The organism is Marinobacterium stanieri, assembly GCF_900155945.1.
GTDB classification, from domain to species: domain Bacteria; phylum Pseudomonadota; class Gammaproteobacteria; order Pseudomonadales; family Balneatricaceae; genus Marinobacterium; species Marinobacterium stanieri.
This window is the reverse complement of the sequence record NZ_FTMN01000001.1, coordinates 1-57,671: the sequence shown is the minus strand read 5'-3', so window position 1 is coordinate 57,671 and position 57,671 is coordinate 1. Positions and strand designations below refer to the sequence as shown.

General features: G+C 55.6%; 51 protein-coding genes, 1 tRNA gene, 1 other RNA gene and 1 pseudogene (1 of these 54 running past the window's edge). 30 read left to right on the top strand and 24 right to left on the bottom strand.

Features of this window, described 5'->3' with window-relative positions:
• Positions 1-187: the final stretch of a metal ABC transporter permease gene (locus BW956_RS00270; RefSeq protein WP_139327098.1), read on the top strand. 587 nt of this gene lie to the left of the window's left edge; the window shows 187 of its 774 coding nt (coding positions 588-774); the start codon falls outside the window, past its left edge; its stop codon occupies positions 185-187.
• Here BW956_RS00270 and BW956_RS00265 read toward each other — a convergent pair.
• The 4 genes from BW956_RS00265 to BW956_RS00250 are packed head-to-tail and all read right to left on the bottom strand — an operon-like array spanning position 148 to position 3,211.
• On the bottom strand, positions 148-708 hold the full coding sequence (locus BW956_RS00265; protein ID WP_076459946.1) for a DUF3299 domain-containing protein: 561 nt from the start codon (positions 706-708) through the stop codon (positions 148-150). The genes BW956_RS00270 and BW956_RS00265 overlap by 40 nt on opposite strands.
• A 9-nt stretch (positions 709-717) precedes the next feature.
• Positions 718-1,974: an ABC transporter permease gene (locus BW956_RS00260; RefSeq protein ID WP_217695074.1), complete on the bottom strand. Its 1,257-nt coding sequence runs from the start codon at positions 1,972-1,974 to the stop codon at positions 718-720.
• Positions 1,974-2,657, bottom strand: a complete 684-nt coding sequence (locus BW956_RS00255; RefSeq protein ID WP_076459943.1) for an ABC transporter ATP-binding protein — start codon at positions 2,655-2,657, stop codon at positions 1,974-1,976. The genes BW956_RS00260 and BW956_RS00255 overlap by 1 nt, the downstream gene beginning before the upstream one ends.
• Positions 2,654-3,211, bottom strand: a complete 558-nt coding sequence (locus BW956_RS00250) for a ZrgA family zinc uptake protein (protein ID WP_076459941.1) — start codon at positions 3,209-3,211, stop codon at positions 2,654-2,656. The genes BW956_RS00255 and BW956_RS00250 overlap by 4 nt, the downstream gene beginning before the upstream one ends.
• 140 nt (positions 3,212-3,351) lie before the next feature.
• On the opposite strand from BW956_RS00250, the gene BW956_RS00245 reads away from it, so the two are divergent.
• The 7 genes from BW956_RS00245 to BW956_RS00215 all read left to right on the top strand — a co-directional run bounded on the left by BW956_RS00245 (position 3,352) and on the right by BW956_RS00215 (position 14,278).
• Positions 3,352-5,085: an autotransporter assembly complex protein TamA gene (locus tag BW956_RS00245; RefSeq protein ID WP_083702871.1), complete on the top strand. Its 1,734-nt coding sequence runs from the start codon at positions 3,352-3,354 to the stop codon at positions 5,083-5,085.
• The gene (locus tag BW956_RS00240; RefSeq protein WP_076459939.1) at positions 5,082-8,315 is read left to right on the top strand and encodes a translocation/assembly module TamB domain-containing protein; all 3,234 of its coding nucleotides are present in this window, start codon (positions 5,082-5,084) and stop codon (positions 8,313-8,315) included. The genes BW956_RS00245 and BW956_RS00240 overlap by 4 nt, the downstream gene beginning before the upstream one ends.
• Before the next feature lie 29 nt (positions 8,316-8,344).
• Positions 8,345-8,815, top strand: coding sequence for a GNAT family N-acetyltransferase (locus BW956_RS00235; protein ID WP_244894306.1), 471 nt, complete (start codon positions 8,345-8,347; stop codon positions 8,813-8,815).
• A gap of 155 nt (positions 8,816-8,970) precedes the next feature.
• The gene (betI, locus tag BW956_RS00230) at positions 8,971-9,585 is read left to right on the top strand and encodes a transcriptional regulator BetI (RefSeq protein WP_076459936.1); all 615 of its coding nucleotides are present in this window, start codon (positions 8,971-8,973) and stop codon (positions 9,583-9,585) included.
• Positions 9,586-9,606: 21 nt separating this feature from the next.
• Complete coding sequence (gene betB / locus BW956_RS00225) at positions 9,607-11,076, top strand: betaine-aldehyde dehydrogenase (RefSeq protein WP_076459934.1); 1,470 nt, start codon at positions 9,607-9,609, stop codon at positions 11,074-11,076.
• A gap of 27 nt (positions 11,077-11,103) precedes the next feature.
• Positions 11,104-12,789: a choline dehydrogenase gene (gene betA / locus BW956_RS00220; RefSeq protein WP_076459932.1), complete on the top strand. Its 1,686-nt coding sequence runs from the start codon at positions 11,104-11,106 to the stop codon at positions 12,787-12,789.
• A gap of 271 nt (positions 12,790-13,060) precedes the next feature.
• Positions 13,061-14,278 (top strand): choline transporter, encoded by a 1,218-nt coding sequence (locus tag BW956_RS00215; RefSeq protein ID WP_076459931.1) that lies wholly within the window; start codon positions 13,061-13,063, stop codon positions 14,276-14,278.
• Positions 14,279-14,323: 45 nt separating this feature from the next.
• Here the strand turns inward: BW956_RS00215 and BW956_RS00210 are convergent.
• The 3 genes and pseudogenes from BW956_RS00210 to BW956_RS00200 all read right to left on the bottom strand — a co-directional run bounded on the left by BW956_RS00210 (position 14,324) and on the right by BW956_RS00200 (position 17,998).
• A pseudogene (locus BW956_RS00210) lies at positions 14,324-15,448 on the bottom strand (HD domain-containing phosphohydrolase).
• A gap of 187 nt (positions 15,449-15,635) precedes the next feature.
• Positions 15,636-16,496 carry a universal stress protein gene (locus tag BW956_RS00205; protein ID WP_076459929.1) on the bottom strand — a complete coding sequence of 287 codons (861 nt, stop codon included), beginning with the start codon at positions 16,494-16,496 and terminating at the stop codon, positions 15,636-15,638.
• Between the two features lie 11 nt (positions 16,497-16,507).
• Positions 16,508-17,998, bottom strand: a complete 1,491-nt coding sequence (locus BW956_RS00200; protein WP_076459927.1) for a SulP family inorganic anion transporter — start codon at positions 17,996-17,998, stop codon at positions 16,508-16,510.
• 262 nt (positions 17,999-18,260) lie between these two features.
• On the opposite strand from BW956_RS00200, the gene BW956_RS00195 reads away from it, so the two are divergent.
• From BW956_RS00195 to BW956_RS00165, 7 genes are all read left to right on the top strand, one after another.
• Positions 18,261-18,617, top strand: a complete 357-nt coding sequence (locus BW956_RS00195; protein WP_076459926.1) for a metalloregulator ArsR/SmtB family transcription factor — start codon at positions 18,261-18,263, stop codon at positions 18,615-18,617.
• A 20-nt stretch (positions 18,618-18,637) separates the two neighbouring features.
• Positions 18,638-19,657, top strand: a complete 1,020-nt coding sequence (gene arsB / locus BW956_RS00190) for an ACR3 family arsenite efflux transporter (RefSeq protein WP_076459924.1) — start codon at positions 18,638-18,640, stop codon at positions 19,655-19,657.
• Between the two features lie 3 nt (positions 19,658-19,660).
• Complete coding sequence (locus BW956_RS00185) at positions 19,661-20,650, top strand: permease (RefSeq protein WP_076459923.1); 990 nt, start codon at positions 19,661-19,663, stop codon at positions 20,648-20,650.
• Positions 20,651-20,666: 16 nt separating this feature from the next.
• A complete protein-coding gene (locus BW956_RS00180; protein WP_076459921.1) occupies positions 20,667-20,900 on the top strand; it encodes a thioredoxin family protein in 234 nt (77 codons plus the stop codon).
• An 82-nt stretch (positions 20,901-20,982) separates the two neighbouring features.
• Positions 20,983-21,996, top strand: a complete 1,014-nt coding sequence (locus BW956_RS00175; RefSeq protein ID WP_076459920.1) for an ArsJ-associated glyceraldehyde-3-phosphate dehydrogenase — start codon at positions 20,983-20,985, stop codon at positions 21,994-21,996.
• Between the two features lie 387 nt (positions 21,997-22,383).
• Positions 22,384-23,634 (top strand): organoarsenical effux MFS transporter ArsJ, encoded by a 1,251-nt coding sequence (gene arsJ, locus BW956_RS00170; protein ID WP_076461231.1) that lies wholly within the window; start codon positions 22,384-22,386, stop codon positions 23,632-23,634.
• 136 nt (positions 23,635-23,770) lie between these two features.
• Positions 23,771-25,513: an SLC13 family permease gene (locus BW956_RS00165; protein WP_272941694.1), complete on the top strand. Its 1,743-nt coding sequence runs from the start codon at positions 23,771-23,773 to the stop codon at positions 25,511-25,513.
• 47 nt (positions 25,514-25,560) lie between these two features.
• On the opposite strand, the gene nhaB is transcribed toward BW956_RS00165, so the two are convergent.
• Entirely contained in the window at positions 25,561-27,066 is a 1,506-nt protein-coding gene (gene nhaB / locus BW956_RS00160) for a sodium/proton antiporter NhaB (RefSeq protein WP_076459918.1), read from the bottom strand.
• A gap of 393 nt (positions 27,067-27,459) precedes the next feature.
• On the opposite strand from nhaB, the gene BW956_RS00155 reads away from it, so the two are divergent.
• A complete protein-coding gene (locus tag BW956_RS00155; protein ID WP_010322266.1) occupies positions 27,460-27,915 on the top strand; it encodes an NfeD family protein in 456 nt (151 codons plus the stop codon).
• Positions 27,916-27,960: 45 nt separating this feature from the next.
• Positions 27,961-28,824, top strand: coding sequence for an SPFH domain-containing protein (locus BW956_RS00150; RefSeq protein WP_175611943.1), 864 nt, complete (start codon positions 27,961-27,963; stop codon positions 28,822-28,824).
• Here BW956_RS00150 and BW956_RS00145 read toward each other — a convergent pair whose 3' ends face one another.
• Positions 28,825-31,077, bottom strand: coding sequence for a sensor domain-containing protein (locus BW956_RS00145; RefSeq protein WP_076459916.1), 2,253 nt, complete (start codon positions 31,075-31,077; stop codon positions 28,825-28,827).
• Positions 31,078-31,230: 153 nt separating this feature from the next.
• Between BW956_RS00145 and BW956_RS00140 the strand changes: the two genes are divergently transcribed.
• Positions 31,231-32,208, top strand: coding sequence for an amidoligase family protein (locus BW956_RS00140; RefSeq protein ID WP_076459914.1), 978 nt, complete (start codon positions 31,231-31,233; stop codon positions 32,206-32,208).
• A complete protein-coding gene (locus tag BW956_RS00135; protein ID WP_076459912.1) occupies positions 32,181-32,846 on the top strand; it encodes a gamma-glutamyl-gamma-aminobutyrate hydrolase family protein in 666 nt (221 codons plus the stop codon). Before BW956_RS00140 ends, BW956_RS00135 begins: the two co-directional genes overlap by 28 nt.
• Before the next feature lie 60 nt (positions 32,847-32,906).
• On the opposite strand, the gene BW956_RS00130 is transcribed toward BW956_RS00135, so the two are convergent.
• Positions 32,907-33,031, bottom strand: a non-coding RNA gene (locus tag BW956_RS00130) — RtT sRNA.
• Positions 33,032-33,076: 45 nt separating this feature from the next.
• Positions 33,077-33,160, bottom strand: a tRNA-Tyr gene (locus tag BW956_RS00125).
• A gap of 439 nt (positions 33,161-33,599) precedes the next feature.
• Between BW956_RS00125 and nrdA the strand changes: the two genes are divergently transcribed.
• The 3 genes from nrdA (at position 33,600) to yfaE (ending at position 37,357) form a co-directional block, all read left to right on the top strand.
• A complete protein-coding gene (gene nrdA / locus BW956_RS00120) occupies positions 33,600-35,867 on the top strand; it encodes a class 1a ribonucleoside-diphosphate reductase subunit alpha (protein ID WP_076459910.1) in 2,268 nt (755 codons plus the stop codon).
• 81 nt (positions 35,868-35,948) lie between these two features.
• Entirely contained in the window at positions 35,949-37,079 is a 1,131-nt protein-coding gene (gene nrdB, locus BW956_RS00115; RefSeq protein WP_076459908.1) for a class Ia ribonucleoside-diphosphate reductase subunit beta, read from the top strand.
• Positions 37,080-37,090: 11 nt separating this feature from the next.
• Positions 37,091-37,357, top strand: coding sequence for a class I ribonucleotide reductase maintenance protein YfaE (yfaE, locus tag BW956_RS00110; RefSeq protein ID WP_010322273.1), 267 nt, complete (start codon positions 37,091-37,093; stop codon positions 37,355-37,357).
• A 322-nt stretch (positions 37,358-37,679) separates the two neighbouring features.
• Here yfaE and nth read toward each other — a convergent pair whose 3' ends face one another.
• The 11 genes from nth to cysD all read right to left on the bottom strand — a co-directional run bounded on the left by nth (position 37,680) and on the right by cysD (position 49,651).
• Positions 37,680-38,315 carry an endonuclease III gene (gene nth / locus BW956_RS00105; protein ID WP_076459906.1) on the bottom strand — a complete coding sequence of 212 codons (636 nt, stop codon included), beginning with the start codon at positions 38,313-38,315 and terminating at the stop codon, positions 37,680-37,682.
• 36 nt (positions 38,316-38,351) lie between these two features.
• A complete protein-coding gene (locus tag BW956_RS00100; protein WP_083702870.1) occupies positions 38,352-39,326 on the bottom strand; it encodes a sensor domain-containing diguanylate cyclase in 975 nt (324 codons plus the stop codon).
• Complete coding sequence (locus tag BW956_RS00095) at positions 39,326-40,357, bottom strand: response regulator (RefSeq protein ID WP_244894305.1); 1,032 nt, start codon at positions 40,355-40,357, stop codon at positions 39,326-39,328. Before BW956_RS00095 ends, BW956_RS00100 begins: the two co-directional genes overlap by 1 nt.
• Before the next feature lie 113 nt (positions 40,358-40,470).
• Positions 40,471-41,178, bottom strand: a complete 708-nt coding sequence (locus BW956_RS00090; protein WP_076459900.1) for an electron transport complex subunit E — start codon at positions 41,176-41,178, stop codon at positions 40,471-40,473.
• A complete protein-coding gene (gene rsxG / locus BW956_RS00085; protein ID WP_076459898.1) occupies positions 41,175-41,831 on the bottom strand; it encodes an electron transport complex subunit RsxG in 657 nt (218 codons plus the stop codon). Before rsxG ends, BW956_RS00090 begins: the two co-directional genes overlap by 4 nt.
• Positions 41,828-42,883 (bottom strand): electron transport complex subunit RsxD, encoded by a 1,056-nt coding sequence (rsxD, locus tag BW956_RS00080; RefSeq protein ID WP_076459896.1) that lies wholly within the window; start codon positions 42,881-42,883, stop codon positions 41,828-41,830. The genes rsxG and rsxD overlap by 4 nt, the downstream gene beginning before the upstream one ends.
• Before the next feature lie 51 nt (positions 42,884-42,934).
• Entirely contained in the window at positions 42,935-45,451 is a 2,517-nt protein-coding gene (rsxC, locus tag BW956_RS00075) for an electron transport complex subunit RsxC (protein ID WP_076459894.1), read from the bottom strand.
• Positions 45,451-46,050, bottom strand: a complete 600-nt coding sequence (gene rsxB / locus BW956_RS00070) for an electron transport complex subunit RsxB (protein ID WP_076459892.1) — start codon at positions 46,048-46,050, stop codon at positions 45,451-45,453. Before rsxB ends, rsxC begins: the two co-directional genes overlap by 1 nt.
• 13 nt (positions 46,051-46,063) lie before the next feature.
• On the bottom strand, positions 46,064-46,645 hold the full coding sequence (gene rsxA / locus BW956_RS00065; protein ID WP_076459890.1) for an electron transport complex subunit RsxA: 582 nt from the start codon (positions 46,643-46,645) through the stop codon (positions 46,064-46,066).
• 166 nt (positions 46,646-46,811) lie between these two features.
• On the bottom strand, positions 46,812-48,470 hold the full coding sequence (gene cysN / locus BW956_RS00060; protein WP_076459888.1) for a sulfate adenylyltransferase subunit CysN: 1,659 nt from the start codon (positions 48,468-48,470) through the stop codon (positions 46,812-46,814).
• A gap of 263 nt (positions 48,471-48,733) precedes the next feature.
• Positions 48,734-49,651, bottom strand: a complete 918-nt coding sequence (cysD, locus tag BW956_RS00055; RefSeq protein WP_076459886.1) for a sulfate adenylyltransferase subunit CysD — start codon at positions 49,649-49,651, stop codon at positions 48,734-48,736.
• A gap of 290 nt (positions 49,652-49,941) precedes the next feature.
• On the opposite strand from cysD, the gene BW956_RS00050 reads away from it, so the two are divergent.
• From BW956_RS00050 to BW956_RS00040, 3 genes are read left to right on the top strand one after another with little or no spacing between them, the layout of a single operon-like run.
• Positions 49,942-51,600, top strand: coding sequence for a nitrite/sulfite reductase (locus BW956_RS00050; protein ID WP_076459884.1), 1,659 nt, complete (start codon positions 49,942-49,944; stop codon positions 51,598-51,600).
• Positions 51,584-52,060, top strand: a complete 477-nt coding sequence (locus tag BW956_RS00045) for a DUF934 domain-containing protein (protein WP_076459882.1) — start codon at positions 51,584-51,586, stop codon at positions 52,058-52,060. Before BW956_RS00050 ends, BW956_RS00045 begins: the two co-directional genes overlap by 17 nt.
• A 14-nt stretch (positions 52,061-52,074) precedes the next feature.
• A complete protein-coding gene (locus BW956_RS00040) occupies positions 52,075-52,698 on the top strand; it encodes a phosphoadenosine phosphosulfate reductase domain-containing protein (RefSeq protein ID WP_010322287.1) in 624 nt (207 codons plus the stop codon).
• Positions 52,699-52,751: 53 nt separating this feature from the next.
• Here the strand turns inward: BW956_RS00040 and BW956_RS00035 are convergent, their stop codons facing one another.
• Complete coding sequence (locus BW956_RS00035) at positions 52,752-53,723, bottom strand: integron integrase (RefSeq protein WP_076461226.1); 972 nt, start codon at positions 53,721-53,723, stop codon at positions 52,752-52,754.
• 213 nt (positions 53,724-53,936) lie between these two features.
• On the opposite strand from BW956_RS00035, the gene BW956_RS00030 reads away from it, so the two are divergent.
• The 5 genes from BW956_RS00030 (at position 53,937) to BW956_RS00010 (ending at position 57,195) form a co-directional block, all read left to right on the top strand.
• Positions 53,937-54,965 carry a DUF4062 domain-containing protein gene (locus tag BW956_RS00030; protein ID WP_076459880.1) on the top strand — a complete coding sequence of 343 codons (1,029 nt, stop codon included), beginning with the start codon at positions 53,937-53,939 and terminating at the stop codon, positions 54,963-54,965.
• 74 nt (positions 54,966-55,039) lie between these two features.
• Positions 55,040-55,276, top strand: a complete 237-nt coding sequence (locus BW956_RS00025) for an SMI1/KNR4 family protein (protein ID WP_076459878.1) — start codon at positions 55,040-55,042, stop codon at positions 55,274-55,276.
• A gap of 343 nt (positions 55,277-55,619) precedes the next feature.
• Positions 55,620-55,943 (top strand): transposase, encoded by a 324-nt coding sequence (locus tag BW956_RS00020; protein WP_076459876.1) that lies wholly within the window; start codon positions 55,620-55,622, stop codon positions 55,941-55,943.
• 8 nt (positions 55,944-55,951) lie between these two features.
• Positions 55,952-56,797, top strand: a complete 846-nt coding sequence (locus BW956_RS00015) for an IS3 family transposase (RefSeq protein WP_139327097.1) — start codon at positions 55,952-55,954, stop codon at positions 56,795-56,797.
• Positions 56,798-56,847: 50 nt separating this feature from the next.
• A complete protein-coding gene (locus BW956_RS00010) occupies positions 56,848-57,195 on the top strand; it encodes a hypothetical protein (RefSeq protein WP_076459872.1) in 348 nt (115 codons plus the stop codon).
• Between the two features lie 29 nt (positions 57,196-57,224).
• Here the strand turns inward: BW956_RS00010 and BW956_RS00005 are convergent.
• Positions 57,225-57,671, bottom strand: a 447-nt coding sequence (locus tag BW956_RS00005) for a transposase (RefSeq protein ID WP_139327096.1), incomplete at its 5' end; no start/stop codon positions are given.

Here is a 57,671-nt window from a genome sequence, read left to right as displayed (position 1 = left end):
CTGGGCACTGGCGGGAGCCGTATGCGGATATCTTGCTGGTCTGCTGTTGGCCTGGCAGTTGGACTGGCCAGCAGGGGCAACGGTGGTGTTGGCGCTGCTGGTTACCAGTGTGTTGGTTGCCTGGAGAGTGAAACGGCCTGAAGCTGCTTATTCGGGTGGCGGCGGGTCCGGCAGTTCGTATGGCTGAATGCGGAAGGCTTCCAGTCGGTAGCCGGCTGTGCCCATCTCGTGACTGTAAACCTCGGTAGTCAGCCGGCCGCTGATCAGCACTGCATCGTACAGGCTTTCCACCCGGGTGCCGGGCTCGTAATGCACATCGATAATCTGGTTTGAAGGTGGCGGGGGAACGTGAATACAAGCGCCAAAATAGGGAACCAGAAAGAAACGATCCACCACATCGCCGACGCCTTCCAGTGGCACCACAAACCCGGGAATACTGACCATGCGCCCGTCCATGTCTTCCACCACAGGTGCCGAAGCCAGCGTTTGCATCATCTCATCAAACATTCGCTGGGCCTTGTCACTGTAATCATCCAGGTCGATATAGTCCGGATTGCTGTACATATCTTCCAGAGTGACGATGTAGCTGGGTGGCATCAGGCTCTCCCACTCGATTTCAGTGGCCGTTTCACCATTGATCACAATGCTGTCTTCGGTCCAGCCGAGTGGTATGTAAAGACAGAATAGCAGTGCCAGCAGGCGTTTCATCCAGTTTCCTCAATAGTGTCGTATCAGATGGTTGGCTCGCGCCTGGCGCCAGCCTTTAAGCGCGGGAACCAAGCCTGCCAGTGTACCCAATATCAGGATGGTAAGGCACTGTAGCCACTGTTGTAATGACAGAGGTGCCAGTGGCAGATAGATGCCGAAAGTATCCAGCAGTGGGCCGCGTATCGCCATCAGCATCACCTGCAGCAACAGGATACCCAGCAGTGTGCCGGCGGCTGTCAGCAGTGTCGACTCCAGAACCAGCAGCAATGCTACACGCCAGGGTGGACAGCCAAGTGCCCGGAGCACTGCAATCTCGTGTTGCCTTTGCTGCATGCCCACCAGAAGGAGTGCAAGCATGCCTATCAGGCCGGTCAGCAAGGCGGCCGAGGCGACCACCAACAGGGATTTCTCGGCAACGCCAATGATCTGCCATAGCTCCTGCAGCGCCAGGCCCGGCAGCACGGCCGTCAAGGGCTCTTCGCTGCGCGTGTTCAGGGCGCGCTGGAGATGAAAGGTTTGCAGCCTGGATTTGAGACCGACCAGAACGGCAGTGACCTCTTTGGGCGTTAACTCCTGTTGCCGCGCCTGCTCCGGTGTGATTTTCAGCCCGGGCAAGGGAACACCTGCACGCCAGCCCAGGTGTACTGCTTCCAGACCTTCCAGAGAAACCAGTACGGCCCGGTCCAGCGGTGTACCCGTGGGTGCCAGGATGCCGCTGACCAAGAAGGGCAGGTTGTCATGTTTCATGAAGCTGGTATTGCCACTGCCATGGGCGATTACGATCTTATCGCCGGGGTTGTAGCCAAGTCGCGCAGCCACTTCGGCACCGACCACTACATCGAACAGATCGGTAAACGTCTGGCCTTGGGCAAATTCCAGAGGTTGAGCCTGACCATAGCGGAAGTGCTCAAACATGGCGTTGCTGGTGCCGACAACACGGTAGCCACGGTGAGAATCACCCAGCGACAGGGGTATGGTCCAGGCGACACGCGGGTCCTCGGCCAGCTGTTGCTGACTTGACCAGCGGATGTTGCTGGTAGCATTGCCGATATGGAACACGGAGTACAACAGCAGCTGAACCGGCCCCGAGCGAGCGCCTACGATCAGGTCAGTACCTGAAACACTGCTGAAAAACGCTTCACGACTCTGTTCGCGTACCTGCTGAACGCCCAACAGCAGGGCTGTACTGAGTGCAATAGTGAGCAGCGTCAGAATCAGGCTGGTGCGACGGCTAAGCAGGCTTTTCAGTGCCAGTGAAAAAAGCATCAGGGCTGGGCCTCAAGGCTGAGATGATGGCTGAAGAAGGAAGCCAGGGCCGGGTCGTGGCTGACCAATACCAAGGAGCTGCCGCACTGGGCGCTCTCTTCCAGCAGCAGTTCGATAAACAGATCACGGTGGTGTGAGTCCAGTGCCGAGGTGGGTTCATCGGCTATGATTAGAGACGGCGAGCCAATCAGGGCACGGGCGGCGGCCACACGCTGCTGCTGGCCAATGGATAGCTGGGTGATTGGGCGTTTGCCAAGCGCCAAGACATCCAGACCCAGTCTTTGCAACAACCGCTCCGCCTCTTGATGCAACGAGCCACTGCGTGCTTTGGCATTCTCGCTGCGGGCTTTGGAGAAGCGGCAGGGCAGGCTGACGTTTTCGATCAGGTCAAGATAGGGCAGCAGGTTAAACTGTTGGAATAATATGCCCAGACGATCAGCTCTCAGCTGATCCAGCTGGCGCCGTGACAGCTCAGCCATCACCTGTCCGGCGACCTGGATCTGGCCCTGATAGCCGGCCAGAAAACCGCCTAGCAGGTTGAGCAGGGTGCTTTTACCGCTGCCGGAAGGCCCTTGTATAAACAGGTGATCCCCGGCTGTGAGCTCCAGAGCAGCTATGTTGATTAATTGGGGACCCTCTGGCCAGGCGAAGCGGACATCGGTAAGGCTCAAGACCGGATTCATGGCAGTTCCACGTGACCCTGGCCGGCATTAATGTCGATACGGTGCAGTCGATCCGGAGCGATGAATTGAAGCCTCAGGCGTTCAATATCAGGGTATTTTTGCATGATAGGCAGTTCCAGCTGGCGCAGGGCTTCGGCACGTGCACAGACATACTGATATTCGGCCATCAGATCAGCATGCTGGTGGTCACCGTGGTCACCGTGGTCACCGTGGTCACCGTGGTCACCGTGGTCACCGTGGTCATGGGCCCCGGCAGTGGCAAAGGGACTTTGCAGCAAAACTCTGCTCAGTGAGCAATCTGCATCCTCTGGCAAGCGTATAAGTAAGTCAGGTGTTTGCATATCCTGCTTGACCTGCTCCCAGCGGGATTGTTCCTCCTTTGTCGCTGGCTGGTACTCAAATCCCGTCAGGTTGGCCAGTGGGGAACTGATTGAGATGAGCAGCGTCGGAGGTTCCAGTACCATGTCGAGATAAGCCTGGCCGTGCTGGTGTGGCGCAGCCAGAGCAGTGCTGGTGGCAAGCAACAGCGGAAGCGATTTCAGCAAAGCGTTCATGGTAAAGCCTCAAGCTGGAGAGTTTGCTGAATGTTACTCTATAACAGCAATATTGAAACCCCCGGGACGGACACCCGGTCCTGCAATCGGTTACACTGGCCCTGTTTTGGCGGTTTCAGCAATGGAGTGGACAAGAGTACGTGAAACACAAAGGAAGAGAACTACTGGCAGGATTGGTTGTACTGCTGGGAAGCTCGGTATTATCAGCCGCTGAATTTCGCCTCAGTGGTCTTGAAGACCCACTGGCAGCCAACGTGCGTGCCATGCTCACGATTGATGATGCTCTGGAGAAAGAAACCCTGCCACGACCTGGTCGGCTTAACTATCTGCATCGGCAATCAGAAGCGGAAATTCGCCAGGCACTGCAACCCTTTGGCTACTACAACCCTGAGCTGAACCTCGAACTTTCTGTCACAGGGCCGGAAGAAAGCTGGTTCGCCGCCTATGAGGTCAATCCGGGTCCCCGCACGGTTATTGGCAAGCTTCACCTGGCTTTGGATGGTGTCGGGCAGGATGATGAAGAGTTGCAGCGGGTGTTGGCTGAGAGTGCACTTAAGGAAGGTGCCCCTTTCCTGCATCAGGACTACAGTGCCCTCAAATCCCAATTGCAGTCCCGCGCCTCTGAACGCGGCTACTACGATGCGGACTTCACAACCTCCATTGTTCAGGTATTCCCTGAAACCAACCGGGCCGAAATTGAGTTGGTCTATTACACCGGCAATCGTGTCAGCATTGGTGATATCCGCTTTGATGATGCGCCCGTCTCCGAAAAGCTGTTGCGCCGCTATTTGCCGTTTGAATCGGGCGATCCGGTCGATACCGCCCAGCTGGTGACACTGCAGCGAAATCTGATCGACAGTAATTACTTTGGTGATGTGGAAGTGCGGCCTTTGCTGGACGAGCGTGAGGGCGGCATGGTGCCCATCCACATTGGCCTGGGACCACGCAAGCAAACCCTGTACAGCGGTGGTGCCGGTTACGGCACCGATACGGGGGCACGAATTCAGCTGGGGATGACTCGCCGCTGGCTCAATACGCGCGGACACTCCCTGGATACACGTCTGCGCATGTCCCAAATCAAGCAGGAGTTCTACACCACCTACCTGATACCCGGTAGTAACCCAGTCACAGACCGCTTTGCCCTGACACTACGACTGGAAGATGAAGACTCGGATACCATCGATGCCCGCACCGTCGGTATCGGTGGCAGCTGGCAAAAGCAGTTTGCCAACTGGGAGCGCGTGCTGGGCCTGGAGTGGCAGCAGGAAGAATGGATTTTTGAAGGCGAGCAGCGTGATTCCACTTTGCTCTTGCCCAGTGCCCGCTTCAGTCGCACCAAGGCTGACGACCTGCTGAATACGTCCAAGGGGTACTCTCTGGAACTTGGTGTTCAGGCCGCATCCGAAGCCTTGCTGTCGGATACAGACCTGATTCAGTTCGATATGCGAACCAAGCGGGTTGACAGCTTTGCCGAACGTTGGCGCTTGCTGACCCGTGCCGAGCTGGGCATCACTCTGGTGGATGCCGTTGATGACTTGCCGGCTTCTTTGCGCTTTTATGCCGGCGGCGATTCGAGCGTGCGGGGCTATGATTATCAGTCCCTCGGGCCTGAGGGTAAGGATGGCGATGTGATTGGTGGCCGCTACTTGGCTGCCGCCAGCGTCGAAGTTGACTATCTGGTGAAGGATAAATGGCGCGTGGCTGCATTTTTTGATGCCGGTAATGCCTTTGATGACAAGGATGTGGATTTGAAAACCGGTGCCGGTGTCGGCGCGCGCTGGTTGTCGCCCATTGGGCCTATTCGTTTGGATCTGGCCGTGCCGCTGGAAGATTCGGGGGTTCGCCTTCATTTCACGCTGGGGCCTGACCTATGATTCGACCGATCATACGCTGGGGCCTGGGCTGCCTGCTGTTTGTAATTCTCGCCGTTCTGCTCATGGTGGCAGCCATATTGTTCCTGCCCTCGGGAACACGTTTTGCGCTCGGGCTGGTGGACGATTTTGTGCCTCAGGTATCCCTGAACGGGATAGAGGGGACGCTGACCGACAGGCTGGAAATTGATCAGATTGATCTGACGCTACCGGGCCAGACACTTGCTCTGGAGCAGTTCAGGTTCACCTGGCAGCCCTGGTCCTTGCTGGACAAGCAGCTTCAGGTCGATGAAATAAGCCTTGGCCGCGTTCAGCTGGATCTGCATGCACCTGCCGGTGAGCAACCTCAGCCCGAAGCGAGCTCCGGCCCCGTTCTGCCTGAACTGCCCAGTTTCGAGTTGCCACTCCAGTTCCGTCTGGAGCAGCTCAGGCTGGAGGAAGTGGCTGTTTTGCAGGAGGGCTCATTGGTGACAGCGCCTGTCAGCCTGTCGCTGCAGGCTCACTCGGAAGCCAACCGTGTTGTGCTGGACAGCCTTGAGGTCAACCAGGCCGAGAGCCGGGTTAACCTGTCGGGTTGGACCGATCCGTCACAACAGTTTCTCAGTCGGCTGCAGGGCCGCGTCAGCGGTCGGATAGAGGACTGGTGGACACCTGGTCACTGGCAGGAAAGCAAACCCTTCCAACTGGACCTGAATGCAGATTTTGTCGGCGCAGAGCGAACAGCATCGGCGGATGTGAGCCTGCAACAAGCCGATACTCAGCTCAACCTCGCGGCCCAGCTGGGTCTGGCTGAAGTTTTGCAAGTCCAGTATCAGCTCGATGCCAGCGGTATCGACCCTTCACTGGTACAACCCGAGTGGCCCGGCCAGTTGGGGCTGGCGTTGAGCGGTGAGGTCAATCTGGCTGATACGACCGATTTGGTGTTGGATATAGCGCGCCTTGATGGCCAGCTGCGCAATGAGCCGGTGAGCCTGAGCGGCAAAGTCAGTGGCGATCTTGAGTCCTGGCAGCTGGATGCCATCAAGCTGAATTATGCCGGTGCGGATGCCGAAGCGGATGGTCAGGTCAGCCTGCAGACGCTCGATCTCGGTTGGCGTGTCAATGCGCCGGACCTGGCAGCGTTGCTGCCCGATGCCGCCGGTAGCGTGAAGCTGGAGGGGCAGGTTAGTGGGCCGCTGACAACGCCGTCTGTCAGTGCCAGGGTACAGGTTCAGGGCGTCCGCTATGCTGATCAGCTCAGCCTGCAACAGCTGCAGGGGCCGGTTGAGATCGACCTGTCCGGACAAAAGGACTGGCGCGCTGATCTGCGTTTGCAGCAGTTGGAGGCGGCCGGGCAACTGGTGTCCAGCCTGAATCTCAAATTGACCGGGCAGCCGGAACAGCATCAGCTCAGGCTGGATGTGGATGCCAGCACCGGTCAGTTGGAACTGGCGCTTGATGGTGGTTGGCAGGCCGAGCAGCAAATTTGGCAGGGGCAGATCAGTCTGCTGGATGCCAAGCCTCAGCCCTTGAGTCACTGGCGTTCAACAGGCTCGGCACCTTTGTCGCTTTCTTCGCAGGATTTCAAGCTGGAGTCCCTGTGCCTTGATGAACAAACCAAGGGTGGCGGGCTCTGTGTCGATGCGGCCGGTACTTTTGCCGGACAAACCCAGGCTAAGATCAGTCTGGATGAGTTGGCGCTGTCCCTGCTTGAGCCCTTTTTGCAGGGGGCTGAGCTGACACCTCGTCTATCTGCACAGATCGCTTTCAAACAGTCTCCGGGCGGCCAGCCTGAACTGGATGCGGAGCTCACCACGACGGCCGGCAAGTTGACCCCGGCGGCCAGTGAGCAGTCTCTGCCGCTGGAGCCGATACGTATACAGGCGCGCCTGGCTGAAGACCGTCTCAGGGCGGAAGCCAATACCGAACTCTCAGTGGTGAAAGGTGAGCTGGGATTGAATGTGGATGTGGCCGGGCTCAGTGGTGCTCAGACCCTGAAAGGTCAGCTGGCTCTGTCTGCTACGGACCTGAGTCTGATCGAGGTGGTCGTGCCCGATGTGCAAAACATGCAAGGGCAGTTAAATGCCGATTTCGGGCTGTCTGGCAGCCTGTCCGCTCCGGTGATTAACGGTGAGTTGGCCTTTACCGACGGCAACGTGGAGGTGCCGGCAGCAGGTTTGTTGCTGAATCCGCTGGAACTGAGTGTGCGCCCGGTCAATAACGGCGAATCACTTGAGTTTTCCGGCCTGTTCGGTTCCGGTGAAGGTGAGCTGAAGCTGGATGGGCGTTACAACCTGGCGCAGAAGGAAGGCCTGCTGACATTGGCTGGTGATAAATTTGAAGCGATGAACACCAATGTGGCGCAGGTCGAGATCAGTCCGGATCTGAACCTGAGCCTGACTCCTCAGGCCATTCGCCTGGGAGGTTCGCTGACGATTCCGCACGCCCTCATTGCAACTCCTGAATCCAAGGAAAGCGCGGTTGCGCCGAACAAGGATGTGGTCATTGTCGAGGATGGTGAGCCTTTGAACTCGGAACCGGTCGTGCCGGTCTTCGCTGAGCTGGATGTGATCCTTGGCGATGATGTGCGCGTTGATGCCCTGGGCTTTGAAGGGCGCCTGCTGGGGAAACTGCAACTGCTGGAATCGCCGGGCAAGGCCACGCGCGCTAGCGGCAGTATCCAGGTTGAAAGTGGCCAGTACCGCCTTTATGCGCAGGATCTTGAGATTCGTCGCGGTAGTCTGGTGTTTACCGGTGGCCCTGTCGATAACCCCGGGCTGGATCTGCGTATCGGCCGGGAAGTGGAAGATGTGATTGTCGGCGCCAATGTGAATGGCACGTTGAGAGAACCGCGCATGGAGCTCTATGGCGAGCCGGCCATGCCGGACAGCAGCGTGCTGTCTTACCTGCTGTTGGGTAAGGCTCCCGGCGAAAGCTCATCCTCCGAACAGGAAATGCTGACGCGTATGGCCCTGTCGATGAGTATGGCCGGTGGCAATCGCATTACCGATAATCTGCGTGAATCACTGACCCTTGATGAGCTGGGCTTCGACAGTAACGATCAGGAGGAGGGCTCGTCCTTCTTCATCGGTAAATACCTGTCGCCGCGACTTTATCTGCGCTATGGCATTGGCGTGATGGATGCGGTGAATACTCTGAGTCTCAAGTATACGCTGACCGATACCTGGCGCGTTGAAGCGCAAAGCAGCGAGCTGGGTAGCGGTGGCGATATTCTCTACACTTTTGAGCGTTGATGGTGCGGTCGCTTTTAACTGAGGGGGAGGTGCATCTCAGGGGTTACCAACCCGAAGATGCACCAGCCCTGTGGCGACTGTTCTTTGATACGGTGCGTCGGGTAAACCGGCGTGACTACTCGGCTGCTCAGGTTGAAGCCTGGGCATCTGAGGACATAGATCCTCTGGATTGGCAGGCGCTGCTCGATCATAACCGTCCTTTCATCGTTGAGCAGTCGGGCCGTATTCTGGGTTATGCGGATGTGCAGCCCGATGGTCTCATCGATCACTTCTTTTGCCATTGGCAGGCTCAAGGAAAGGGTGTGGGCACGCGCTTGATGGTCCATATCGAGCTCCAGGCGCAACGCCTGGATCTGAACGCTCTGCATGCACATGTCAGCCTGACAGCCGAACCTTTTTTCAAACGATTCGGTTTTGAGGTGGTGAAGCGTGAAGTCGTTCAGGTGCGTGGGCAAAGCCTGCCGCGATGCCTGATGCGCAAGGATCTTTCCAGTAAATAAGAAATCGCTCATTAGCGTCTAAAATTCGCGATTTTCTTCCAATTATCCTTCTTTCTCTCAATTCGCTTTTCCGATCAGGTGTTGTAACCCGATCGGAGATTGGTTAGTATTTTTATTAATTGAACGTTCAATCAATAAAAATTGGTGCCCTCGCCATGCCAAAAATCGGAGTTAAGGATACCCGCAAACAGCAACTGATCGACGCCGCCATGGAGTCGATTGCCGAGCTGGGAATGCAGAACACGACCATCGTCAGTATCAGCAAAAGGGCGGGTCTGTCCTCCGGCATCATCAGCCATTACTTCGGTGGCAAGCAGGGTTTGATTGAAGCGGCCTTGCGTCATCTGCTGGATCAGTTGGGCAAGGAGCTGCGTGTTCGCATGGCCAATAACGATGGCACTCCGGAGCAGCGACTCAACTGCATTATCGAGTCCAACTTCTCCGAATTTCAGCGTTCGGCGCTGGCGGCCAAAACCTGGCTCAGCTTCTGGGCTCGGGCAATGCATGAGCCTGGCTTGAAACGGCTGCAGCAGATCAATAACGCACGCTTGTACAGCAACCTGCGTTATTCATTTGCTCAGGTGATGGCGCCTGATGAAGCCACGGCTGCTGCCCGGCAAACGGCTGCGATGATTGACGGTTTCTGGCTGCGCAGTGCCTTGAGTCTGGATCCGCAGGAAAACTTTGAAGCAGGTGAGCGCCTGTGTAAGCGCTTTGTGCAGGAAAGCCTGGCCCAGGCACGTGCGCAGGCAAGCAAGACGAATTCTTAATCTGAGGTTTGACGGTTTTTTATGTCCCACACGCTTCCACGCATTCAGAACTTTGTTCACGGACGTTTCCTGGCTAACACCAGCGGCCAGACCTTCCCGGTGGTTAACCCCGCAACGGCTGAAGTGATTTACGAAGTCGAAGTGGCCTGCGAATCCGTTCAGCAGGCCGCGATTGAGAGTGCTCGCGAAGGCTTTGCTCAGTGGTCTGCCATGAGTGGCATGGAGCGCAGTCGGATTCTGTTGAAAGCGGTGGCCTTGTTGCGTGAACGCAATGATGAGCTGGCGGCTATTGAGGTGCGTGATACCGGCAAGCCGATGCAGGAAGCGGAAGCGGTCGATGTGGTGACCGGGGCGGATGCGATTGAGTTTTTTGCCGGGCTGGCGCCTTCCATCGAAGGCAATCAGCAGGATTTGGGTGGCGATTTTTACTATACCCGCCGCGAACCGCTGGGTATTTGTGCCGGTATCGGTGCCTGGAACTACCCGCTGCAGATCGCTTGCTGGAAATCGGCCCCGGCGCTGGCCTGCGGCAATGCCATGATCTTCAAACCCTCGGAAGAAACGCCGCTGGGTGCCGTCAAACTGGCAGAGATTTTCATTGAAGCGGGTGTGCCTGCTGGCGTGTTTAACGTCGTGCAGGGCGCGGCCGAGGTTGGCAGCTGGCTCACACATGAGCCGGCGATTGCCAAGGTTTCGTTCACGGGCGAAGTGGGCACCGGTCAGAAAGTGATGGCCGCGGCGGCTTCTTCCTTGAAAGATGTAACCATGGAGCTGGGCGGCAAATCCCCGTTGATCGTGTTTGAAGATGCCGATCTGGAAAATGCCGTTTCGGCCGCGATGGTGGGTAACTTCTACACTCAGGGCGAGATCTGCACCAACGGTACCCGTGTGTTTGTGCACAAGGCCATTTACCCGCATTTCATGGAGCGTCTACTGGAGCGGACCGCCAACAACATCAAGGCGGGTGACCCCATGGACCCTGACACCAACTTTGGCGCGCTGATCTCGGCAAAGCATCGCGATCTGGTGATGAGCTATATCGCCAAGGGCCTGGAAGAGGGGGCAACCCTGGCCTGTGGTGGTGAGGCCTTCTCGCCGGACTCCTGCACAGGCGGCTACTTCGTGCAGCCTACCATCTTCACCGACTGCTCTGACGACATGACCATCGTGAAGGAAGAGATCTTTGGCCCGGTGATGTCGGTGCTGATCTTCGATGACGAAGACGAAGTGATTGCACGCGCCAACAATACGGACACCGGACTGGCTGCAGCCGTGTTCACCAACGATCTGCGCCGTGCGCATCGCATTATTCATCGTATTCAGGCAGGAATCTGCTGGATCAACAGCTACGGTGCTTCACCTGCTGAAATGCCGGTGGGTGGTTACAAGCTGTCCGGTATCGGTCGTGAAAACGGACGCGTGACCCTGGACCACTACACCCAGATCAAGGCGGTGTATGTGGGCATGCAGGATATCGACGCACCCTTTTAATTCAGCACCTCAAAGCGGAGACCCTAGATGAAAGAAACACAATACGATTACATCATTGTGGGCGCCGGTTCCGCAGGTTGCGTGCTGGCCAATCGCTTGACGGAAGACGGTCGTTTCAGTGTGCTTTTGCTGGAGACCGGAGGCAGTGACAAGAGCATCTTTATCCAGATGCCGACGGCATTGTCGATTCCGATGAATACTGAAAAATACGCCTGGCAGTTTGAAACCGAGCCCGAGCCTTTCCTGGATAACCGTCGCATGCATTGCCCGCGGGGCAAAGTGCTGGGCGGTTCCTCATCTATCAATGGCATGGTGTATGTACGTGGCCATGCCCGTGATTTTGATGAGTGGGACAGCGAAGGGGCCACCGGTTGGCAATATTCCAATGTGCTGCCGTACTTCAAAAAGGCAGAAAGCTGGGCCTTTGGTGGTGATGCTTACCGTGGCGAAGATGGCCCCTTGGGTGTCAATAACGGCAACAACATGCAGAACCCCCTGTACCAGGCATTTGTGGATGCGGGACAGGATGCCGGTTACTTCACGACGGCTGACTATAACGGCGCTCAGCAGGAAGGCTTTGGCCCCATGCATATGACCGTCAAGCATGGGCGTCGCTGGTCTACCGCGAATGCCTATCTGCGCCCGGCCATGGAGCGCCCGAACCTGAAAGTGGTGACCCATGCACTGGTACACCAGGTGCTACTGGATGGAAAAACGGCGACCGGTGTCCGTTTTGAGCAGGGCGGCAAGGTGCATGAGGCCAAGGCTTCGCAGGAAGTGATTCTGTCTGCCGGCTCTATCGGCTCACCTCACCTGTTGCAGCTCTCCGGCATTGGTAACCCCGAGGTACTGGAACAGGCTGGCATCGAGGTGAAGCATGCGCTGCCGGGCGTAGGTGAAAACCTGCAGGATCACCTGGAATTTTATTTCCAGTTCCGCTGCAACAAGCCGGTTTCACTCAACCGTAAATTGGACTGGTGGAACAAGCTCAAGATCGGTGTGCGCTGGATTCTGAAAAAGGATGGTCTTGGTGCTACCAATCATTTTGAGTCCTGTGGATTTATTCGCTCAAAGGCTGGAGTGGAGTGGCCGGATCTGCAGTATCACTTCCTGCCGGCGGCCATGCGCTACGACGGTCGTGAGGCCTTTTCCGGTGATGGCTTCCAGCTGCATATCGGCCATAACAAGCCGAAAAGCCGAGGTTTTGTTCATGTAACCTCCGCTGATCCGAAGCAGGCACCGCGTATTCGCTTCAACTACCTGGAGCATGAGGCTGATCGCGAAGGCTTCCGGGATTGTGTACGCCTGACACGAGAAATCATTAACCAGCCGGCGATGGATGCCTACCGTGGCGCCGAAATTCAGCCCGGTGAAGATATCAAAGACGACGAGCAGATTGATGCCTTTGTGCGTCAGGCTGTGGAGAGTGCCTACCATCCATCCTGCTCCTGCAAGATGGGTACGGATGCGCTGGCTGTGGTTGACCCGGAAACGCGGGTCCATGGCATCAACAATTTACGGGTAGTGGACTCGTCCATCTTCCCGACCATACCCAACGGCAACCTCAATGCGCCCACCATCATGGTCGCGGAGCGTGCTGCTGATCTTATCCGGGGCAAGGAGCCCCTGCCACCTTCTGATGCACCTGTCATCATGGATGACAACTGGCAGGCGCGTCAGCGTCAGGGAGAGGCGAAGCGCGTGTTTCACTAGCACCGCGTAGCCATCTTCCGCCCCGGCGCGCAAGGCGCCGGGGTCGCAAACCATCAGGATTTCCCTATCAACGCCTGGTCTTCTTGACCCTGTCTTTGTGCGCCCGATAGGCAAGTCCTGGCCCGTCTACATCCTAACGCGGGGGTTTGTATCCGATTCGAATGATCAGGTGTTCAGTCATGGCCTGAGGCCCGGCTGCGCCTAAACTTCAAAGTAGAGGAGGAACACCCATGCTGTTTGCCAGCGATAATCTGATTAACCGGGAGGCCACATGAACCTCTGGTTATCATCCGGCTTGATCTTCACGTTCGCCGCACTGGTGTACGTTTTGTACAAGTGGTGGGATATTAAATGTATCGGAGTTACGCCCGTGCGTACCCTGACATTTACCGCCATTCTGTTTACCTCGGGACTCGATGTGGGTCTGATCATGTTTCCGCTGACCGAGTTTGGCGGCTACGGTAATCTGACCGATAATCCCGAGTACAGCTTTGCCAACCCGTTGGCCATTGAGTTCGGTTATTGGGCCTTTCTGATCTGGGGCTTCTATTTCCTGACCTGTTTTTACTTCTGCATCATTGAGCCGCGCGTGGGCTTCTTTGATATTCCGCTGGTCAAGTGGGTCAACAATATCGTGATCATCGGTACCTGTGCCTTTACGGCATACCTGCTGTTGGTGAACCTGCCCTGGTACATGCCACAGATTGGTGACGGGGAGTCGGTGGTCCCCACCTTCTACCTGATTGTATTGGCGTCCATCGGTCTGGCGGTGTATTCCAGCAGCAAGATCAAATATCTGCGCCTGCTGAGCGTAGGGTCCAGCGTGTTGTTTATCGCCCTGATCGCGGTTATGTGGTTCCGTGCCTTCATGCTGGATAATGGTTCACCGGCCGATTTCCTTGGTACAGCCGGGCTGATCGGTGAGTACTTCACCAATTTGCACCAGTTCATGTTGCCGCTGAATGATTACCACGCGTTTTATCTGTTCTGGTGGTTCTCCTGGAGCATCATGATCGGCCAGTTCACGGCACGCTTCGTCAGTGGTATTCGCACCTGGCAGTTGCTGCTGGCAATGCTGGTGATACCTTCGCTGGCAATCGGCGTCTGGTTTACCATTCTTTATCACTACCATGCGGAAGGTCTGAGCATCGCGGGCTTTATCAACCTGGCGATGATCCTGGTAGGGGTATTGATGGTTGTAAACTCTCTGGATTCATTGATTCGTCTGTACACGGACAACCTTAACCTGACCGTAAAAAGACTGGGTCAGTGGCCTTATCTGCTGGGTAACCTGGTTGCCATGTGCGGTCTGACACTGCTGTTCCAGCTGGACTTCCTTCGCATTCAGTGGGTAGGGGCGCTGGTAATCGCGCTGTACTTCGGCTGCTTTGGTTACATTCTGCTGAAAAAACGTGCGGAGGTTGCCGCTATTAAAAGCTCACCGCGCGATAACAAATTGGACTTTGGCAAGATAGAGCTGGCCAACTGAGGCAAGTTACGGCAGCGGGGCGCAAGGCGCCGCTGCTGTAACTAATTAGAGCTGCTCATCTCGGAAGCGGGCGACAATTTCGCTTGCTTCCGCTTGCTGGTTTCGCAGTGAAGCCACGCACTCGGCATCGAGTTTCCCGGCTTCGACCATGCGCTCCAGCTCGATAAGGGCGTCTGTCACCGGCCAGGGCGTTTTATAGGGGCGCTCGCTGGTCAGGGCATCGAAGATGTCGGCGACCGTGACGATGCGAGCCTCAATCGGAATGTCCTTGGCGGTCAGACCGTTTGGGTAACCGCTGCCATCCAGAAACTCATGGTGGCAGGCAACGATATTGAGCATCACCTACGCATCAGCCAGGTGCCCCACCTGATAATCTTTCAGCACCTTCTCGATGATCTGAACACCCTTGGCCACATGGCCCTGCATCACGGCACGTTCCTGCGCATTCAGGCGCGCGGGTTTGAGCAGAATTTTGTCCGGAATGCCGATTTTGCCAATATCGTGCAGGGATGCGAACAGATGAATGTGCTCGATTTTCTCATCACTTAACCGATATTGTGCCGCAACGCCCTTGGCGATCAGGCGTGCAAACTGCGCCATGCGGGTCAGGTGTTTACCCGTCTCGAAGTCACGCAAGTCTGCGAAGTCACGGGCTGCCTGGGCGGTTGCCAGCAAGGCATTCACGGCGGTTACTTCGGCGGCAATGGTCAGGTTGATGTTGTTGCACAGCATCATCAGGTCACGCTGCACGGTGTCGGTAAACACGCTGGAACGAGTACTGTCGATGAATATAAAACCGAGAAAGTTCTGGCCGTTGAACATGGGCATTGTAAACGATGAGGTATAGCCCTGGTCGATAAGCCAGTCGGAGTGGGGGTTGCCGGGCGGAATGTCGCGACGGATATCATCGATGACACGGCAGGTGCGCTGCTGTGACATTGTTAGAAGCGATGTGCTGTCAGACAGAGGGTACTCGTAGTTGACGATGGCATGTCCCTGGTGGGTACTGTTGATGAAGGTTTTCAACAGGTCGGTATCCGGGTCATACAGTGCACAGGCAATCCGCGCGATACCGCGTACTCTTTCCAGGATGTTGTCGTGGAGTTGCTCCAACTGCTCGGTGAGCGAATGAACGCTACTGAACAGGGGTATGCCGTTAAATCTGAGCATCTAGGCCCTCATTACTCTCATCCATGATACAGGCACCCTTGCCAGCCACTTGAATCAATGACGGGGCCGGCCTAGAGTCGAATCTGTATTCTGGCGCAAAAAGGCGCTTACTTGAATTCTGGTATTGTATACGAAAGAGCCCGGCAAAGGGCCGGGCTCTTGCTTGCATGTACTGGCTGGGCAGTGGTTACCGCAGCAGCAGCAAAGGAACCGGGCTGTTATGCAGCATCCAGTTGGTCATGCTGCCTACCAGCAGCTGGCGGATGCGGGAATGGCCCCAGGCCCCCATCACCATCAGCTCGATCTCGTTTTCCTTGATGTAGTTCAGCAGTGCCGGGCGGACTTCTTCCTGCTCAAGCGTTGCGGTAGTGACATCAAAGCCGTTGCCCTGCAGCATTTTCTCGGCGTTGGCCAGTTGCTCGCGTTGACGCTCCACGCGCTTGCCGGCCATTACCAGATGACAGGGCACGCCTTTGAGCAAGGGGCTTTGCGCTACCATATTCAGTGCCTTGTTGGCCGTGGCGCTGCCATCATAAGCCATCAGGAAACGCTTGGGTGCGCTGAAACCGTCCAGTGCCATGAGAATCGGCTGCTGCAGCGTGCGGGTCACGTTTTCCAGGTGGCTGCCAACGGCGTTGGCTGCGCGGGCGTGAGCCTCGCCTTGGCGACCCATGATCAGCAGGCGGATATCGGCCTGATTTTCCTGCAGGCTGTCGACCAGGTTGTCATGGCGCTGCAGGCGATCGATCTGCTCGGAGGCAACGCCACGGGCTTCGATCTGCTTTTGTGCTTCCTGCAACATGAAACGACCCTGCTCCAGCATCAGGCGGCTGCGCTGGTTGTCCAGTTCGGCCAGCTCCTCCAGCAGGTGCTCGCGAGTGCCCAGGCCGATATTGCCGCTCATGTCGCTTTCGCTCGGGTAATCGGTCTTTTCCAGTACGTGCAGTAGCTGCAACGGGGCGCTCAGCTGTTGCTGGGCCCAGGCAGCGGCATCGCAGACTGCCAGTGCTGCGGGAGATCCATCGATACAGGCGACGATTTTGCTCATCTTTTCGCTCCTTAGTGCCCGGCCATGATCTTGTCGACCTGTTCCGGCTTGTCATGCACGGCCAGCTTGTCGACGATGGTGCGGCTGGCTTCGTTGAGGCCGATCACTTCAACCTCGACCCCTTCGCGGCGGAACTTGATTACAACCTTGTCCAGTGCCGAAACCGCGCTGATGTCCCAGAAATGGGCCTGGCTCAGATCAATTACGACCTTATCAAGCACTTCCTTGAAATCAAAGGCAGCATTGAATTTTTCACAGGAGGCGAAGAACACCTGACCGGTGATGGTGTAGGTACGGGTTTCGCTGGCGCTGTCTTTTGCGCTGCTGATGCGCATGTACTGACCCACCTTGTTGGCGAAGAACAGTGCGGCCAGCAGCACGCCGACAAACACGCCCAGTGCCAGGTTGTGGGTCATCACCACAACGGCCACCGTTGCCAGCATGACAATATTGGTGGACAGCGGGTGTTTGCGCAGGTCGCGGATGGATTCCCAGGAGAAGGTACCAATGGATACCATGATCATGACGGCAACAAGCGCAGCCATCGGGATCTGGCTGATCCACTCATCCAGGAATACCACCAGGATGATCAGGAACAGGCCGGCCACAAAAGCGGACAGACGACCACGGCCACCGGATTTCACGTTGATCACCGACTGGCCGATCATGGCACAACCGGCCATGCCGCCGAGGAGGCCAGCACCAATGTTGGCAATACCCTGACCTTTGCACTCCTGGTTGCGGCTGCTGGTGGTGTCAGTCAGCTCATCTACGATGGACGCTGTCATCATGGATTCCAGCAGGCCCACGACAGCCAGACCCAGAGAGTAGGGCAGGATGATCAACAGGGTTTCCAGGTTCAACGGCACATCCGGCCACAGGAAGACCGGCAGGGTATCCGGCAGTTCACCCATATCGCCTACGGTGCGGATATCCAGTCCCATCACCATGGCCACAGCAGTCAGCAGAATGATGCAGACCAGCGGTGAGGGCAGACTTTTGCCAACCACCGGGATGTAGGGGAACAGGTAAATGATGCCAAGGCCTGCCGCTGTCATGGCGTAGACATGCCAGGTGACGTTGGTCAGTTCCGGCAGCTGGGCCATGAAGATCAGGATGGCCAGTGCGTTGACGAAGCCTGTCACTACCGAGCGCGAGACAAATCGCATCAGGTCCCCAAGCTTGAGGAAGCCGGCAATGATCTGGAAGACACCGGTCAGCAAGGTGGCGGCCAGCAGGTATTCAAGGCCGTGCTCCTTGACCAGGGTAACCATCAGCAGCGCCATGGCACCCGTGGCCGCAGAAATCATGCCCGGGCGGCCACCGACAAACGCGATAATGACGGCGATACAGAAAGAGGCATACAGACCGACTTTTGGGTCCACGCCTGCAATAATTGAGAAGGCGATTGCTTCGGGGATCAGGGCGAGGGCGACCACCGTGCCGGACAACAGGTCGTTGCGGACGTTGGAGAACCACTCCTGTTTCATTCTTTGCAGCATCTACAGTCTCTTGCTTGAGTTGCACATTGTTCGGAGGCTGCACGCACGCGGCGGAGCCGGAAAAGAGTCTATCGCTGTCAGGTGACAGGATCGTGCAAGGCGATCGGGCGCCCGCGGGTATCTGGAGCGATAAAGGCGCGAAATTATACAGAAAAGGCCTTGTTCATGCAGCCTGAAACCAAAATGTAACGCGGCACATGATTGTATATATGGGAAAACAGATATATGATTTTTCGTATATATTATTTATAGGGAAGCTCTCATGACACCTCTTGAGCTGTTCAAGGCTCTGGCCGATGAGACGCGGCTTGTCAGCACTCTGTTAATACAGCGTGAAGGGGAGCTGTGTGTCTGTGAACTGATGGAGGCTCTGCAGGAATCTCAACCCAAGGTTTCCCGGCATCTGGCCAAACTGCGTGCTCTGGGATTGCTGGCTGACAGGCGTCAGGGGCAGTGGGTTTTTTATCGCCTTCATCCAGATCTGCCTGAGTGGATGAATGACATGGTGGCACATGCCGCAGCTAATGCGGATGCCCAGTTGGAAGTACCGCTTACAAGGCTCAAGGCAATGGACTCTCGGCCATCGGCAGGCAGTGATGTCTGCGGCACTGGCTGCTGACAGGGTATTAAGGAGTTTGCGTGGGAATTTTTGAACGCTACATGACGCTCTGGGTTGGTCTGTGCATTCTCGCCGGGGTGTTGCTGGGGAATATGATTCCCGGCGCCTTTGCCGGCATTGCGCAGCTGGAAGTGGCCCACGTCAATCTTGTGGTAGCCCTGTTTATCTGGGTGATGATCTACCCGATGATGGTGCAGATCGACTTCAGTGCCATCAAGGGTGTGGGCAAGAAACCCAAAGGGCTGGTGCTGACGCTGGTCATTAACTGGCTGATCAAGCCGTTTACCATGGCGGCCCTGGGCTGGCTGTTTTTCCGGGTACTCTTTGCCGACTGGGTGGATCCTCAAAGTGCTGGCGAGTACATTGCCGGCATGATTCTGCTGGGTGTCGCGCCCTGTACGGCGATGGTGTTTGTGTGGAGTCAGCTGACCAAGGGCGACCCCAACTATATGCTGGTGCAGGTATCGGTGAACGATATCATCATGGTGTTTGCCTTTGCCCCTATTGCGGCTTTCCTGCTGGGCGTCAGTGATATTCATGTGCCCTGGGAAACCCTGTTGTTGTCGGTAGTACTTTACGTCGTGTTGCCGCTTTTGGCCGGTGCCTGGACCCGGCACAAGCTGGAACGTCAAAATGACGGTCAGCGACTGGAGCGTTTTCTGCACCAGCTCAAGCCCTGGTCCATTCTCGGTCTGCTGGCGACTGTGGTATTGCTGTTCGGGTTTCAGGCCGAAACCATCATTGCCCAGCCGCAAACCATCGGCCTCATCGCCATCCCCCTGCTGATACAAACCTACGGTATTTTTATCATTGCCTATGCGTGTGCCTATTGGCTGCGTTTGCCGCACAAGGTGGCTGCACCGGCGTGCATGATTGGTACATCAAACTTTTTCGAGCTGGCCGTGGCGGTTGCCATTTCGCTGTTTGGCCTTCACTCCGGTGCTGCCCTGGCAACCGTTGTTGGAGTGCTGGTTGAGGTACCTGTCATGTTGTCGCTGGTGGCCTTCGCCAACCGTACACGCCACTGGTTCGGGAGTTGAGCCATGTTTGAGATCTTCACGCGTTTTGCCGACTGGCTGGTTTATGAGCTGATGGGCCTGTCGCCGGACACCAAGTTGGGTGATGCGCTGCACTTTTTTGTCGAAGATGTCAGCAAGATCTATGTGCTGCTGGTGGTGATGATCTATGTGATCGCTCTGGCGCGGGCATCCCTGAACGTGGAGCGGGTGCGTGATTTTCTGGCGGGGCGGCATCGCGGGGTAGGGTATGTGCTGGGCTCAGGCTTTGGCGCCATTACGCCGTTCTGCTCCTGTTCCAGTATTCCCGTTTTTCTGGGTTTTACCTCGGCCGGCATTCCGGTGGGGATCACCATGTCATTTTTGCTCACCTCACCGTTGATCAACGAAGTGGCGGTGTTATTGCTGATGAGTTTGCTGGGCTGGAAGTTCACCCTTCTGTATGTGTTGGTGGGCATGGCAGTTGGCATTCTGGGCGGTGTGTTTCTGGATCAGATTCGCGCCGAGCGCTGGCTGCAGTCTTTCGCACAAAAGGCACTGGAACGCGGGCGTCAGCAACAGAGTGTGCAAAGTGGCCCTGTGGCCAAATTGAGTTTCAACGAGCGTCATCAATTTGCCAAAGGCGAAACCTGGGAAATCTTCGGTCGGGTCTGGAAGTGGGTCATCATCGGGGTTGGCCTTGGGGCTGCTCTGCATGGCTTTGTGCCGGATGGCTGGATTGAGGCGCACCTGGGTGATGGCCAGTGGTGGTCGGTACCGGCAGCAGTCGCCTTGGGTATTCCTCTGTACTCCAATGCCACCGGCGTAATTCCGGTGATGGAGAGCCTGATCGTAAACGGCCTGCCCATCGGCACTACACTGGCATTCTGCATGAGTACGGTGGCAGCAAGCTTTCCCGAGTTTATTCTGCTCAAACAGGTGATGCAGTGGCGCCTGTTGGCGATTCTGTTTGTGGTGCTCCTGTCAGCGTTCACGCTGGTGGGCTGGATTTTCAATTGGCTGACGCCTTTTATTTAAGGCAAGAGGGTTAGGTATGAAACAGGTCAAGGTATTGGGCAGTGGCTGCAGCAAGTGCGTCAAAACAGCCGAAATCATCACTAAGGTGGCATCGGATCTGGGTATTGAGGTCAATGTCATCAAAGAGACGGATGCGGAAGCGATCATGAATTATGGCGTGATGAGCACGCCGGCAGTGGTGGTTGATGAGCAGGTCGTGTACAGCGGCAGTATCCCGGCCCAGGATGCTATTCGGGGCTGGCTGAGTTAAGCCGCTGCAGCCGTCTCTTATACACGTCGGTTTTTGCCGGCTGTTTATTTGAACAAACTAATCGGATACGAGTAGTGAGGTTATGGCCAAAATCAAGGTAGGTATCAATGGCTTTGGACGTATGGGGCGTCTGACCATGCGGGCGATTTTCGATCAGCCTGATGTTGAAATTGTTAAGATCAATGACCCGGCCGGCGATGCGGCAACGCTGGCGCATCTGATGAATTTTGATTCTGTTCACGGGCGCTGGTCTCACGAAGCAGTGGAGAGTGCCGAGGGTATGCAGGTTGGTGATCGGGCGATTGCCGTGACGGCCAACAATGCCATTGCTGATACCGACTGGTCCGGTTGTGATTTGGTGATCGAAGCCTCTGGCAAGATGAAGACCAAGGCACTGCTGCAGGCCTATCTGGATCAGGGCGTAAAACGCGTTGTGGTCACGGCGCCGGTGAAGGAAGAGGGGGTGTTGAATATCGTGATGGGCGTGAATGATGACCTTTACGACCCTGAGCAATTCCCGATCGTAACGGCCGCTTCCTGCACCACTAACTGTCTGGCACCGGTGGTGAAGGTGGTTCACGAAAAGCTGGGCATCAAGCATGGCTCCATGACCACCATTCACGACATCACCAACACCCAGACTATCCTGGATGCGCCGCACAAGGATCTGCGCCGTGCCCGTGCCTGTGGCATGAGCCTGATTCCTACTACTACCGGCTCGGCAACCGCCATTACGCATATTTTTCCTGAGCTGAAGGGCAAGCTGAACGGCCACGCGATTCGCGTACCTCTGGCTAATGCCTCGATCACCGACTGTGTTTTTGAGGTTGAGCGTGAAACCTCTGTTGACGAGGTCAATGCGCTACTCAAGCAGGCTGCAGAGGGAGAACTGGATGGCCTGCTCGGTTTTGAGGAGCGCCCGCTGGTGTCGATCGATTACCGTACCGACCCACGCTCCAGCGTGGTGGATGCCCTGTCCACCATGGTGGTCAATGGTACTCAGGTGAAGTTGTACCTCTGGTACGACAATGAGTGGGGTTATGCCAACCGCACGGCGGAACTGGCGCTGAAGGTTGGGCGACTGGATCTGGCCTAATCATGCTGGTTGCTGGTTGCTGGTTGCTGGTTGCTGGTTGCTGGTTGCTGGTTGCTGGTTGCTGGTTGCTGGTGCCGCCGGCCAAATGCAGGCCTTCCGGTGACACGCAATTGGCATCCATGCCGCTCGACGGCGCCGTCCCTGGCGCCGACGGTCACCGGTAGACCTGCCTTTAGCCTCTGAGAGTTGGGCGCGAGGTTTCGGGCAGGCCTGAATTTGGCACTCAGGTTACCGAGGGTGATGGGCAGCCGGTATCCGACTGAAGGGCGCCATGGATGGCGCCTTTCAAGCGAACAGGGATGTGACAGCGTGTCGGGTAACGGCTATCCAGCGGCCGACATGCCCAAGGTTGAAGCACCAACTGCATACAATGAACGAGAAATAACCATGCTGAGCCAGCTTTCCCCTGCCATTCGCCAGTATCTGGTGGTGACCGGTAACTATTGGGCATTCACCCTGACCGATGGTGCCTTGCGCATGCTGGTAGTGCTGCATTTTCATGGTCTGGGATACTCGCCGCTGGAGATCGCGCTGCTGTTTCTGTTCTACGAGGTCTTCGGGGTCATCACCAACCTGGTCGGCGGTTGGCTCGGTGCTCATCTGGGGTTGAATCGCACCATGAACATCGGTCTGGGCCTGCAGGTGGTGGCATTGGCGATGCTGCTGGTGCCTGCGGCCTGGCTTACGGTGCCCTGGGTGATGGCGGCACAGGCGCTGTCCGGTATCGCCAAGGATCTCAACAAGATGAGCGCGAAAAGCTCGATCAAGTTGCTGGTCCCTGAAAATGCGCAGGGCACTCTGTACAAATGGGTGGCCATTCTGACCGGTTCCAAAAATGCCCTCAAAGGAGCCGGTTTCTTCCTTGGCGGCGCGTTGCTGATGTGGCTTGGCTTTGCCGGTGCGGTGGCTGCCATGGCGATTGCATTGGCAATGGTGTGGCTGCTCAGTCTGGTACTGCTGAAAAAGGATCTGGGCAAGGCCAAAAGCAAACCCAGGTTCCGCGATATTTTCTCCAAAAGCCGTGCGATCAATATCCTGTCCGCCGCGCGCATGTTTCTGTTCGGGGCTCGGGATGTCTGGTTCGTGGTGGCGCTGCCCGTGTTTCTGTCACAAACGCTGGGCTGGAATCATAGCCAGACCGGCGGCTTTCTCGCCCTTTGGGTGATCGGTTATGGCATGGTGCAGGCCGTCGCGCCACGCATCACCGGCAAGGCGTCCGGGAAGGTCCCCGATGGGCGAGCAGCGACTGGCTGGGCGGCCTTATTGGCAGGTTTGCCGGCATTGATCGCGCTTGGCCTGATGTGGGGGATGGATCCTGCCTGGGCCTTGATGGGCGGTTTGCTGGCGTTTGGTGCGGTGTTCGCCGTGAACTCTTCACTGCACAGCTACCTGATTGTCAGCTATGCCGGTCAGGATGGTGTGTCACTGGATGTGGGCTTCTATTACATGGCGAATGCCATGGGACGCCTGATCGGCACGCTGCTGTCCGGATGGGTGTTCCAAATGGCAGGCCAGGGCAGTATTGGCCTGCAGGCCTGTTTGTGGATTAGCGCTGCGATGTTGGTGCTAACGGTTTTGATCTCCCTGGGGCTGCCCACACTGGCCCGAAATAAAGCGAAAACCGCGTCGGCTGAATAGGTCTTATATTTCATTAAAGTATAAATTTGTTAATATTTATTCTTTTATGGAATCAAAATAACCCTGTATCTTAGGGCCTTTTCACCGGATATGGGTTTACGCTGTGGAGTGGCAAGGCTGGTTCGCGCTGAGTTTAATGGTAGCTGCATTGGCGGCTCTGATCCTTACCAGGACAGGGCCGCATATCGTTATGATGGCGGTATTGGCAATGCTCAGCATCAGTGGTGTGCTCACCCCCAATGAGGCCCTGGCCGGGTTTGCCAACTCCGGTCTGGTAACGGTTGCCTGTATGTTCGTAATCGCCGCGGGCATTCACTCCTCGGGCGGCGTGGATATGCTGGTCAATAAGGTACTGGGCCGGCCAGAGGGTGTGCGCGGTGCCATGGGGCGTATCTTTGCGCCGGTGGTGCTGCTCAGTGGCTTTCTCAATAATACGCCGGTGGTCGCGACCATGATTCCGGCGATTCATGCCTGGTCACGCAAGATCAATGTGCCTGCATCCAAGCTGATGATTCCCCTCAGTTATAGCGCGATTCTGGGCGGCACGCTGACACTCATTGGTACCAGTACCAACCTGGTTGTGAACGGCCAGTATCAGGAACTGACCGGTGGCGAAGGCTTTTCGCTGTTCTCCATTACTACTGTGGCTCTGCCGGTTGTTATCGTCGGTGTGTTGTTCATCTGGGTTGTATTCCCTCGACTGCTGCCGGATCGCAGCGACAAGCGTGCCTTTGGCAACCTGCGTGAGTTTACGCTTGAAGTAGCCGTGGCTTCGGATGGGCCATTGGTCGGTCAGACCGTCGAGCAGGCGGGATTGCGTAGTCTGGACCGTGTGTACCTGGTCGAAATTGACCGCCGGGGCAATATCGTTACTGCGGTTTCCTCTGAAGAGAAGCTCCAGGGCGGTGACCGTCTGGTGTTTGCCGGTGATACCGAAGCCATCTCCGACCTGCTGCGCATTAATGGCGTGGTGCCATCACCGGAAAATGGCCACTCCGATACCCTGAATCAGGACCGAGCCGAGCGTTGCCTGGTAGAGGCTGTCGTCTCGCCGCACTGTGATGCGGTAGGGCACGCTATTCGTGATGCCCGTTTCCGTGACCGTTATGGTGCAGTCGTGCTGGCGGTCGCCCGCAGCGGTGAGCGTATTCAGGGCAACCTGGGCAGCATTCGCCTGGAAGCGGGTGATACCTTGCTGCTGGAGGCGCGCCCCGCATTTGTCAGCCGTCAGCGCTACAACAAGGATTTTCTCCTTATTAACGATCTGGATAAAACCCAGCCCCGCCATGAGCGCGCCTGGCTGGCCTGGGGAATTCTGGCTGCGCTGGTATTAGCCGCAGGTACAGGTCTGACCAGCATGCTGAATGCGGCCCTGATCGGTGCCGGTTTGATGGTGATGACCGGATGCTGCAGCGTGATGCAGGCAGAGAAAAGCCTGGACCTGACGGTGATTCTGACGATTGCGGCGTCTTTTGCACTGGGTGCAGCCTTGCAGAAAACCGGTGTGGCCACCTGGCTGGCCGGGGGAATTGTTGAGCTCAGCAGTGGAACGCCCTGGCTATTGCTGATTCTGACCTATCTGGCGGTATCTGTGCTGACGGAAATCATCACCAATAATGCTGCGGCTGTGCTGATGCTGCCGATTGTGTTGGAGATCACCGAGAAGGCGCAACTAAGCCATGAGCCTTTCATCTTTGCCATCATGATTGCTGCATCCGCCAGTTTTGCGACGCCGCTGGGCTATCAAACCAACCTGATGGTCTACGGACCGGGTGGCTATCGCTTTACCGACTTTCTGAAGGTAGGGGTCCCGATGAATCTGCTGGTTGCAGTGGTGACCCTGACGACGCTGCTGCTGGGCTGGCCGCTGAGCCAGTAACCCGGAGATCCAGGTTACTGGCAGCGGTTGGCTGGGAGGTAAATGGCTTAGGTAAACAGAATTACCGATGCCAGGCCTACACCACCCAGTACCAGCGTGTACGGCAGTGCCATGATCACCATGCGACCGTAGGACAGACGTACCAGCGGGGCGATGGCGGAGGTCAGCAGGAACAGGAAGGCCGCCTGACCATTGGGTGTAGCCACGCTGGGCAGGTTGGTGCCGGTGTTTATGGCAATCGCCAGCTGATCGAAGTGTGCACGGGTAATCTCACCCGCCTCCAGCGCCTGCTTCACCTCACTGATATATACCGTTGCCACAAACACGTTATCTGAAATCATCGACAACACGCCGTTGGCGAGGAAGAACATGCCTGGCTGCTGTTCCGGCGGCAGTGCCAGAACCCAGTTGATGATCGGGCTGAATAGATGTTGCTCGTGGATCACGGCAACGATGGCAAAAAACACCACCAGCAGCGCAGTAAACGGCAGGGCCTCTTCAAACGCCTTGCCAATCTGGTGCTCGTCGGTGACGCCGTTAAAGGAGGTGATCAGGATGATCACTAGCAGGCCGATCAAGCCCACTTCTGCTACATGGAATGCCAGGCCCAGTACCAGTACGACAGCAGCGATTGCCTGAATAATCAGGGCGGACTTCTGTGCCGGGGTACGCTTGGCGCGCTCGGCTTCAGCAAACTCATTCAGTACCCGCAGTACCGGGCGTGGCAGTTTGGCGCCGTAACCGAACAGCTGCAGCTTCTCCAGCAGTACACAGGTAAACAGGCCGGCGGCCAGAACCGGCATGGAAACGGGGGCCATCAGCATGAAAAACTCACCGAAGTTCCAGCCGGCCGTCTTGGCAATCAGCAGGTTCTGGGGCTCGCCTACCAGTGTGCAAACGCCACCCAGTGCCGTACCCACGGCGCTGTGCATCAGCAGGCTGCGTAGAAAGGCACGGAAACCTTCCAGGTCTTCACGGTGCAGATCGACAACTTCATGGTCGGAAACATGGTTGTGGTCCTTGTGCTGGTGGCCCTTGCCGGATGCCACCTTGTGGTAAACCGAGTAAAAGCCGACCGTCACGCTGATAATCACGGCCGTTACCGTCAGTGCATCAAGGAAGGCGGAGAGCAGGGCGGCGGTCATGCTGAACAGCAGGGCCAGCAGGTATTTGGAGCGCACGTTGAGCAGGATGTTGGTGAACGTCACCAGCAGCAGGCTTTTCATGAAATAGATGCCGGCTACCATGAACATCAGCAGCAGGATTACCGGGAGGTTGGCTTCTACCTCATGGTAGAGCGATTCGGGGCTGGTCATACCCAATAGCAGTGCCTCAATGGCGAGCAGGCCGCCGGGCAGCAGCGGGTAGCATTTGAGGGCCATGGCCAGGGTAAAGATGAACTCCCCGATCAGCAGCCAGCCGGTGGCCTGGGGGCCAAGAATCCAGAGGGCGATGGGGTTCACCAGGAGGAACATGAGGATGGTCTGCTTGTACCACCCGGGGGCATTCCCCAGGAAGTTGTGCGCAAAGGCACCGAGTTGTGTTGTTGGCATTATGATTTCTCGGTTTGACCGCCGGAGCAGCCGGGTTAAACAAAACCGGTGTCCATGACTGCTGCGACCACGCAGGGAGCAGCCAACAGAAAAGAATTTCCGTGTACAGGCGGAGGGAGGCGCTGAGCTGGAAGCTTTCCAAAGCTCAAGGTGGTTAGGTGAAGCGGTGAAACAGGCGCGATCGGAAAGCATGCGCCGATCAACCTGCAGCCCGTATCGGAACGGGCAGAACTTTATCACAGGCTTGTACGGGTATTCCATTAATAAATGCTGCACCTGCGTATCAATCTGACCAGCTCTTTGGTAGGGGGTCTTAGGTCGGGTGGGTCGCAGTCGACCGCAGGGTGGAACTGCTCCATAATCAAGCCTGTGACAATGACACAGGGACACATAATGACTTTCCAAATTGAATACTGGCACTGGGTCGTGTTCGGCATGCTGCTGATGATGGCCGAGATAGTCGTGCCCAGTTTTACCATCTTCTGGTTTGGCCTGGGGGCCATGGTGCTGGCGGCCTTGCTGGCGGTTCTGCCGGACTTGAGTCTGAGCATTCAAATGGTGGCCTGGGCACTGGTTTCCTGTGCTTTTGCGCTGGCCTGGTTCAAGTTCCTGCGCCCGCGCATGGTGGACCGGACCAAGGCAGGGGTGGCGCGTGAAGCTGTCATGGGCGAAACCGGTCAGGTGATTTTGGCTCCGCAGTCGCCACGGCGCGGACAGGTACGCTTTTCAACCCCGGTGCTGGGTGCGGATGAGTGGGAATTCATCTGTGATGAAGAGGTGGAAACGGGCGATCGCGTCATGATCGTCGATATTTCCGGTAATACATTGATTGTCAAAAAACGAGCCTAACCTGCACGCATGTGCAGCGATTAACTCTAACGGGAGGATAAGGATATGGTTTCCATCGATGGATTGGTGATGGCGGGTGTTTTTCTGGTGCTGGTCATCGTTACCCTGTTCTTGGGGGTGCGTACGGTACCGCAGGGCAGCAAACACGTTGTGCAGCGACTGGGCAAGTATCACAAGACTCTGGGGCCGGGTCTGAATCTGATCATCCCCTATATCGACACCGTGGCCTACAAGGTAACAACCAAGGATATCGTACTTGATATCCCGTCCCAGGAAGTGATCACGCTGGATAATGCGGTGATCATCGCCAATGCGGTTGCCTACATCAATATTGTTTCACCGGAAAAAGCGGTGTACGGGGTTGAGGATTACAGTCTCGCCATTCAGAACCTGGTGCAAACCTCCCTGCGTTCAATTATCGGTGAGATGAAGCTGGATGAAGCCCTGTCCAACCGTGACCAGATAAAGGCGAAACTGAAAGGAGCGATTTCGGACGACATTGCTGACTGGGGGATTACGCTCAAGACGGTCGAAATTCAGGACATCAACCCCTCTCAGACCATGCAGATGGCGATGGAAGAGCAGGCGGCTGCCGAGCGTCAGCGCCGTGCAACCGTGACCCGTGCGGACGGTGAAAAAGCAGCTGCGATTCTTGAGGCGGAAGGTCGACTGGAAGCATCCCGTCGTGACGCTGAAGCCAAGGTGGTGCTGGCAGAAGCGTCCCAGTCTGCCATCGAGAAGGTTACCTCAGCCATTGAAGGTAATGAGCTGCCGGTGATGTACTTGCTGGGTGACAAGTATGTCGACTCCATCAAGGATATGGCGCAGGCCGATAATGCCAAGGTAGTCCTGCTGCCGGGCGATATCCCGGCTGCTGTCCGCGGCATTATGGGCGGCTTCAGCAAGTAATCAGATCACGTACACCTGTGCGGCTTCCCGCTGCTGTTGCTGATATAGCGCCAGCAGCTCGGAGGCCGGCAGGGGTTTGCTGAACAGGTAGCCCTGATACTGGTGGCAACCGAACTCGGCCAGCAACGCCAGTTGCTGTGCTTCTTCCACCCCTTCAGCCGTCACTTTCAAATTCAGGTTCTCGGCCATTGAAATAATGGTGCGGCAGATGACGGCATCATCCTGGTCCACGGAAATTTCGCGCACGAACGACTGGTCTATCTTGAGCTTATCCAGTGGGAACCGCTTCAGGTAACTGAGGCTTGAATAGCCGGTGCCGAAATCATCAATGCTCAAATGCACACCCATGGCGTCCAGTTGGGACAGCAGGCTGGTGGTCTGGTCCACGTGTTTCATCAGAATGCTTTCGGTCAGTTCCAGCTCCAGCTGGTCTGGTTCCAGTCCATAGCGCTGCAGACAGTCGGCCACATGTTCGCAAAAGTCCGGATCCTCCAGCTGCAAGGCTGACAGGTTGACTGATACCCTCAGGTGAATGCCATTTTGCTGCCAGTGGTGCATCTGGGCGCAGGCTTGCTCAAGTACCCAGTCGCCGATATCACCAATCAGGCCACATTCCTCGGCCAGGGGTATGAAGCTGCCGGGTGAAACCATGCCATGGTCGGGCCGGTTCCAGCGAATAAGGGCTTCGGCGCCATCGATCAGGCCGGTTTTGATATCGACCTGAGGCTGGTAGTACAGCTCGAACTCTTCATGTTTGAGGGCGTGGAACAGGGCGTTTTCCAGCTCAACCCGTTCCAGCTGTTCGCGGTCCAGTTGGTGGTTGTAAAACTGGAAGCGGTTTCGTCCCTGAGCCTTGGCGCGGTACATGGCAGTATCGGCATGCTGGATCAGGGTCTGTGGCGTCGCCCCGTCGGCAGGGAACACGGCAATACCGGTGCTGCAGGAGATGCGCAGCTCATGCAGGCCAATATTCAGGGTTGGCTGCAGGGCTGTTTGTAAGGCGGTGACCGCGTTTTCGATCTCCCGGTCTGAGCGTATATTCGGCAGCATGACCACAAATTCGTCACCCCCGATGCGGGCAACAGTATTGTCACCATCTATGGCCTGGCGCAGGCGTTCGGCAATGCTCTTGAGCAGGATGTCGCCTTCATGATGCCCCAGAGAGTCATTGATATGCTTGAAGCGGTCCAGGTCGATAAACAAAACGGCCAGTTGCTCGCCACGCGCGCGCGATTGCTCGAGGTGGTCTTCCAGGCGCTGTTGAAACAGGTCCCGATTCGGCAGGCCGGTAAGGCCGTCATGTTGGGCCAGGTGGCGAATGCGCTCCTCAGCCAGGATGCGTTCTTCAATTTCGTGATGCAGGTCTGACACAACCTGCTCCAGCTTCCGTGTGCGCTCTTCGACGCGCTGCTCCAGTGCCTGGTGTGCATCCAGCAAAGCCTGTTCACTGGCGTGACGGTCGGTCACATCAAGCATGATCCAGATGGACCCTTGGCTGGGATCTTCCGGTGCGATAGCCTTGCTGCAGACATCGCACCAGATATGTTTGCCGTTCTTGCGTACCAGCTCGATCTCGGTTCGAAACGAGAGACCCTTGGCGAGAAACTTGCCGTAATACTGGCCCATCTCTTCCCAGCGGTCCTTGTTGGGATACCAGGTCCGGCTGCTGACGCCTTGCAATTCTTGCGGCGTGTAACCGAGCATTTCGGCAAAGCGCCGGTTGCAGCTGGTGACATGACGGTTCTGCAGAAATACGATACCGACCATTGCGTGGTCGAGAATCAGTTGCTGGTAGTGGCTCAGGGTTTTGAGTTCTTCCGAGGCTTTGCGCTGTTCGTCGATATCTTCAACGATCCAGATGGAGCCTTGTTCTGGCTGTGAGGGTTCTACCATCTTGCCGGTCAGGCGACACCAGAACCGGGATCCGTCCTGACGGCGCATCAGGCGTTCCGTCTGGTAACGCTCTCCGCGGGCCAGTATGGGGTAGGCCGCCTGGCCCAGGGCCTTGTGGCTGGCAGCGTCAGGGTAGAGGCTCATACTGGTCATGCCGCGCATGTCATCGGCTGATGCATAGCCGTGAATCTGCGCAAACTGGTGGTTGCAGCGTTGGATACGGCGGTCCAGAACGAAACAGATGCCCACGCCGGCATTGTCCAGAATGATCTGATGCTCATTAAGGAGGCTCGATGCCGAGGCTGTTCCGGACCCGTAAGGTGTCAGGTCAATTTTCAATTCGTTATTATCGTTATTCATGCATACAAGGCTGTCGAACAGGTGTTCTCAAGCAAGACTAACATGCTTTATCGGGTTAGAGCATAGTAACGACATACGACCTTGATGCAATATGCGGATTCACCCTGGCGGGGTTCGGATGTACTCGAACACCTGCAACTTAAGGAGTAGGGCATGAGGAAAAGTTACCGGCAGCCCACCTGGGCGACCCTCTCGGACGGTCGTCCACGGCGCGTGGGGTTTGAGCTGGAATTCACCGGGCTGACATTTGCTCAGGCTCGCGCAGCCATTCGTGGTGTGCTGCAAGGTGAGGAGCAGGTCCACTCACCCGTTGAAACGACCATAGAAACCGAGCATGGGAGCTTTCAGCTTGAGCTGGATTGGGCTCTGCTGAAGCAGGTTGCCAAGGAATATGCCGAGGAGAAGGTGACGCCGGACTGGCTCGATGGACTCAGTCGAGCCGCTGCGCTGGTGGTGCCCGTAGAGCTGGTATGCCCGCCCATCCCGCTGGACCAGCTGGACTCCCTGGATGATCTGGTTGCAACCCTGCGCAACGCCGGGGCTCAGGGCACCGATGACTCACTGGTTGCGGCGTTGGGCGTTCATATCAATGCCGAGATGCCGGATCTGGAGCCTCGCACCATTCTGTCCTATCTGAGAGCATACAGCCTGCTGCAGTGGTGGCTGGTGGATGCTCACGATGTCAATCTGACACGCAAGATGTCGCCCTATGTCGATCTCTACCCGGAGGAATATATCGACAGGCTGCTGCGTCAGGAAGTGGATGACGAGGATGCGCTGTTTGAGCTTTATCTGACCTACAACGCCACGCGCAACAGGGCGTTGGACCTGCTGCCGCTGCTGATGCATCTCGATGCAGACCGTGTCCGCGAAGCTGTAGATGATGACCGTATCCAGGCGCGTCCTGCGCTGCACTATCGTTTGCCCAATTGTGAAATCGAACGCGACGGCTGGGACCTTGCCAGGGAGTGGAATACCTGGTGGATGGTGGAACAGTTGGCTGCGGATGACGAAGCGATCAAGCGCCTGACGGCACGTTGGCAGGAGAGGTCGCGCCCGTTATTGGGTGTGAATCGTTCAGATTGGGTGAAGGATATGGGTTTATGGTTGCGCGAACGAGGGTGGCTGTAACCGGCAACGGTCGGCGCTGGTCGCCATCCTGGTGGTGTACGCGCCTGGCACTGTCACTGGTCGGTGCAGAGGCGGTGAGGGTCAGTGTGCGTCATCAGGTGCCGGAGCATTCCGTCGATGCACTGATCATTGGCGGTGGCGATGACATCAGTCCTGAGCATTACGGTGGTGATCTGGAAGCGCCGGTACGTACCGATCCTGAGCGCGATGAGTTGGAGATGCGCTGGATCGGCTATGCACTGGAATCAGGCTTGCCGATGCTGGGGATTTGCCGTGGTGCCCAGCTGATTAATGTGATGCTGGGTGGTCAGTTACATCAGGACCTGCGGGAGTTGCGTAAGCGCACCTATAACCGGCCCGGGCTATTGCCGACCAAACAGGTTCAGCTGGAATCACCCAGCCGCATGGCGAGTGTTTGTAATAAGGAGCACCTGCGGGTGAACAGTCTGCATCATCAGGCCGTGCGTTCAGCCGGGCGAGGGCTTCGTATTGTGGGTCGGGATCTGGATCAGATCGTGCAGGGGTTTGAATCTGAACACGATGACATCATGGGCGTTCAATGGCACCCGGAGTACCTCTGGTACATGCCTTCGCATCTGCGCCTGTTTCGCTGGCTGGTGAAAGCAGCGCAGAAATAACAACAAGCGCCAGATACGAAAAAGCCCCGTCAGTTGACGGGGCTTTTTCGTTAAATTCGATGGTGGTGGGAGGTGGATTGTTCCCCTTCGGGCCGTTGCGTCTGCGCCGCAACGTCGTCTCGGCACAAAGTGCCTCGGCTCGAACCACCTTCGCTGGTTCTCATCCACCTGTAGATTTCGCAGATACAAAAAAGCCCCGTCAATCGACGAGGCTCTTTCGTTAAAATCGATGGTGGTGGGAGGTGGATTCGAACCACCGAAGCTTGCGCGTCAGATTTACAGTCTGATCCCTTTGGCCACTCGGGAACCCCACCAGCGGAAGCGCATTCTATTGATCCGAACGTCTTTTGTAAAGCCCTCTTGCAGGGAAAAATGACTTGATTTGAGTATTCGCTGTTTTCGTGTTTTCTGCAGTTGGTATGAAAAAAAATCTTATTCAAAATGCCATGGAAAAAGCTTCGCTAAGGCCGCATAATCCGCGCCTTTCAGACGCATGGGGTCGGTCCGGTTACACGTGATAGGCCGATAAATCAATATTGAAATCCTCGCGTCAGAATCTATATTTAGTGCCCTGTAAGCGGTGCTGTACTACATCTTGTGTTTCTGCTCTGAAACTGGCCGGTTCGGGTGTTTGCTGTACAAAGCCTCCCGTTGCCTGTGACGCTTCAACATGGATGTAGTGAGACGGTTGCAGGGAAGGTGCCTCGCAGAGGCATGTGTATCAGAAATATTTGAACTGGAAGAGCGTGCAGAATGCAGCAAGATCTGATGGTTACCAAACGCGATGGTCGGCGTGAACTGATTGACCTTGAAAAGATCCATCGTGTCATTATCTGGGCCGCTGAGGGGCTCGAAAATGTGTCGGTATCCCAGGTTGAATTAAGTGCCCATCTGCAGTTCTACGAGGGAATCAAAACCTCGGACATCCACGAGACTCTGATCAAGTCCGCTGCAGACCTGATCTCCGAAGACGCTCCAGACTACCAGTACCTGGCAGCGCGTCTGGCCGTATTCCATCTGCGCAAGCGTGCCTTTAACGACTTTGAGCCGCCGCACCTGTACGACCATGTCGTCAACATGGTTGAACAGAAGCGTTACGATCAGCACCTGCTGAGCGACTACAGCCGTGAAGACTTTGATGAGCTGAATGATTACCTCGATCACAGCCGTGACATGAACTTCAGCTATGCCGCTGTTAAACAGCTGGAAGGCAAGTATCTTGTCCAGAACCGTGTGACCGGTGAGATTTATGAAAGCCCGCAACAGCTCTACATGCTGGTGGCGGCTTGCCTGTTTGCCAACTATCCGCGTGAGACGCGTCTGGACTACGTGAAGCGTTTCTACGATGCGACTTCCAAGTTCAAGCTGTCGCTGCCGACACCGATCATGGCCGGTGTGCGTACGCCGACACGCCAGTTCAGCTCCTGCGTGTTGATCGAGACCGGCGACAGCCTGGACTCCATCAATGCGACCGCTGCTGCGATTGTTAAATATGTATCCCAGCGCGCGGGTATCGGCATCAATGCCGGTGGTATCCGTGCAATCGGTAGCCCGATTCGTAACGGTGAAGCCTTCCACACCGGTTGTATCCCGTTCTACAAGCATTTCCAGACGGCTGTTAAGTCCTGCTCGCAGGGTGGCGTGCGTGGCGGGGCGGCGACCCTGTTCTACCCGATGTGGCATCTGGAAGTGGAATCCCTGCTGGTTCTGAAGAACAACCGTGGTGTTGAAGAAAACCGTGTACGTCATATCGACTACGGCGTGCAGATCAACAAGCTGATGTATCAGCGCCTGATCAAGGGCGAAAGCATCACGCTGTTCAGCCCGCACGAAGTGCCGGGTCTGTACGATGCCTTCTTTGCCGATCAGGATGAGTTTGAGCGTCTGTACCTGAAATACGAACAGGACGATAGCATTCGCAAGAAGAGCATCAAGGCCGTCGAACTCTTTGGTCTGATGATGTCCGAGCGTGCATCCACCGGTCGTATCTATGTTCAGAACGTGGACCACTGCAACACGCACAGCCCGTTCGATCCGCAGGTAGCGCCGGTCAAGCAGTCCAACCTCTGCCTGGAAATTGCGCTGCCGACCAAGCCGCTGAACGACGTCAACGATCCGGAAGGCGAGATTGCGCTCTGTACGCTGTCGGCCTTTAACCTGGGGGCTCTTGAAAACCTGGATGAACTGGAAGGTCTGGCTGACCTGATCGTGCGCGCATTGGACAGTCTGCTGGATTACCAGGATTACCCGATCCCGGCCGCTCGCAACGCCACCATGGCGCGTCGCACCCTGGGTGTGGGCGTTACCAACTTTGCCTACTACCTGGCCAAGCATGGTGTACGCTACTCCGATGGCAGTGCCAATGGTCTGGTGCATCGTACATTCGAAGCTGTTCAGTACTACCTGCTGAAGGCCTCCAACCAGCTGGCCAAGGAGTTTGGTTCTTGTCCGAAATTTGACGAGACCACCTACGCCAAGGGCCTGCTGCCGATCGATACCTACAAGCGTGATGTAGATAGCTACTGTGAAGAGCCGCTGCACTACTTCTGGGAAACCCTGCGTGAAGATATCCGCGAGTTTGGTCTGCGCAACAGTACTCTGACAGCGCTGATGCCCTGTGAAACCTCTTCACAGATCACCAACTCCACCAACGGTATCGAGCCGCCGCGTGGTTTTGTCTCCGTGAAGGCGAGCAAGGACGGCATCATGAAGCAGGTGGTGCCGGAGTACCTGGAGCTGAAAGATCAGTACGAGCTGCTGTGGGATATCCCGAATAATACCGGCTATCTGCAGTTGGTCGGTATCATGCAGAAGTTTGTTGACCAGTCTATCTCGGCCAACACCAACTATGACCCGACCAAGTTTACCGGCGAAAAAGTACCGATGAAGCAGCTGCTCCAGGATCTGCTGACTGCGTACAAGTTTGGTGTGAAGACGCTTTACTATCACAACACCCGTGATGGTGCCGGTGCTTCCGATAAAGCCGATGATGGCTGTGAAGGCGGCGCCTGCAAGCTGTAAAGCAGCACCTTCTCAAGCGATTCGCGTTTTGCCCCGGGCGTTCTGCCCGGGGTAGTAGTGTTTTTTCAGGACAAGGCATTCATGTCATATTCTACGTTCAGCCCCAGCAATCACGATGCCACCCGTGAACCCATGTTCTTCGGCCGTCCCGTTAACGTGGCGCGTTATGACAAGCAGAAATACCCGATCTTCGAAAAGCTGATCGAAAAGCAGCTGTCCTTCTTTTGGCGCCCGGAAGAGGTTGATCTGACCAACGACCGCAAAGACTTCATGGGCATGCCGGATCATGAGAAGCATATCTTCCTCAGCAACCTGAAATATCAGACGCTGCTGGATTCCGTGCAGGGCCGCTCGCCGAACGTGGCCTTCCTGCCGGTTGTATCCCTGCCCGAGCTGGAAACCTGGTTCGAGACCTGGGCGTTCAGTGAGACGATTCACAGCCGTTCGTACACGCACATTATCCGCAATATCATCACCGAGCCTTCGGAAGTGTTCGACCAGATCGTCACTAACCCGGAGATCATCAAGCGTGCGGAAGCGGTAACGCGCCTTTATGACGAATTCATTCAGCTGGTAAATGTTTTCAGCGTACACGGTGAGGGTACCCATCGTATTGAGGGTGAGACCTATGATGTCAGCCTCTACAACCTGAAGAAGAAGTTGTATCTGACGCTGGTATCCGTGAACGTGCTGGAAGCCATTCGCTTCTATGTCAGCTTTGCCTGCTCCTTTGCCTTTGCCGAGCGCGCCCTGATGGAAGGCAATGCCAAGATCATCAAGCTGATTGCCCGTGATGAAGCTCTGCACCTGACCGGTACCCAGCACATGCTGAACCTGATGGCATCCGGCGCTGATGATCCTGATTTCAAACAGATTGCTGTTGAGTGTGAAGATCAGGTGTATGCCATCTTCCGTGAAGCGGCCGAGCAGGAAAAGGACTGGGCCGAATACCTGTTCAGTGAAGGCTCCATGATTGGTCTGAATGCGCGCATCCTGGGTGACTACGTCGAGTACATCACCAATGTGCGTATGAAGGCCCTGGGGTTGAATGAGCTGTTCCCGGCGCGTCAGAACCCGCTGCCCTGGATGAACGGCTGGCTGGTCAGCGACAACGTCCAGGTTGCGCCGCAGGAAGCAGAGATCAGCTCTTATCTGGTGGGTCAGATCGACAACGATGTCGATACTGACGACTTTGACGGCTTCGATCTGTAATAGGGCGGGTTATGTCAGGCATACCAAGGATCAAGGTTAATAATTACCATACCTTCTTCTATCAGTATGAGTTCTCGTTGCTGGATGCACTGGAAGCCCAGAGCATTCCGGCGGCCTACAGCTGTCGCGGTGGCTACTGTGGTTGCTGCAAGGCACGGCTGCTGGATGGCGAAGTCGAGTATGTTCAGGACAGCCTGGTTGACCTTCAGGATGATGAAATTCTGACCTGCAGCTGCCGGCCGGTGAGTCACATTGAGCTGGAGCTGCCGGAGGACTGAGTTGAGCCTTTTACAGGCGAAACCGGACACCTTGAAGTGGGTCAATGATTCAACGTGATTTTAGAAAAATGCGCCTTGACAGGGCGCATTTTTTTTGGATTGTGCACATGCAGGGCGGACCTTGCACGAAGCCGGTGCATAACCGTCGAAAAAAAAATATGAAACGGTCTTGTAATATATAACTAATTGTTTTTATTGGTTTTTATTTCGAATTGAACAAAAAATTACCAATTCGCTGAAGGCCCTAAAATTGCTGGGCTGGGGCCGCTATTCCAAACATTATCCACTATTTTATCCACAGAAAATGTGAGTAACGGAAGGGCTAGAATTCGGTCTTTTCCTTGTAGTCGCAGAGGTCCTCAATCGGGCAGGAACCGCACTTGGGTTTGCGTGCCGTACACACATAACGGCCATGTAAAATGAGCCAGTGGTGGGCATCCACGAGAAAGGGTTTGGGAACATGGCGCAGGAGCTTCTTTTCCACGTCCAGTACCGTTTTACCAGGGGCAATGCCGGTGCGGTTGGAGACGCGGAAGATGTGGGTGTCCACGGCCATGGTCGGTTGACCAAAGGCGGTATTCAAGACCACGTTGGCGGTCTTGCGACCGACACCGGGCAGCTTTTCCAGAGCAGCGCGGTCCTGGGGCACTTCGCTGCCGTGCAGCTCAATCAACATGCGGCAGGTCTTGATCACATTTTCGGCCTTGGTGTTGAACAGGCCGATGGTCTTGATGTGCTCTTTCACGCCGTCGACACCCAGGGCCAGCATGGCTTCAGGTGTATTGGCAACCGGGAAGAGCTTTCGGGTGGCCTTGTTGACGCTGACATCCGTGGCCTGAGCCGAGAGTAGAACGGCAATCAACAATTCGAACGGGGAGTTATATTCCAGCTCGGTTTCGGGATTGGGGTTTTCCGCCTGCAGGCGGCTGAAGATCTGGTAACGCTTGTCGGCATTCATGGAAAAACGGTCGCTATTGGGCAAACAAAGCAGCCATTATTCCAGATCCTCGGCCAGGGTGGTACGGTTGCGGCCACTCTCCTTGGAGTGGTAAAGCGCACTGTCGGTGGCACGCATCCAGCCCTCATGGGACTGATGCTCATTGCGCGTCTCTTCAACACCGATACTCACCGTAAATTGAATGGTGTTGCCGTTGTGGCGCACGATCATGGCTTCAACGGCTTTTCGCAAGCGCTCGGCAAAATTGAGCGCGTTCTGGCTTGTGGTATCCACGAGCAGAACCCCAAACTCTTCGCCACCATAGCGGCCGGGGAGGTCAGTGGTACGGGCATGGGACATCAGCATGGCGGAGAGGGCCTTGATGACCTCATCGCCCGCCTGATGACCGTAGGTGTCATTGATGCGCTTGAAATGGTCAACATCCATCATGACCAGGCTTGAGGGGCGCTGTGTGCGGATGAAACGCTCGAATTCCTGTTCCAGGCAGCTTTCCCAGTGGCCGCGGTTGGCAAGGCCGCTGAGGCGGTCTGTGCGGCTTAGACGGGCAAGTGCCTCATTGGCCTGGTGCAGCCCTTTCTGACTCATGGCGGCACTGGTCATGTCATATACCATGATGCCGACATGGGTTACGGTGCCGCTGGGTGAGGTCAGCGGGATCAGCGTCACATTCTGGTACATGAACTCGGCCAGCCCGGTAATCGGGTGGTAGGGCTTGAACTTGAACAGGTAGGGACGCTCTTCCCAGGTGATGAAGGCCTGGCTGCGCAGCAGGAATACACTCTCCAGCTTGCGTTGAAACCAGCGTGCCGGGAAGCCCTTGAACAACTCGTCCAGGCGCTTGCCCTGAGCGGCAGCATCGCGAATGCCGGAGTGGTTAGCCATAAAGCTGTTCCACAGATGTACGCGGTAATCGGCATCCAGCACGATAAGGCCCACATCCAGGTTCTGCAGCAGCCCCAGTTGCCAGTGCAGCTCTTCCATGTTGAGTGCAGTGTTGGGGTGATTCATCATCAGAGGTGCCTCACGAGTTCATTCAGTTTGGCCAGTGAGTCTTCAGTGAACAGCAAGAGAAGGTCGCAATTGATCTCCTGGCCTTCAATGCGATAGCCGATATCGATACTCAGGGTTGTTTGTCGGGAGCCGTGGCAGCACTCCGTTTGCGCCAGGTTCTCCTTGCGCAGCATCAGGGGAGAGCCCTGGCTGAAACGCAGGTCCAGCTGGGTCCCCAGGCCGTTGAGGAAGGCGCCAATCAGAACATTGGCAATATCCATCACCAGCTCGCGTTCAACCTGCTCGGTCAGCTTGCCGTCATGATTGAGCAGCTGGGCCAGGTTATCGGCGTTGCGCGTGGACATGGTCAGCAGGGCTTCCCCTGAAATGCCTGGTGCAATAAAGCCCTGGCAGACAGTGGTCAGGCTGTCTGCCTGAAATGCCTGCGCCAGTGTGGCTTCCAGCTCACAGGGTTCGACCAGCTGAATACGCGGAATCGGCAGTTCAATGAAGGTGTCGAGCAGCTTGGCCAGCAGGTTGGCAGCTTCACCCATGGCAACGTTGGAAAGCTCCTGATAGCTGTCACGTAGCGCAAGCGCGGTTTGAGTATCCGTCTGTTCGGCTGGTGAGGGCTGCGTCTCCTCGGGAGGAGGAGGTGGTGGTGGCTCTGACTGATTAAGTGCTTCCAGCAGGCCAAAGCTTTTCAGGGTTTGGCTCAGTTGCTGAAGATCGATGGGCTTGCGAATAAAGTCCAGCGCGCCCTGTTGCATGACACGCTCACGGGCTTCGGGTTGAATATCGCCGGATACAACAATGGTCAGTGTGGGCAGGTCATTGCTGCGGATACGGGAGAGGACTTCATAGCCGTCCATGAGCGGCATGTTCAGGTCAAGAAACAACAACTCACCCTTGCCGGCTCGAATCGCTTCGAGGGCCTCAAGGCCATTGGTTGTTTCAGTGATATCGACGCTCCAGGGTGTCAGTGCGCGTGCCATCTGGCGGCGCGCAAGACGTGAATCGTCACAAATAACAACGGGTATCGAGCTGCCCACAAATCATCCCACTAGGTCCATGTGAATAGGAACATGCTAGCCTAGTGAAGCAACTTGACACAATGATTTCGATTAAAGGGAGGCTATCAATAAGTCTATAGCCTCCCGGGTGTTTAGCCGGTGACGCGGACGCGTTTGCTGGGTGGGGCATCTTCAGGCTTGGGTGCGGACGCTTTGCGCTTTTCTTCCAGGCGTGCATCGATCACGTTTTTGAGCGCGATCATCAGGCCCAGGCCAACAAACGCACCCGGCGGCAGAATTGCGAACAGGAAGCCGCGATAGTCATCGAAAATGACCAGTTGCCAGCTGCGTGCGGCTTCACCGAACAGCAGGTGCATGTTGGCAAAGAGGGCGCCCGTGCCCAGTAGTTCACGCATTCCGCCCAGCAGGACCAGAACAACGCTGAAGCCGATACCCATCATCAGACCGTCGACGACCGATGCGCGCACCGGGTTTTTCACCGCGAAGGCATCGGCGCGGCCCATGATGGCGCAGTTGGTCACGATCAGGGGGATGAAGATGCCGAGGATCAGGTAGAGCTCATAGGTAAAGGCCTGCATCAGCAATTCGATAGCGGTTACGAATGAGGCAATGATCATCACGAAGATGGGTAGGCGAACGGTCTCGGGCACAAGCTTACGAAAAATGGAAACCGTCAGGTTGGAGCAGACCAGTACAATGGTACTGGCCAGGCCGAGGCCCAGTGCGTTCACGACCGATGCGGTCACGGCCAGCAACGGACAGAGGCCAAGCAGCTGTACCAAAGCCGGGTTGTTGTGCCAGAGGCCATCAAGGGTGATCTTGCGGTAGTCGACACTCATTCTGTCACTCCTGCAGTTTGGGGCTGCGTGGTGTTCGTCACCGGCGTCAGCAGGTGGTCGCGATGGGCGCGGAAAAACTCAATCGCGCGAGCAGTCGCGCCGACAATGGCTCGCGGGGTGATTGTGGCGCCGGTGAACTGGTCGAAGCGACCGCCATCCTTTTGTACAGCCCAGCTGTCATCACGGCCAACGGTTTTTTCGGCACCGGTAAAGTCGAGAATCCAGTCTGACTTGCTCAGCTCGATTTTATCGCCCAGTCCCGGTGTTTCCTTGTGGCTGAGCACGCGCACGCCTGCCACCGAGCTGTCGGCATTAATGCCTACCAGCAGTTCGATATCACCACTGTAGCCGTCCGGGGCAATGACGGGCATAAGTACAGCGCGCACCTGTCCATCCTGAATGGCCTGGTACATGAGGGCATCTTCATCGAGGCCAAGCTCGGGCGCATTGATACTCAGAGTATGGTCAAGCAGATCTGGATCCAGCTCGCGCGGCACAATCTCATAGAGCGCGCGGGCCTGGAAGGCTTCCTTGTTGTGCACGATGGCGTCGCGGGTGGCAACCTGAGTCAGTGCGATGACGGCAGAGGTGACAATGGCAAACAGGCCGATGGCGATGGCGTTGCCACGGATTGCATGAATCAGTTCGTTCATGAGTTGCCTCCACGTCCCTTGTTGGCCCGGCTGTGACCGTAGCTGCGTGGCTGGGTATACAAATCTATAAAGGGTGCTGCCAGGTTCATCAGCAGTACGGCAAAGGCAAAGCCGTCCGGATAATTACCCCAGGTACGAATGATAAAGACCAGCAGGCCGATGCAGGCGCCGAATACCAGGCGGCCGCGGTTACTGGTAGCGCTGGAAACCGGGTCGGTGATGATAAAGAAGGCTGCCAGCATGGTGGCACCGGTGGTCAGGTGGAACAGCGGATCGGCATAGTTGTCCGGATCGAAGCCGAAGAACATGCTGCTGATCAGGCCCAGAGTAACCAGCATGGCAACCGGCGCATGCCAGGTGATCACCTTGCGATAGAGAAGGAAGATACCGCCCATCAGCCAGGCGGCGCTCACGGCATGCCAGGCACCAATGCCCTGTGCCAGTACTTCAGACTGACGCCAGGCTTCTTCTGTTGTCAGGCCGCCGCGGTGGCGAATTTCATCCAGCGGCGTGGCGCCGGTAAACTGGTCAAAGAAGACCGGCTCGGCACCGCCAAAGATGACGCCCAGGGTGTCGAAGAAGGGCGCAATGGACCAGCCTTCACCGGTCAGTACAAACGGCAGGTTCCAGCGGGTCATCTCCACCGGGAACGAGATCAGCAGCAGTGCATAGGCCACCATGGCCGGGTTGAACGGGTTCTGCCCAAGGCCGCCGTATAAATGTTTGGCGATCACAATGGCGACAAATACGCCAACACCGGTCAGCCACCAGGGAGCCAGCGGGGGCAGGGCGACTGCGATCAGCATGGCCGTCACGATAGCGCTGTAATCACCCAGGTAGAAGCCAAGCGGGCGCTTGCGCAGCTTGAGCATGGCGGCTTCAAAGCCCAATGCGAGCAGCGCCGCCCAGGCGATCTGGATCAGCGTGCCCCAGCCGAAAAACAGGGTCATGGCCAGAATGCCGGGCAGCATCGCCAGCATCACCAGGCGCATCACATTGGCCGTGCTGTTGGCCTTGTAAACATGAGGTGAACTCATCCGGATCAGGGACATCTTGGATTCGATCCTGTTGGCATAAGGTTAAGCAGGCCGCCGAGCCGAGGCTCAGGCGGGTTCGTGCTGCTTCAGGGTTTCGTTCAGAGCATCCGCCTTGCGCTTGGCAGCGACCAGTTCGCTTTCCAGTGAGGCGCGGGCGTCGGCTTCTTCAGTTTTACTCAGCGAGCGCTCCAGCTTGGTGACGGCCGCGCGCGCCATGGCAGCATCAATTTTCAGCTGCTTGAGGTCAACGCCCTTGGCGGCAGCGGCATCAATCTGGGCCTGCTCGGCAGCCTTGAAAGCCTTGTCGGCTTCTTCGTGGCGCTGGCGCAGTTCCTGAAGAGCCTGTTCGGCCTGGGTGCGTTCTTCACCTTCCAGTCCTTCCAGCGCGGCTTCTGCCTTCTTCAGCTTGGTTCGCATGATGGAAACCTGCTGTTTAAGGGCTTTCATGTCTACGGGCGCTGCCTTGGGCTCTCCGGGTGCACTACCTCCAGCCGCTTTCTCGGCATTCTGGTAAGCCTTGTCAGCCGCATCGGCTTTGGTTTCCAGTGCTTCCACGGTTGCACGCAGTTTATCCAGCCCGTCCAGGCCTTTGGATTCAGCGTTCTTGAGGGCGTCACGGGCCTTCTTGAGCTTGGTGCGTGCCACGGCTGCAGCGGTTTTGAGCTGTTTTACGTCTGCGTCACCGGCTGGTGCTGCGCCGGCTTGAGCCTGCTCCAGAGCCTGTTGAGCCTTGTCGGCAGCGGCTTGTGCCGTGTTGACGTCGGCTTCCAGTGTGGCAAGGTCAACTTCGCCGGATTCACGAGCTGCATCCAGCGCTTTCTGAGCCTTTTTCAGCTTGGTGCGCGCTACGGCAGCGGCTGTTTTAAGCTGTTTGGTATCCACCTCTGCGGCAGCAGGTTTGGCTGCAGCGGTATCGGCCTGTTCCAGTGCTTGCTGTGCCTTGTCTGCATTGGCTTGTGCAGTGGCAACAGCGGCTTCCAGTTCGCTGATATCGCCTTCGCCGGATTCGCGAGCGGCATCCAGGGCTTTCTGCGCTTTTTTCAACTTGGTACGGGCAACGGCCGCTGCGGTTTTAAGGCTTGCCAGGTCGGGGGCCTGCGCGGTCGCTTCGGCTTCAGGTGTCTTGCGTGCCTTCTGTGCCTTGGCAGCTTCCTCGGCACGCGCCTTGCGACGTGCTTCCTTCTCTTCTTTCTCGCGCTCCAGGCGTGCCTGACGTGCTTCAAAACGCTGGCGCGCGTGGTCGGCCTTGCGCTGCTCCGCTTCTTCAGTGCGAATTTCGGACTTGGCAAAGCGGTAGTACTGCACCAGCGGAATGCTGCTGGGGCAGACGTAAGCGCAGGCACCGCACTCGATGCAGTCAAACAGGTTGTGATGCTTGGCCTTGTCGAACTCCTTGCCCTTGGCAAACCAGTACAGCTGCTGCGGCAGCAGCTCAGCCGGGCAAACCTGTTCGCACATGCCGCAGCGAATGCAGGGTTGTTCCTGTTGAGCCGGTGGCATTTCGTCCTGGCTGGCGGCAATGATGCAGTTGGTGGTTTTGATCACCGGTATCTGATCATGCTCCACCGTGACACCCATCATGGGACCGCCCATGACCAGACGATACAGCTTGTTCTCGTATACATGGGCTGCATCAAGCAGGTCTGCGAAAGGAGTGCCGATGAGGGTGTCAAAGTTCTGCGGCTGGGCCACGGCATCGCCGGTCACTGTGACTACACGTGAAATCAGCGGCTCGCCCTTATGAACAGCGCGGTAAACAGCCGACATGGTACCGACGTTTTGGCACACGATACCGATATCCGCCGGGATCTTGCCGCTGGGAACTTCAATATCGGTCAGCAGCTTGATCAGCTGACGCTCGCCGCCGGAAGGATATTTGGTCGGCACGACGCGAATATCCAGGTTCAGCTCGCAGCCTTTGAGAACCTTCTCCAGCGTATGGATGGCGTGCGCCTTGTTGTCCTCAATACCGATCATGATGTGGCTCGGCTTGAGCAGATAGTTCAGCACGCGGATACCGCCCAGAATCTCTTCAGCGCGTTCGCGCATCAGCATGTCATCGGCGGTGATGTAGGGCTCACACTCGGCTGCGTTGATGATCAGGGTGTTAACGATGTGGTCGTCACCCAAATGCAGCTTCACATCGGTGGGGAAGCCTGCGCCGCCCATGCCGGCAATACCGCATTGGCGGATATGCTCGATCACCTGAGAGCGTTCCAGCTGGGTGTAGTCACCCAGGCCCTGATGTTCAGCCCAGCGTTCCTCGCCATCGGTTTCGATGCAGATGCAGTCGGAATCCAAGCCAGAGGCGTGGGGTACCGGGTGCGGACCGATCGAGCGAATGGTGCCGGATGTGGGCGCATGCAGGGCAGCGCTGATGCGGCCTACAGGCTCTGCGATCAGCTGTCCCTTGAGAACCTTTTCACCCACTTCCACCAGCGGGCTTGCAGCCATACCGATATGCTGCTGCAGGGGTACGTACAGCATACGCGGCAGAGGTACTCGGCCGATGGGCTGGCGCGTAGATTGCTTCTTGTTCTCCGGCGGATGAATGCCACCGTGGAATGCGAATACCTTGCCCATCAGACGGCCTCCTGCTGCTGTACTTGGCCACGACCGCGGTCAGTGGCAATCAGACTGGGGGATTCGGTCGGAGAGGGCCATTTCCAGTTGGCGATAGTGGTTTCCACCGGAATCATGTCAATGCAGTCCACGGGGCAGGGTTCAACACAGAGGTCACAGCCGGTGCACTCGTCGGTAATGACGGTATGCATCTGTTTGGCAGCGCCCAGAATGGCATCTACCGGGCAGGCCTGGATGCACTTGGTGCAGCCGATGCACTCGTCTTCACGAATGTAGGCGACCATCTTGGCCTGTTCCTGGCCGTGCTCGTCATCCAGCGGGATGGCTTCCACGTCCAGCAGGTCCGCCAGTGCTTCGATAGTGCTCTGACCACCGGGCGGGCATTTGTTGATGGCATCACCATTGGCGATCGCTTCCGCGTAGGGGCGGCAGCCCGGATAGCCACATTGGCCACACTGGGTTTGAGGCAGCAGGCCGTCGATCTGGTCGACGATGGGGTTGCCTTCAACGCGGAAACGCACGGAGGCATAGCCCAGAATGATGCCGAATACGACAGCCAGGCCAAATAGAATAAGGATTGCGCTAATTACAGTGGTCATTGCTTACTCCGCCTCAGAACTGCACGAGGCCGGCAAAACCCATGAACGCCAGCGACATCAGACCCGCCGTGACCATGCCAATGGCGGCGCCACGGAAGGGAACGGGAACATCGGCAACCGCGATACGCTCGCGAATAGCCGAAAACAGCACCAGAGCCAGTGAAAAACCGACCGCTGCACCAAAACCATAGGCAATGGATTCCACGAAGCCGTTCTGCTTTTTGATATTCAGCAGAGCCACACCCAGTACGGCGCAGTTGGTGGTGATCAGTGGCAGGAAGATACCCAGCAATTTATAGAGCAGCGGGCTGGTCTTGTGCACCACCATCTCGGTGAACTGCACAACAACGGCAATCACCAGGATGAAAGCGATGGTCTGCAGGTATTCCAGCCCGAAAGGTTCCAGCAGAGTGGAATAGACCAGATAACTGCATACCGATGACAGCGTCAGCACAAAGGTGGTGGCCAATGACATACCCATGGCCGTTTCCAGCTTATTGGAGACGCCCATAAACGGACAAAGTCCCAGAAACTGAACCAGGACGAAGTTGTTTACCAGTACGGTGCTGATCAGTATGAGCAGAAAATCGGTCATAGCCCCTGTCGCTGCCAGAGCCCCACAAATTGCGGGGCAGTATTAGATGCTGCTTAATTTTACCGGATTAATAACCTCAGGGTATAGGCCAGGTGTTGATACCGGGCAACCCTGAGGTGGGGCTGGTCAACTGGTTTTGCGTGACAGCCCCGTCGTGACGGGCCGGTTAGATCAGTTCAGCCTGCTTGATCTTGACCAGCAGCGCCTGCACTTGTTCCGTCGGCGTGCCGGACAATTCGCTCAGGTCGACCTTGAGATCGGCGTTGGCGGCGTCAGCATCGGTGAGTAGCAGCAGACCAGCCGCTTTCAGCGTATCGGCCTGGGCCAGGGTTTCACCGCGGACAACCAGTGGCATACGGCCCTGGGCAAACAGCTGCTGCTCAAGCGTATAGAGCAGAGTGTCGGCTGCCGCGCTGTCGGCACCGGTCAGGCTAACCAATGCAGCCTGCTGGCCGAAGCGACGGGCGCGCAGTTCGGTGGTCAGCGCTGAGCTGTTGTGCAGCTCGATGGAGTCACCTTCAGCGTTCTCGCCGATCACCATGCCGGCGGCCACGGTGGCGTTGGTCAGGCGGTCAACGATGATGAATGAACCGGTACCCTTGTGACGGCTGTAGTCGTCCGCGATCACCGGAGTTTCCATCTGGATCTCGACCTGAGCAATTTCGTTCAGGTTCAGGGACGCGGTCGGTGACTGCTGCAGGGTGTTGACGTCGATCGCGTGATGGATGGCGCTGACACGGCCCGCGGTGCGTGTCGTGGACAGCTTGATCTCATAGTTGCGACCCGCCTGCAGTGGCTGCTCGGACATCCATACCAGGTTGGCATTGAAGCGGCTGTAGGTCTCAGGCACCTGGTTGCTGTGAACGATCACATCGCCACGGGAGATGTCGATTTCATCTTCCAGGGTCAGGGTGACAGCCATGGGCGCGAACGCCTGCTCCAGTTCACCGTCGAAGGTAACGATGGATTTGACCTTGCTGGACTTGCCGGACGGCAGCACGGTAACTTCGTCACCCGGGCGAACAACGCCTGAGCTCAGGGTACCGCAGTAACCGCGGAAGTTTAGGTTGGGGCGGTTAACGTACTGTACCGGGAAGCGCAGTTCGTCAAAGTTGGCATCGCCGGCAATCTCGACGCTCTCCAGGGTTTCCATCAGAGACTCGCCCTTGTACCAGGGCATGCTCTCGGACGGATTCACCACGTTGTCGCCCTTGAGAGCGGAGATCGGCGCGAAGTGAATGTCCTTCAGGCCTAGACCGCTGGCAAATTCCAGGTAGTCTTTCTTGATCTGCTCGAATCGCTCTTCGCTGAAGTCCACCAGGTCCATCTTGTTGACGGCGACCAGGGTGTGCTTGATGCCCAGCAGGGAAACGATAAAGCTGTGACGACGGGTCTGTACCTGTACGCCGTGACGGGCGTCGATCAGGATGATCGCCAGGTCACAGGTAGAAGCGCCGGTGGCCATGTTGCGGGTGTACTGCTCGTGCCCCGGGGTATCGGCAATGATGAACTTGCGCTTTGCGGTGGAGAAGTAGCGGTAGGCCACATCGATGGTGATGCCCTGTTCACGCTCGGCCTGCAGGCCGTCAACCAGCAGGGCGAGGTCCAGCTCTTCACCGGTGGTGCCGACTTTCTTGCTGTCGCTCTGGATGGCAGCCAGCTGATCTTCGTAGATCATCTTTGAATCGTGCAGCAGGCGGCCGATCAGAGTGGATTTGCCATCATCTACGCTGCCGCAGGTCAGAAAGCGCAGCAGTTCCTTGTTCTCGTGCTGATCCAGGTAGGCATCAATATCAGTTGCGATCAGATCTGATTGGTGTGACATCGTTATCTCTTCCCGTGTTCTGTCTGTATATGGAAGCCGCCCGGGCTAAATGCTTTGGAAGGGCTTTGCAGGAGCCTGTTGTGGGAGCGCACTCTGTGCGCGAATACCCAAGTCATCTTTCCCACTTCGCTCACCAAGTAAGCTTCCATATATCTAAATGCTTGCTGTTGTGAGAGCGCGCTCTGCGCGCGAATACCCAAGATGGTTTTCCCATTCGCTCACGGAGTGAGCTCTCACATCATCTATAAATGTTCAGCTGCAGATCAGAAGTAACCTTCCATCTTCTTCTGCTCCATGGAGCCGGCGCTGTCGTGGTCGATGGCACGGCCCTGGCGCTCAGATGTAGTGGTCAGCAGCATCTCCTGAATGATTTCAGGCAGGGTGTCGGCTTCGGACTCCACGGCACCGGTCAGCGGGTAGCAGCCCAGGGTACGGAAGCGGATCGGCTTCATCATCGGGACTTCGCCATCGGCCAGCGGCAGGCGCTCGTCGTCGACCATGATCAGCATGCCATCGCGCTCAACTACAGGGCGCACAGCCGAGAAGTACAGCGGTACCAGCGGGATCTGTTCCAGGTGGATGTACTGCCAGATATCCAGCTCGGTCCAGTTCGACAACGGGAAAACACGAATGCTTTCGCCCTTATCGACACGGGTGTTGAAGGTGTTCCACAGTTCGGGACGCTGGTTTTTCGGGTCCCAGCGGTGGTGCTTGTCACGGAAGGAGAATACGCGCTCCTTGGCGCGGGACTTCTCTTCATCACGACGGGCGCCACCAAAGGCCGCATCGAACTGGTACTTGTCCAGCGCCTGCTTCAGGCCCTGGGTTTTCATGATGTCGGTGTGCTTGGCTGAACCGTGCTCGAACGGGCTGATGCCCATTTCAACGCCTTCCGGGTTGATGTGCACGATCAGGTCCATGCCGGCTTCCTTGGCCATCTGGTCACGGAATTGGATCATCTCCTTGAACTTCCAGGTGGTGTCCACGTGCAGCAGCGGGAAGGGCGGTTTGCCCGGGTAGAATGCTTTACGGGCAAGGTGCAGCATGACGGAAGAGTCCTTGCCTATGGAGTAAAGCATGACCGGATTATCGAACTCGGCAGCCACCTCGCGGATGATGTGAATGCTTTCAGCTTCGAGCTGCTTCAAATGGGTCAGGCGGTGTTCCGGCAACTGATTCATCGTATGACTCTTTCGGTTGATTAACGCACAGAGAGCACTTTGGGCTCATAACTGGAGCGCATTATGTCTAACTGTTTATAAAATAAAAAAGAATAAATATGAATTTTTATATGCTCTAAATGAATATGAGTCATTCAAGAGAGGTCTAAGAGTGACAGGGGAGAGCATAGGTGCTGCATATTCATAAATGAAATAACAAAATTATCAATTAGTATTTTACGTTATAAAGGGCCCTCGGTACCATGGCCGCCTGTTTCAATGACGCTTATATTAACTAAGGTTGACCTGACATGTACCAGTACACCGAAGTGGACCAGAAACTGGTTGACGAACGGGTAGCGCAATACCGCGATCAGACTCGACGTTTCCTGGCCGGCGAACTGCCTGATGAGGAGTTTCGTGCCCTGCGCCTGATGAACGGCCTCTACATACAGCGTCAGGCGCCAATGTTGCGCGTCGCAATTCCTTACGGTCTGATGTCCTCTACCCAGCTGCGCAAGATGGCTCATATCGCCCGTACCTATGATAAGGGCTATGGCCATTTCACTACGCGTACCAATATTCAGTACAACTGGCCCAAGCTGGAAGAAGTACCGGATATCCTGGCCGAGCTGGCTGAAGTGCAGATGCACGCCATTCAGACTTCCGGTAACTGTATCCGTAACACCACTACTGACCCTTACGCCGGCGTAATTGCCAGCGAACTGGAAGATCCGCGCCCCTGGTGTGAGATTATCCGTCAGTGGTCAACGCTGCACCCGGAATTTGCATACCTGCCACGTAAATTCAAGATCGCCGTTACCGGTGGTCCTGAAGACCGTGCCGCGTCTCAGGTGCACGATATCGGCCTGCACCTGGTTAAAAACGATGCCGGTGAAGTCGGCTTTGAAGTGCTGGTTGGTGGTGGTCTGGGTCGTACCCCGGTCATCGGCAAGCAGATTCGCGATTTCCTGGAGCCGAAGGATCTTCTGTCCTACCTGGAAGCGATCATCCGCGTGTACAACCTGAACGGTCGTCGTGACAACAAGTACAAGGCACGTATCAAGATCCTGGTAAACGCCATGGGTATCGATACCTTCCGCGAACTGGTTGATGCCGAGTGGGCTGAAATCCGTGAGTCCGATCTGCGCCTGTCACAGGAAGAGATCGACAAGGTTAAAGCCCAGTTTGCGCCGCCGGCCTATGAAGCGGATGCTGCCAACAATGATCTGCACGCGCAGCTTACAGAGAATGAAGAGTTCCGTGTCTGGTTCGAGCGTAACACCGTGCAGCATAAAGTGGCCGGTTACCGCATTGTTGTCGTATCCCTGAAGCCTTACCTGCAGGCGCCAGGCGATATCACTGACATTCAGCTGGAAACCGTGGCTGACCTGGCTGATCGTTTCTCCTTCGGCGAAGCGCGTGCCACCCATCATCAAAACCTGGTGCTGGCGGATGTGAAGCAGGGCGACCTGCTGGAAGTCTGGAAGATTCTGAACGCCAACAACCTGGCGCGTCCGAATATCGGCACCCTGACCGATATGATCGTCTGCCCCGGTTTCGATTTCTGTGGTCTGGCCAACGCCAAAACCCTGAATATCGCCGAACAGATCAACGAAAAGTTCGAAAACGTCGACTACATGCACGACATCGGTGAGATTCGTCTCAACATGTCCGGCTGCATCAACGCCTGTGCGCACCACCATGTGGGCCACATCGGTATCCTCGGCGTCGATAAAAAAGGTGAAGACTGGTACCAGTTCACCCTGGGCGGCTCCTCCGAAGCGGATGCGGCTCTGGGCAAGGTACTCGGCAAGGCGGTTGCCGCTGATGAAGTTGCCAACACCATCGAAAAAATTCTGCTGACCTACATTGACCAGCGCGACTCGGAAGCGGAAAGCTTCCTGGAAGTGGTTCGTCGCGTCGGAGTACAGCCCTTCAAGGAGGCCGTTTATGCCGCTGCTAATTAATCGCACCCCGGTCGAAAACGACCCGTGGATCACTCTTGAAGACGAGCAGGCGATCCCTGCCGAAGGTGCTGTCATCCTGCAGCTGGCCCAGTGGCTGGAAAACCGTGATGCCCTGACCGGCCGTGAAATTGGCGTGCTGGTGAACGGTGAAGATGATCTGGAGCAGGTGCTGGCACTGAATGGCCAGGTTGAGCTGATCGCCGTAGAATTCCCGGCCTTCACTGATGGCCGAGGCTTTAGCATTGCGCGTCTGCTGCGTCGTGCCGGCTACCAGGGCCAGCTGCGTGCCGTGGGTGATGTGACCCGTGACCGCCTGGCCTATCTGGAACGTTGTGGCTTTGATGCACTGGACGTACCGGAAGAGCGCTTTAAAGATGAAGTGTTGAATGCCTTTGATGAAGTAAGTGTGCGTTACCAGGGCGGTGCATCCGTAACCCGCCCGGCCTACCCGCAGAGCTGACAAGGAGAACAGGAATGAGCATCGATCTGGCAGCTGCCAACGCGGCACTGGAAGGAAAAACACCCCAGGAAATTATCGCCTGGGCAATCGCCAACAGCGACAAACCGCTGGTGACGACCAACTTCCGTCCATACGAGTCGGTGATTCTGCACATGGCGGTACAGGCCAAGCCTGACATTGAAGTGCTGTGGGTGGATTCAGGCTACAACACCTCAGCGACCTACCGCTTTGCAGAAAAGCTGATCAAGGACCTGAACCTGAATATCCGCACCTTCATCCCCGAGATGAGCGCGGCACGTCGCAACGTTCTGATGGGCGGTATCCCGGACGTAGATGATCCTCAGCACGAAGAATTCACCCGTCAGGTCAAGCTGGAGCCGTTCCAGCGTGCACTGGCAGAGATGAAGCCTGACCTCTGGCTGAACGCTATTCGCAAGGATCAGACCGAGTTCCGCCAGTCGCTGGAAATCGTATCGGCGAGCAAGGACGGCATCATCAAGGTCGCGCCGCTGTTCAACTGGACGGAAGCGGATATGGACGCCTACCTGGCGGAACATAACCTGCCCAACGAACACGACTACTTCGATCCCACCAAAGCGATCGAAACCCGCGAGTGCGGCCTGCACACGCAGTTGTAACAAACCCCTTCGTTGTCGTTTAAAGCCCGCGGTTGCGGGCTTTTTTACGAGTGTCACCCCTGTAGCGTACTCAAGGGGCTTCTGACGCTTTGAGCGCCTTGTTTCAGAACATGCGTGTAGATTTCGGTTGTTTTTACATCGGCATGACCGAGTTGCTGCTGTACTGTTCGTATATCTACGCCAGATTGCAGCAAATGCGTTGCAAAAGAATGCCGCAAAGTATGACATGACACCTGCTTTTGGATGTTAGCGTCTCGCGCTGCTTTTTTTATCAGTTTGTTCAGGTTACTCTCATCGTAATGGTGCCGGCGCAGGAGCTTGCCGGCAGGGTCTATACTCAGGCGAGAAGCAGGGAAGAGATAATGCCAGCCAGACTCAAATGGCGCATTGGGGTACTTGCGAGCAAGTGCGTCCGGCAGCCAGACACCCGCGTAACCCTCGCACATCAAATCCTGTGTGAAGTAATTCTCTACACGTTCTACCTGCTGTCTCAGCAATGGAATCAACTCCTCCGCAAGCGTCACCAGCCGGTGCTTACCCCCTTTTCCGTTTATCACACGTATCTGCCCATAGTCGAAATCGACGTCTTTAACACGCAGACGCACCAGCTCAATACGACGCAATCCCGAGCCATACATCATCGCTGCCATCAGGTACTGAACTCCTGCCAGTTGGCTGAGAAGGGCGGCAACTTCCTTCCTTGTGAGCACTACTGGCAACTTGCGAGGCTTGCGAGCCGAGCTGTATCCGGACAGATCACCTACGGTTTGGCAAAGAAATTTGGTTTTGAGAAAGACGATCGCGTTAAGAGCAAGGGACTGCGTTCCGGCAGAAACATTGCGCTCGACGGCAAGAAAAGTCAGAAAGCGAATGATGTCTTCATCATGCAGGTGGCAAGGATGTCGCTTGCCACTGAAAAGAATGAAGTATTTGATCCAATGCAGATATGTGCTGATTGTCCGCCGGCTATAGCGCTGGACCAACATAAAGTCCTCTACGGACTTGAGAAAGGGAGATTTCGACATGTACAACACCTCATCCATGAAATGTATGCAGTTCGTTATACCCGCTGGGTGGCGCTATATCTAGAAAAGTACCTTTTACCCAAATGTTGAATTGGAATAATTTTTTAATTTCAGATGGTTATAGATTTAAGGTGAAAATTAAAAGGTATACCCGATAATAATTATTATGAGGTCGCAGACCTCATTAACAGGCTGTTAAAATACGGGGAAAACATGGCAATACCAAGGGTGTTTATTAGCTCGACATGTTATGACTTGAAGCATATTAGGGAAAATCTTCGATATTTTGTTCGTACAATTGGCTATGAACCAGTCCTATCCGATGAGGGAGATGTTTTTTACAGTCCATCGTCTCATACTCACGATTCTTGCTTAAAGGAAGTTTCTACCTGCCAGATATTTGTATTGATAATTGGAGGAAGGTACGGAGGTGAATTTAAAGGAGGTAGTCACTCGATAACTAATAATGAATACCGGGAGGCGATAAAAAATAAAATTCCTGTATTTGCTCTGGTAGAACAATCCGTATACTCAGATCATTATCTTTATCAAACTAATATTAAGAAAAACCCTGGCTTTGCAGAAAGTATCGTTTATCCGTCATGCGACAATATAAAGATTTTTCATTTTATAGACGAGGTTAGGAAGCAGGCAGAAAATAATGCACTGTTTCCATTTAAGGACTTCTCTGACATGGAGCAATATCTGAAAAAGCAGTGGGCCGGAATGATGTATGATTTCCTGGATCGAAGGCTGGATGCTTCTAATTCAAAAGTAACAAATAAACTCCTTGATGATCTTACGCTTGCTACCAGAAAATCTGAAGAGTTAATCAAGGTTTTGCTGAAAGCAACTTCAAGTGAGAATGCTGAAGAGGCCATTCAAAATGTTTCTGCAAAAGTCCAAGCGGAAGAGTTTTTCAGATTGCTTAAAGTAAGGTTTGGTTACGAAAGATTTGCCATAGAAGAAATTGATGAATTTGAAGGTGCCGAAATATGCGAAAATTGGTATGACTATATAAATAATGTTGATGATTTTTACATTGACGAATTTGAGCATGAGGATGAAGAACGCATTGTACTGTGGGGGCCAAATAGTAAGGGAATACAAATAGGGCATTATGATGGTGATGAAAAAGTCATGGAAAGTGATCCAGAATTTGAGCGTTCTTACAGTGCTTTTAAGGCAATTTCAAATGAAGAGAGAAGAAAGTTGTTTTCCAGCCTAAGAGAAGGCTTTTAACAAATGGCTGTTGCCGGACGCGCCTTCGCTGGCGCTCCGGTGCGCCGCAAAGCCATGGCGTTAACAGTAAAAATATGATCAGCGAAGAATCGAAGAAAATAATACTCGAAATCTGGAAAGCCAGAGAGCCAGGTATTTCGTACCCTCCTGCGAGCAAGGAGCAAATCGAAGACTTCGAGGACGTATGTCGAGAGGTACCTGAGGACTATAAATGGTTTCTTTTAAACTGCGGTGGTGGCGTCATTGGTTCTGAGTGGGTTGATGGTATAGATGAATTACATTCAACTCATACCAAGTTCGATGAAGAGTGAGCAATCGAAAACGGTTGGACTATTGGCAATTGCTTTATTATCGGATGGGATGGTTCTGGAAGTCCAATCGCAATAGATCCGGACGGCAGAATAATAGTAGAGTGGGAAGCTGATAGTGAGGTTTATCAATTAGCCATCTCGCTAGAAGAGTGGTTATTAAATGGTTTGGTGCCAAGCAACGGTTAACAAGTCAAAGCACACGGACTGAGCAAAGCTGTCACCTTTTTTGTTCCAAAAAGTCGCCAACTTCACCAAGCCGGTGTTTGAGGCGTTAACTTCCCGAGTTACCCACGAACAGTAGACACCTTCTATAGTTAGGTTACCCCTGACGAGGAGGTGCAAGATGGCCAGGAAAAAGTACCAGCACTACACCGAAGAGTTTCGGCGCGAAGCGGTCAGGCGTGCTGATCAACCTGGAAATACAGCGGCCTCAGTGGCCAAGGAGCTAGGGATTCATCCTGGGCAGATTTACAACTGGAGACGTCAGTTTACCCGGCTGTCTGAGAAACAGTTTAACAGCCTGAACGGGGTGGACTACTCTAAGCCGGAGAGTGATGAAGTCCGGCAACTGAAGCGCGAACGGGATGCGCTGAAGAAGGAGCTTGAGTTCCTAAAAAAGGCAGCTGACGGAAGGCCGCCCCCGTACTTTGCGAGTCAGCACGAGTAAAGTACGCTCTGATACAAGAGTATCGGGGGCAGTACGCGATACGATTGATGTGCCGAGTTCTGGATGTATCGGCTTCAGGATTTTACCGCTGGTTAGGCCGGGGCCTCAGTGCTCGTGTACGTCGGCGACAGATCATGGAAGAGCAGGTAATGGATACCTTTGCCACCTACAAAGCCCGCTACGGGGCACCCCGAATCGCCAAGGAGCTCAATGCCTTGGGTATCCCTTGCTCGGTTAATTACGTCGCCAATATCCTGAAATACAACGGCACACGGGCGCGTAACGGCAAGGCGTTCAAGTACACGCCGCACACCGAAGCGATGACTGGCGTCGCCGAAAATCTTCTCAAGCGTCGTTTCAACGCGGACGGTCCGAACCAGAAATGGACGACCGATATCACCTACATCTGGGTTCGTGATCGCTGGCTATACCTGGCAACGGTGATGGACCTGTATTCGCGTAGTATCGTCGGCTGGTCGCTGGATACACACATGACGGAACAACTGATCGCGGATGCCCTGAATATGGCGTTCAAGCGACGCGATATCGAGCCGGGACTGATTATTCACTCGGATCGTGGAGTCCAGTATCGATCCAATCGTTATCAGACGCTTATGGAGCAACACGGTTGTAAACCGAGTATGAGCCGGAAGGGAAACTGTTGGGATAATGCTGTTATGGAGTCATTTTTCAGCCGACTGAAGGTCGAGCTGATCTATGCTGAACAGTATCGGACGATAGACGAAGCGAAATCAGAGATCTTCGAATACATCGAAGTATTTTATAACCGCATACGTAGGCACTCGGCTTTGGGTTATGTCAGCCCGGCAGAGTACGAGCGCAAATGCGCATAATCAAAGTGTCTACTTTTTGTGGGTAGGAGCAATTTCAAAATAGATCGAGCATGGAGCGAGCAGAGATAATAGAGCCAGGTTTTTCTACAGCAGATGCTGAGTTCCCAAACATCAATATTGATGAGGGTGACTTAGTGCTTAGATTTCAGGATTGGCAAGAAAACCAACGTGAAGTGTTCTTTCCAGATACCGTTGCCTTTAAGTGGCAAATGATCGAAACATTCATTGATGGTGAAGAGTACGATCGAAGCCATGTAATTACCGAATCAAAATGGCTGGCAGAGCATGTAAAGCAAGGTGAGATCGGTGCTCAAGAAGAGTACAAGCACTACAAATTCAATTTTAGTGGTAACGGACAGATAGAGGTAATCAGCAATGGCTTTACGGTCAAAATGTAACAAGTGACTGTGGTGTCCAGCATAAATAATCAGGCTGTTCTATGACGCCAAAGCTCTTCGTTTTTGAGCATGGTATTCAGCACCACAATGAGCTTGCGCATGCAGGCAATGATGGCCACTTTGGGCAGTTTACCTTGGGCTTTCAGGTGCTCGTAGAAGCGTTTGAAGATAGGGTTACATTGGATGGATGACAGCATCGCCATGAACATGACCGTACGGATACGGTGACGGCCTCCGCGGATACGCCGTTTACCATTCCAGGTGCCGCTTTCTCGGTTCATGGGTGCGACACCGACAAGCGCGGCGATCTCTTTACGGTTGAGATTGCCAAGTTCTGGCAGCTCGCTGAGTAAGGTGTACGCGAGGACTTTACCGACACCTGGCACGCTGGTCAGGATCTCGGTTTTGGTACGCCAATGCTTGACCTGTATAACGGCTTCATCGATCTGTTTGGTGATAGTCTTTATCTGAGTTTC

Bases quoted from the DNA above. Each gene is read 5' to 3' on its own strand.
- BW956_RS00265 (WP_076459946.1), bottom strand. From the start codon at position 708: ATGAAACGCCTGCTGGCACTGCTATTCTGTCTTTACATACCACTCGGC.
- BW956_RS00260 (WP_217695074.1), bottom strand. From the start codon at position 1,974: ATGCTTTTTTCACTGGCACTGAAAAGCCTGCTTAGCCGTCGCACCAGC.
- BW956_RS00255 (WP_076459943.1), bottom strand. From the start codon at position 2,657: ATGAATCCGGTCTTGAGCCTTACCGATGTCCGCTTCGCCTGGCCAGAG.
- BW956_RS00250 (WP_076459941.1), bottom strand. From the start codon at position 3,211: ATGAACGCTTTGCTGAAATCGCTTCCGCTGTTGCTTGCCACCAGCACT.
- BW956_RS00240 (WP_076459939.1), top strand. From the start codon at position 5,082: ATGATTCGACCGATCATACGCTGGGGCCTGGGCTGCCTGCTGTTTGTA.
- betI (WP_076459936.1), top strand. From the start codon at position 8,971: ATGCCAAAAATCGGAGTTAAGGATACCCGCAAACAGCAACTGATCGAC.
- betB (WP_076459934.1), top strand. From the start codon at position 9,607: ATGTCCCACACGCTTCCACGCATTCAGAACTTTGTTCACGGACGTTTC.
- betA (WP_076459932.1), top strand. From the start codon at position 11,104: ATGAAAGAAACACAATACGATTACATCATTGTGGGCGCCGGTTCCGCA.
- BW956_RS00215 (WP_076459931.1), top strand. From the start codon at position 13,061: ATGAACCTCTGGTTATCATCCGGCTTGATCTTCACGTTCGCCGCACTG.
- BW956_RS00205 (WP_076459929.1), bottom strand. From the start codon at position 16,496: ATGAGCAAAATCGTCGCCTGTATCGATGGATCTCCCGCAGCACTGGCA.
- BW956_RS00200 (WP_076459927.1), bottom strand. From the start codon at position 17,998: ATGCTGCAAAGAATGAAACAGGAGTGGTTCTCCAACGTCCGCAACGAC.
- BW956_RS00195 (WP_076459926.1), top strand. From the start codon at position 18,261: ATGACACCTCTTGAGCTGTTCAAGGCTCTGGCCGATGAGACGCGGCTT.
- BW956_RS00185 (WP_076459923.1), top strand. From the start codon at position 19,661: ATGTTTGAGATCTTCACGCGTTTTGCCGACTGGCTGGTTTATGAGCTG.
- BW956_RS00180 (WP_076459921.1), top strand. From the start codon at position 20,667: ATGAAACAGGTCAAGGTATTGGGCAGTGGCTGCAGCAAGTGCGTCAAA.
- BW956_RS00175 (WP_076459920.1), top strand. From the start codon at position 20,983: ATGGCCAAAATCAAGGTAGGTATCAATGGCTTTGGACGTATGGGGCGT.
- arsJ (WP_076461231.1), top strand. From the start codon at position 22,384: ATGCTGAGCCAGCTTTCCCCTGCCATTCGCCAGTATCTGGTGGTGACC.
- BW956_RS00165 (WP_272941694.1), top strand. From the start codon at position 23,771: ATGGTAGCTGCATTGGCGGCTCTGATCCTTACCAGGACAGGGCCGCAT.
- nhaB (WP_076459918.1), bottom strand. From the start codon at position 27,066: ATGCCAACAACACAACTCGGTGCCTTTGCGCACAACTTCCTGGGGAAT.
- BW956_RS00155 (WP_010322266.1), top strand. From the start codon at position 27,460: ATGACTTTCCAAATTGAATACTGGCACTGGGTCGTGTTCGGCATGCTG.
- BW956_RS00150 (WP_175611943.1), top strand. From the start codon at position 27,961: ATGGTTTCCATCGATGGATTGGTGATGGCGGGTGTTTTTCTGGTGCTG.
- BW956_RS00145 (WP_076459916.1), bottom strand. From the start codon at position 31,077: ATGAATAACGATAATAACGAATTGAAAATTGACCTGACACCTTACGGG.
- BW956_RS00140 (WP_076459914.1), top strand. From the start codon at position 31,231: ATGAGGAAAAGTTACCGGCAGCCCACCTGGGCGACCCTCTCGGACGGT.
- BW956_RS00135 (WP_076459912.1), top strand. From the start codon at position 32,181: ATGGTTGCGCGAACGAGGGTGGCTGTAACCGGCAACGGTCGGCGCTGG.
- nrdA (WP_076459910.1), top strand. From the start codon at position 33,600: ATGCAGCAAGATCTGATGGTTACCAAACGCGATGGTCGGCGTGAACTG.
- nrdB (WP_076459908.1), top strand. From the start codon at position 35,949: ATGTCATATTCTACGTTCAGCCCCAGCAATCACGATGCCACCCGTGAA.
- yfaE (WP_010322273.1), top strand. From the start codon at position 37,091: ATGTCAGGCATACCAAGGATCAAGGTTAATAATTACCATACCTTCTTC.
- nth (WP_076459906.1), bottom strand. From the start codon at position 38,315: ATGAATGCCGACAAGCGTTACCAGATCTTCAGCCGCCTGCAGGCGGAA.
- BW956_RS00100 (WP_083702870.1), bottom strand. From the start codon at position 39,326: ATGATGAATCACCCCAACACTGCACTCAACATGGAAGAGCTGCACTGG.
- BW956_RS00090 (WP_076459900.1), bottom strand. From the start codon at position 41,178: ATGAGTGTCGACTACCGCAAGATCACCCTTGATGGCCTCTGGCACAAC.
- rsxG (WP_076459898.1), bottom strand. From the start codon at position 41,831: ATGAACGAACTGATTCATGCAATCCGTGGCAACGCCATCGCCATCGGC.
- rsxD (WP_076459896.1), bottom strand. From the start codon at position 42,883: ATGTCCCTGATCCGGATGAGTTCACCTCATGTTTACAAGGCCAACAGC.
- rsxC (WP_076459894.1), bottom strand. From the start codon at position 45,451: ATGGGCAAGGTATTCGCATTCCACGGTGGCATTCATCCGCCGGAGAAC.
- rsxB (WP_076459892.1), bottom strand. From the start codon at position 46,050: ATGACCACTGTAATTAGCGCAATCCTTATTCTATTTGGCCTGGCTGTC.
- rsxA (WP_076459890.1), bottom strand. From the start codon at position 46,645: ATGACCGATTTTCTGCTCATACTGATCAGCACCGTACTGGTAAACAAC.
- cysN (WP_076459888.1), bottom strand. From the start codon at position 48,470: ATGTCACACCAATCAGATCTGATCGCAACTGATATTGATGCCTACCTG.
- cysD (WP_076459886.1), bottom strand. From the start codon at position 49,651: ATGAATCAGTTGCCGGAACACCGCCTGACCCATTTGAAGCAGCTCGAA.
- BW956_RS00050 (WP_076459884.1), top strand. From the start codon at position 49,942: ATGTACCAGTACACCGAAGTGGACCAGAAACTGGTTGACGAACGGGTA.
- BW956_RS00045 (WP_076459882.1), top strand. From the start codon at position 51,584: ATGCCGCTGCTAATTAATCGCACCCCGGTCGAAAACGACCCGTGGATC.
- BW956_RS00040 (WP_010322287.1), top strand. From the start codon at position 52,075: ATGAGCATCGATCTGGCAGCTGCCAACGCGGCACTGGAAGGAAAAACA.
- BW956_RS00035 (WP_076461226.1), bottom strand. From the start codon at position 53,723: ATGTCGAAATCTCCCTTTCTCAAGTCCGTAGAGGACTTTATGTTGGTC.
- BW956_RS00030 (WP_076459880.1), top strand. From the start codon at position 53,937: ATGGCAATACCAAGGGTGTTTATTAGCTCGACATGTTATGACTTGAAG.
- BW956_RS00025 (WP_076459878.1), top strand. From the start codon at position 55,040: ATGATCAGCGAAGAATCGAAGAAAATAATACTCGAAATCTGGAAAGCC.
- BW956_RS00020 (WP_076459876.1), top strand. From the start codon at position 55,620: ATGGCCAGGAAAAAGTACCAGCACTACACCGAAGAGTTTCGGCGCGAA.
- BW956_RS00010 (WP_076459872.1), top strand. From the start codon at position 56,848: ATGGAGCGAGCAGAGATAATAGAGCCAGGTTTTTCTACAGCAGATGCT.